Genomic DNA, 41,552 nt, shown 5'->3' with positions numbered 1-41,552 from the left:
GGGGGGGGGGTTGGGGGGGGGGGGGGGGGGGGGGGGGGGGGGGGGGGGGGGGGGGGGGGGGGGGGCGACGTTGGGGGGGGGGTTTTCACAAACCCCCCCCCCGGAGACGGCGCCATGGACCCCGCTCGGGTCCACGGCTGCCGGCCGGGAGCCGTCCCTCCCGGCCGGAGATCAAGTGCCGTACAGAAACGGGGAGTTACTGTGCGGCGATCCGCGCCAGCCGCTGCGCCTGCTCGCGTGTCGAGCGGGCGATCGCGTCCTCGTCGGCCGTGAGCAGCCGCCCGTCCTCGACGATCTGCCGGCCGTTCACGAACGACGCGGTGACCGGGGCCGCCGCGCCGAAGACCAGCGCGGTCACCGGGTCGGCGATGGAAGCGTGGGCGAGGGTGTCCAGCTTCCACAGCACCAGGTCGGCGAGCTTGCCGGGCTCAAGGGAGCCGATCTCGGCGGCACGGCCGAGCACCTGGGCACCGCCGCACGTGCCGAGGCGCAGCGCCTGTCGGGCGTTCAGGGCGGCCTCGCGGTGGGCGCCGAGGCGGTTGATCAGCAGGGCGTTGCGCAGTTCGGTGTGCAGTTCGCCGGACTCGTTGGACGCGGTGCCGTCGACGCCGAGGCCGACCGGGACGCCGGCCGCGAGCATGTCGGGGACGCGGGCGATGCCGGCGGCGAGGCGGGCGTTGGAGGACGGGCAGTGGGCGACGCCGGTCTTCGTGCGGGCGAAGGCGGCGATGTCGGAGTCGTTCATGTGGACGCAGTGCGCCATCCACACGTCCTCGCCGAGCCAGCCGGTGGACTCGAAGTAGTCGGTCGGGCCCATGCCGAACAGTTCGTGGCAGAACTTCTCCTCCTCCACGGTCTCCGAGCCGTGGGTGTGCATGCGCACCCCGAGGCGGCGGGCGAGCTCGGCGCCCTGCCTGAGGAGTTCGGTGGAAATGGAGAAGGGGGAGCAGGGGGCGACGGCGACCTGGGTCATCGCGTCGAAGGAGGCGTCGTGGTGCTGCTTCACCGTCTCCTCGGTCCCGGCGAGGGCGCCCTCCAGGGTCTCGACGGCGAAGTCCGGCGGCAGTCCGCCGTCCTTCTCGCTGCGGTCCATGGAGCCGCGGGCGAGGGTGAAGCGGACGCCCATGTCACGGGCGGCGCCGATGACCGCGCCGGACAGGTCGCCGGAGCCCTGCGGGTAGACGTAGTGGTGGTCCATGGCGGTGGTGACGCCGCCGCGGGCCATCATCGCCAGCGAGCCCTGCGCGGCGGAGCGGACCATCGGCTCGTCGATGCGCGCCCAGGTCGGGTAGAGGGCGACGAGCCAGTTGAAGAGGTTGTGGTCGGTGGCCAGGCCCCGGGTGATCCACTGGTAGAAGTGGTGGTGGGTGTTGATCAGGCCGGGGGTGACCAGGTGCCCGGTGGCGTCGATGCGGCGTACGACGTTCTCCAGGCCCTCGGGGGTCCTGCCCGCGCCTAGCGACTCGATGCGGTTGTCCGCGACGACGATGTGGCCCGTGGCGTACTCGGTGTCGTTCGCGTCCACCGTCGCGATCGAACTGTTCTCGATGACGATGCGCTGGGCTGCTGCCATGATTCCTCCTTTGCGCTGTTGTGGAGAGGGCACGGCAGGACCCGGGAGTTTTGAGTACCGCGGCCGGATCGGGGGCGTCACCGGCCGCGGGTGCCGATATGTGCAGTTACTACAGGTTGGTGAGGTCCACCGGGATCTTCGGCTCGCATCCGTCCCGCAGAATGGTGGCCTCGATCAGGCCGTACGGGCGGTCGGCGGCGAAGTACACCTCGTTGTCGTTCTTCAGCCCGAACGGCTCCAGGTCCACCAGGAAGTGGTGCTTGTTCGGGAGGGAGAAGCGGACCTCGTCGATCTCGCTGCGGTTGTTGATGATCCGCGAACCCATCTGGTACAGCGTCTGCTGCAGCGACAGGGAGTAGGTCTCGGCGAAGGCCTGGAGCATGTGCTTCCTGGTCTGCTCGTAGGACTTCTCCCAGTTGGGCATCCGCTGCTCGTCGTCGCTCCAGTTGAACCGCCAGCGGCCGGAGACCTGGGTGGCCAGGATGCGGTCGTACGCCTCCGGGAGCGTCGTGTACTTGTCCTTGACGTAGCCCCAGAACTCGGAGTTGGTCGAGTTCATCACGACGAGGTCCTTGAGGCCGGAGACGACCTCCCACTTCTCACCGTCGTAGGTGATCTGGGTGACCCGGGTCTCCTGGCCCTTGCGGACGAAGGAGTGCTTGACCTCGTCGGCGCCGATGAACTGGGAGTTGGCGTCGGACGCCTCGATCCGCTCCCAGGCGTACTCCTCGATGCGGATCCGGGCGATCTTGATCGGCTCCTGGCTGGTCACGAAGTGCCGGGCCAGGTGGATGCCGAACTGCTCGGCCGACTCGATGCCGTGCTCCTTGGCGAACGCGTACACCGTGTTCTTGGTGGTGTCGGTCGGCAGGACGTTGGCGTTGGAGCCGGAGTAGTGGACCTCGTCCATGTCGCCGGAGAGGGCGACGGAGACGTTCAGGTCCTTGATGTGGTGGGTGGCGCCGTCCCGCGTGATCTTTACGACTCGGTTCTCGGCCTTGCCGTACTGGTTCTGTCCCAGGATCACAGGGCGGGCAGGGCGGGAAAAGTCGGTCATGTGTCTGCTAGCTCCCTCGGTATACGGAGTAGCCGAACGGGTTGAGCAGCAGCGGTACGTGGTAGTGCTCCCCGGGCTTCACGGCGAAGGTGATCGCCACCTCGGGGAAGAACACGGCACCGCTGTCCCGATTCGCGGGGGCGTCCTGCTGCGCATCGGCTTGCTTCTTCTCGAAATACGGCTCCACCGCGAAGTCGAGCCGTACGTGGGTGGTCCCCTCCGGCAGCGCCGGGAGGTCCTTGCACCGCCCGTCCGCGTCGGTCGCGGAGCCGCCGAGTGCCTGCCATCCGGCATCCCGGCCGCTGCGGGCCGCGAGCTGGACGGCGACGCCCTCGGCGGGGCGTCCGACGCTGGTGTCCAGGATGTGCGTGGACACGGAAGCGGTGGTGCTGGTGCTCATGGGGTCAGGCTTCCTCTTCGACGATGCGGGCGAGCCGGATACGGTTGATCTTGCCCAGCTCGGTGCGGACGATCTCCCGCTCCTGCTCCGGCGAGTTGCCGATCCGTTCCCTGACCGCGTCGCGCATCTGCTCACCGGTCCGGCCGGTCGCGCAGATCAGGAAGACATGGCCGAACCGGTCCTGGTAGGCCAGGTTGAGTTCGAGCATCTCCGCCTTGAGCTCCTCGGAGGCGCCGGCCATGCCGCGCTGCTCCCGGGCCGAGGTCGGGTCGCCCGGCTTGGGGCGGCCGATCGGCGGGTGCCCGGCCATGGCCTCGGCGAGGTCCTCGGCGGTCAGCTCGGCCATGGCGGCGTCGCTGGTGGCGTAGAGGTCACCGACGGTGGCGTAGGGGCGGGCGGCGAGCAGCCGCTTCACCCAGGCCGTGGCGGCGCACGCCTCGTGGAGAGCGGCGTGGGCCGCGTGCTCCTCCAGGGCGTTGAACCGGGCCAGGCCCGGGGGCGGGGAATTCGACGTCACGGGAGCCTCCGTGGCCGCGAAGGGCCTTCGTACTGAACGGGCGTGCCGATAGCTAACGCCCTACGACGACGAGACGTCAACACTTTGTTGAAAATTCCCGATGCCGAAACCCGCGGGAACGGAACCCGAGCCGAAGCCCGGAGCCGAGACCCGGAGCCGAAACCCGGGGCCCGAACCCCTGACAGGTCCGTCTCAGGGATTCTTCTCCCGGTTCAGATAGTTGTAGACCGTGAAGCGGCTCACCCCGAGCGCGCTCGCGACGGTCTCCACACCGTGCCGTACGGAGAAGGCGCCGCGCGCCTCCAGGATCCGTACGACCTCCTGCTTGGCCTTGCGGTCCAGGTCGGCCAGCGGCTTGCCCTTCCGGCGTTCCATGGCGGCCAGGATGTGGTCCAGGGAGTCCGCCAGCTGGGGCAGGCGTACGGCGACGACGTCCGTGCCCTCCCAGGAGAGCACGACGTCCTCGGGGCTCGCCTCGTCGGGCGGGAGTATCTCGCCGCCCATGGCGTCGACCAGCGGCTTCACGGCCGCGATGAAGGGCTCGTCGCCGGTGCCGGTCACTGCTCGCCCTCCCCGACCACGTTGACCTGGAGCGAGATCCGGGTGGCGCCGGCCTCCAGGCTCTTGCGCAGCAGGGCGTCCACGGCGGTGAGCACGACGTCGGCACCGCCCTCCGCCGTGTTGCCGAACGGGCCGACGTCCACCTCGTCGAGCTCGGCCGCCTCGATGACCTCGCGGGCGGCCAACGCATGCGCGGGCGCCACGTCGAGGTCGAAGGGCTCGGTAGTGAACTCCACTCTCAATCGCACGCGCTCAACCTAACGCGCTCGCGATTGTTCGGGCAGCCCCCGCACCACCGGCGCACCACCGGCCCGAAGGGGGCACCCCGAACCGGTCCTGTTCAGCAGATCCGCGGCAGCTGCTCCCCCAGCGGAAGATCGACCACCCGTGTCCCGCCCAGCCCGGTCCGGGCCACGACCATGCCGGGATGGGCCTCGACGGCCTCGCCGATGATCGCGGAGTCCGCGCCCAGGGGGTGGGCCCGCATCGCCTCCAGGACGGCGTCGGCGTGCTCGCGCGGGACGAAGGCCACCAGCTTGCCCTCGTTGGCGATGTACATCGGGTCCAGGCCGAGGATGGCGCAGGCGCCCGCCACGGCGGGCGGAACGGGAACGTCGCGTTCCCGGATGACGACCCCCGCGCCGGAGGCCACCGCGATCTCGTTGAGCGAGGCGGCGAGGCCGCCCCGGGTGGGGTCGCGCAGTACGTGCAGATCCGGGGTGACGGCGAGCATGGCGTCGACCAGGCCGCCGAGCGCCGCGCTGTCGCTCTCGATCTCCACGCCGAACTCCAGGCCCTCACGGACGCTCATGATCGCCACCCCGTGGACGCCGACGGCGCCGCTGACGATCACGACGTCACCGGGGACGACCCGCTGCGGACGCAGGTCGACGCCCGCCGGGACGACACCGATGCCGGCCGTGTTGACGTAGATCCCGTCGCCGTGTCCGGCCTCCACGACCTTGGTGTCGCCGGTCGCCACCTCCACACCGGCGGTGCGCGCGGCGGCGCCCAGCGCCTCGGCGACCCGGGTGACCGTCTCCAGTTCGACGCCCTCCTCCAGGATGAAGCCACAGGAGAGGTAGGCGGCCCGGGCCCCGCTCATGGCGAGGTCGTTGACGGTTCCGTTGACCGCCAGGTCGCCGATGCTGCCGCCGGGGAAGAACAGCGGCCGCACGACGTAGGAGTCCGTGGAGAAGGCCAGCCGGGCTCCGCCCAGGGAGAGGACGGCGGCGTCGCCCATCTGCGCGAGGGCCTCGCCGCCGTAGGCGGGGGCGAAGATCTGCTGGACCAGTTCCGCGGAGAGGGCACCGCCACCGCCGTGGCCCATGACCACGCGCGGCCGGTCACGCAGCGGGGCCGGGCAGGTCCAGGCCGTCACATCGAGGTCAGACAACGGGGCTCGCCTCCCGGGCGGTGGCGGCGGGCACGTCCAGCCGCCGGTACAGGTAGTACGCGGCGCAGGCGCCCTCGCTGGAGACCATGGTCGCGCCCAGCGGCGTACGAGGGGTGCAGAGCGTGCCGAAGGCGGCGCACTCGTGCGGCTTGAGCAGGCCCTGGAGGACCTCTCCGCTACGGCACTCGGCGGGCTCCTCGGTCCGGATCCCCTCGACCGAGAAGCGGTGCTCGGCGTCGTGGTCGCGGTACTTCGGGGACAGCCGCCAGCCGCTGCCGGGGATCACCCCGATGCCCCGCCAGGCACGGTCGGTGACCTCGAAGACGTCCTCCAGCATGGCCCGGGCGGCCGGGTTGCCCTCGGCGCGGACGGCACGGGCGTAGGCGTTGTCGACGGTGTGCTCGCCGCGCTCCAGCTGCCGTACGGTCCGGCGTACGCCTTCGAGGATGTCCAGCGGCTCGAAGCCGGTCACCACGATCGGCACCCGGAAGCGCTCGGCCAGCTCCGGGTACTCCGCCATGCCCATCACGCTGCACACGTGCCCGGCGGCGAGGAAGCCCTGTACCCGGCAGCTCGGCGAGGACATGATCGCCTCGATGGCGGGCGGGACGCGGACATGGGACACCAGCATGGTGAAGTTCTTGACGCCCAGCTTGCGGGCCTGATGGACCGTCATCGCGTTGGGCGGCGCGGTCGTCTCGAAACCGATGCCGAAGAACACCACCTCGCGGTCCGGGTTCTGCTGTGCGATCCGCAGCGCGTCGAGCGGCGAGTACACGACCCGTACGTCACCGCCCTCGCCGCGCACCTGGAACAGGTCCCGGCCGGTGCCGGGCACCCGCAGCATGTCGCCGAAGGAGCAGAAGATCACCTCGGGGCGGGAGGCGATCTCCAGCGCCTTGTCGATGACCTCCAGCGGTGTCACGCACACCGGACAGCCCGGTCCGTGGATCAACTCGACCTCGTCCGGCAGGAGTTGGTCGAGCCCGTGCCGGATGATGCTGTGCGTCTGTCCGCCGCACACCTCCATCAGCGCCCACGGCCGGGTCACCGTGGCCCGGATGTCGTCGAGGAGCCGGCGGGCCAGCTCCGGGTCCTGGAACTCTTCGATGTACTTCACTGGTTGCGCACCTCTTCCAGCGAGTCGACGCCCGCCTCCGCCGCCGCCATCTCCCAGGGGTCGCCGAACTCCTCCTGGAGCATGCCGAGTTCGGCGAACAGCTCCAGCGTCTGCTTCGCCGACTCCTCGTCCAGCCGCTGCAGGGCGAACCCCACGTGGACGATGGCGTACTCGCCGACCTGGAGGTCCGGCAGATACTCCAGGCACACCTCCTTGACCACGCCGCCGAAATCGACGGTGGCCATCCGGGTGCCGTCGCGTTCCTCGATGTCCAGCACTCTGCCGGGTACCGCCAGGCACATGGGCCTCTCCTCGCTGTGGGGTCGCGGGTCGCTCAGTCGTCGGTCGTCGTCCGGGCCAGGAGCCGGGCGGCCACCATCAGCTGGCCCAGCGCCAGGCCGCCGTCGCCCGGGGGCACCAGGTGGTGCCGCAGCACGGTGAAGCCGTCCTGGCGCAGTGCGGCCGAACAGGCGGAGGAGAGCAGCGTGTTGGCGAACACACCGCCCGTCAGGGCTACCGTGTCCAGCCCGTGCCGCTCCCGCGCCCGGACGCACAGCCGGTGCACCAGTGCGGTGACGGCGCGGTGGAAGCGGGCCGCCACCAGGGCCGGTCCGGCGCCCGCCCGCAGGTCGGCGACGATCGCCGTGAAGAGGGGTGCCGGGTCGGCCCGCACCGGGTCGTCGCCCCGGAGCTCGAAGGGGTACGCGACGGTGTCGTCGGCGGGCGCCCGCAGTGCGGCGGCCTCCAGCTCGACGGCGGCCTGCGCCTCGTAGCCGGCCAGCTGGCAGACCCCGGCGAGCGAGGACACGGCGTCGAAGAGCCGACCCATGCTGGAGGTCGGCACGCAGTTGAGGTCGCGGTCCAACTGCCGCTCCAGCAAGCGCAGTTCACCGGGCGGGCAGGCGGCCGTGCAGGCGAGGTCACCGGACCAGGTGAGGCAGGACGCGCGCAGCTGGGCCAGCGCCATGCGGTACGGCCTGCGCACGGCCGTGTCGCCGCCGGGCAGCGGGACGTACGCGAGGTGCGCGAACCGTCGGAAGCCGTCGTAGTCCGCGAGCAGGAACTCCCCGCCCCACACCGCGCCGTCGTCACCGTGGCCGGTGCCGTCGAAGGCGACGCCGATCACCGGCCGGGTGCCGTCGAGGCCGTGCTCGGCCATCGCGGCGGCGATGTGGGCGTGATGGTGCTGGACGCGTACGACGGCCCGGCCGGCCGCGTTCCGTTCGGCCCATCCGGCGGAGCGGTAACCGGGATGCCGGTCGCACGCCAGGCTCTTCGGCCGTACCCCTGTGATGGACTCCAGCTGCTGCACGGCGCCTTCGAAGGCGCGCTGCGTTTCGAGGTCGTCCATGTCGCCGATGTGCGCCGACAGCCAGGCCTGCCGTCCCTCGCCGAGACAGAAGGCGTTCTTCAGGTCCCCGCCGACGGCGAGGGCGGGGCGGACGGGCAGCGGGAGCGGGACCGGCAGCGGGGTGTAGCCACGGGAGCGCCGGACCACCAGCGGCTGCCCGTCGCAGACGCGGACCACGGAGTCGTCGCAGGGCACCTGGATCGGCCGGTCGTGCGTCAGCCAGGCGTCGGCCAGTGGCGCGAGCCGCTCCAGGGCGTCGACGTCGTCGGTGACGATCGGCTCGCCGGAGATGTTTCCGCTGGTCATCACCAGCAGCCGGGGGCCGCCCGGGTCGCCGGGCAGACCGAGCAGGAGGTGGTGCACGGGGGTGTACGGCAGCATCACGCCGAGGTCGGGGCTACCGGGCGCGACGGCCTCGGCGGGGCGCGGTGCGCCGTACGACGGGTCCGGGTGTCGCCGCAGGAGTACGACGGGCCGGACGGGGCCTTCGAGCAGGCCGCGTTCCTCGGGGCCCAGCCGGACGAGGTGCTCGATGTCGCCGACGCTTCTCGCCATGACGGCGAACGGCTTGTTCCCGCGCGCCTTGCGGTGCCTGAGCAGGGCGACCGCGTCGTCGTCGGTGGCGTCGCAGGCGAGGTGGTAGCCGCCGATGCCCTTCACGGCGAGGATCGCGCCGCGGGCGAGCAGGGCGCGGGCCTCGGTGACCGGGTCCGTCCCGGCGGTGCTCTCGGCCCCCGGGACGATCAGGCGCAGCCGGGGCCCGCAGGCCGGGCAGGCGACCGGCTGGGCGTGGAAGCGCCGGTCGGCCGGATCGCCGTACTCGCGGGCGCAGTCGGGGCACATCGGGAAGCCGGCCATCGTGGTGTTCGCCCGGTCGTACGGGACGCCGGTGACGATGGTGAAGCGCGGCCCGCAGTGGGTGCAGTTGACGAAGGGGTGGCGGTGCCGCCGGTCGGCCGGGTCGGCCAGTTCGGCGAGGCAGTCGGCGCAGGTGGCGGTGTCCGGGGAGCCCAGGGTGCGGGCCGGGCCGCCGACGCGGGAGGCGAGGATGGTGAACGCCTCGCCTCCGGCGGCGGGCAGCTCCTGATGGTCGACGGACTCCACCCTGGCCAGCGGCGGTGCCTGGAGCGCGAGCCGGTCGCAGAACCGGGCCACGGCCCAGGCGCTGCCCTCGACCTCGGCGATGACGCCCTCGGACGTGTTGGTCACATGCCCGACCAGGGCGAGTTCGGTGGCGAGCCCGTAGACGTACGGCCGGAAGCCGACGCCCTGCACGACTCCCCGGACGACCACCCGTCGGCGGTGCGGCGGGTCTGCGGCGACGGTGGGCGAGTCCGGCGGGGCGCTCACGAGCGGGTGGGGGCCGGGGCCACGGCGTCGGCTGCGGCTGCGGCTGCGGCTGGGTGCACGTGCGCATGACCGGCGTGTGCGTGCGAATGGCCGGTGTCTGCCGCCCCGGTATGCGTGTGGGGGTGGCCGGCGTCCGCCGTGCGGGCCATGACCGGTGTGTGCGCAGGGGTGCCCTCCGCCGCGGCGAGTGCCCGGTCGAGCAGTGTGCCGACGCCGCGCTCCCGGCGTGCCGAGGTCAGCACCACCTCCACCCCCGGGTTGACCCGCTCCACGTTCGCCCGGAACGCGTCCTCGTCGAACTCCACCGCGTCGGCGATGTCGGCCTTGGTGACCACGACCAGCTGGGCCAGGCCGAAGGCGGTGGGGTACTTGAGCGGCTTGTCCTCGCCCTCGGTGACGGAGGCGAGGACGACCCTCAGCGTCTCCCCCAGGTCGTAGGAGGCGGGGCAGACCAGGTTGCCGACGTTCTCCACGAACAGCAGCCGGGTGTCCTCGGGCAGCCATCCCTCCAGGTGACCGGCGAGCATCGCCGCCTCCAGATGGCACAGCCCGTCGGTGAGCACCTGCTTGACCGGAACGCCGGAACGCGCGAGCCGTGTTGCGTCGTTCTCGGTGGCCAGGTCGGCGGTGAGCGCGGCGACGGGCACGGACCGCTGCCGGGCCAGCAGGAGTTCGCGCTCCAGCAGCGCGGTCTTGCCGCTGCCCGGGCTGGAGAGCAGGTTGACGACCGTGGTGCCGCGGGACGCGAGGTGGGCGCGCAGCAGGTGGGCGCTCGCGTCGTTCTTCGCGAGCACGGCCTGTTGCAGGTCGACGACACGGCACATGGTTCAGCACTCCTCGGAGATCGGTTCGCGGGCGGCGTCCCCCCAGTGCACGTCGGCGATCTGCAGCTCCCGGCCGGAGACCAGCTCGACGTCGGCGCCGTCGCACTCGGGGCAGGTCAGCCGGGGCGGCATGCCGACGGCCCATTCGTGCGCGCAGGGCGTGCAGCGGGCCCGGCCGGGCACCGGCTCGGTGACCAGCTCGGCGCCCTCCAGCAGGGTTCCGGCGCAGGCGAGTTCGAAGCAGAAGGCGAGCGCGTCGGGTACGACACCGGCCAGTTCGCCCACTCTGAGCCGTACCGATCGCACGGCGCCGGCGTCCGGTGTCTGTGCGGCGGCCGTTTCCACCTGGTCGATCACGGCCAGCGCGATGGACATCTCGTGCATGGGTCCTCGTCCTCCCGGGGCCGGTCTTCATTAGAGACACGCGCCCCGGAAGCGACGGCCCGGCACGCCGTGGCCGGGGTGCCGGGTACACCGTTCGACGCAAGACCGCCGAGATGCGGGGTCACATCCGGCGGATCCGCAGGTAGCGCCTGAGGTCGGGCAGCACCTGCGCGGCGACGGCGGCCACAGCCGCCATGGCGGCACCGGCGGCCCCGGCAGCGACGATCTTCTTCATCCCGTCTCTCCTCATGTCGAAGCCTCGGCGCCCGGTGCCTGTGCGACAGCCGGCTCACCGCCCTGCAACAACTCTTCGATCAGCCGAACGGCCCGGGGAACGGCGTCGGACACCGGCGGGCTGAGCCCCATGCCCTCGTCGACCGAGGCCGGTTCGCATCCGACGATCAGGACCCGCCCCGGCGGTTGCCCGCCCGTGCCGGCGCAGAGGGTGTCCAGCAGCGCCAGGACGGTGTCGGGGGTCATACGGTGGCCGTCGATCGCGGGGACGTCCCCGGCGGCGCGGGAGCCGTCGTGCTCGATCACGTACAGCGTCCCGGGAGCCTCGCCGCGCGCCGTGGCGTCGACCAGGACGAGGGTGTCGTAGCCGTCGAGCAGCTGGTAGGCGAGGTGCACACCGCGTACGCCGATGTCCACGACCTCGATGTGCGCGGGCTGCCGCCGTTCGGCCAGCCGACGCGCGGTCTCCACGCCGAAGCCGTCGTCGCCGAGGAAGATGTTGCCGATGCCGGCCACCAGCGTCCGGGTCACCGGGGACCCTCCACGGGTACGACCTCGTCCGGCTGGAAGTACAGGTAGCGGCCCTGTTCTCGGCGGATGTCGGCGCCGGGGTCGCCGTCGACGGTCACCGCGAGGTGCACCGTGCCGTCGACATCGTGCAGTACGGCCTCGACGCTCGCGGTGCGGCCCTGGAGGAACAGGTCCTGGGCGTCGGTGTGCCGCAGGCCGGGGCGGAGTTCGACACGGCTTCCCTTGCCGACCGACCGGCCGTCGACCATGACGCGGTCCTGCTCGGGGTCGAAGCCGGCGTCGCTCGCCGGGTCCCACCAGGGGGTGTCGGGGCGCCGCACCCCGTACTCGTCGGGGAAACCGGCGGACTGCCCGGAGACCTCCCCCGGCTCCCCGGTGACCTCGCGCAGGCCGCGCACCGCGCCGTGCAGGCGTTCCAGGACCTCGGCCGGCATCGAGTCCGCGAGGTCGATGACCGCGGCGGCCCGTGCGTCGGTGCCGCGGGCCTCGCGTTTCTCCTCGTCGGTGAGGGCCGCGGTGCGCAGGGCGAGGATCTCGTCGATCTCGGTGGCGTCGTAGAGGGCGCCCGGGCTCTCGGGGGCGATCGCCGGGTGGTCCTCCAGGATGATCGGCGAGGACAGCACGAGGTCCGCGCGGCCGGGTTCGCCGGCGAGCACGGGCCAGGTGTGCAGATTGCGGCAGGCGGCGACGGCGCCCTTGGCCCACTCGGGGGGATCGGTCATCGACAGGAAGTTGCCGGCGTCGAGGGCCATGAGGAGGTGGGTGGCGACCAGGGAGTGCGGCAGCGCCGCGTCCCGGTCGGCGGCGTGGCCCTCCGGGGCCGTCCAGTCGGTGGTGTTCTCGATGACGGCGGTGAGCCGTGACACCCGGTAGGGCCCGTCGAGTTCGCTGGCGCAGAGCCGTACGACGCCGCTGACCTCGGCGCTGCGCCGGACCAGTCGGCCGACGGTCCGGCCCGCCGCGTCCAGAACGGGCTCGGTCTCCTCGACGGGGCCCCTGTGGAAGGGGAACTCGATGCCGTCGCCGAGCAGTTGCACGACCGGCACGACCAGCTCGACGCGCTCCTCGGCTCCCTCGTCCCAGGGCACCAGTACGCGGTCGTCCAGGCCGAGTTCGTCCACGGTCTCGAAGTCGCCGTCGGGCAGGACGCGTTGCACGGTGCGACGCCGGGCGTGCAGGAAGCGGACCTCGACCGCGAGGGTCGCGCCCGCTCTCGGCTCCATCAGGCACTCGGTGTGCTGGAAGTCGTGTTCCTCGCGCTCGGCGCCCCAGGCGGGCGGCACCAGCACGCCGAACTGCCAGCGCAGCCGGTTCTTGGCGGCCGAGGCGCGGTACGGGTAGAGCACATAGCCCTCGAAGAGCACGGCGTCGGCCACCTGCCGGGCGAGGGCGAGCCGCTCCTCGGTCTCGGGGGCGAACGCGGTCACGGTCACGGATCGGTCCTTCCGATGGTGGCGGTGAGTGCGCGCAGCGGGTCGTTGCCCTCGGGTGCGGGTGGGGCGGCGGTGGCCAGCAGCGCCTGCAGCGTCGCCTCCCAGGAGGGCAGCGCGTGTCGTGAGCGGTAGGCGAGCAGGGCGTCCATGGTGTCGCGCGGGAGCCGGATCCAGCCGCAGCCGGGGAAGTGCTGCTCGACCATCTCCCGCCAGGCGGCGACCGGCATCCGGTACGACGCCTCCCGGTCCCACGGCACGGGCTCGACTCGGAAGCCGCCGGTGCCGGTGAAGGCCGTACCGGAGAACAGCATCAGCAGCGGGACCTCGCCGTCGGTGAGGGCGTCCAGGTAGCGGGTGGCAGCGATGTCCATGTCGTAGGTGCAGGGGACGACGAGGTCGGTCTCGGTCTCGCCGGTGAAGCTCGGCACCATCAGCTGGACCTGGGCGAACTGCACGGGCTGGAGCGTGCTGCCCCAGCGGGAGCGCTCACCGAAGAGGTCGGTCAGGCCGTCGGCCTCGGCGGGGGCGTAGCCGCGGCGGGCGGGTTCGATACGGATCTGGCAGCGCAGCGCGAGGGCGTGCACGGGGGTGTCGCCGGACGCGGTGACACGCAGCCGGAAGACGAGGGTGGGCCCGGCGGCGTACCGGTCGGCACGGACGCCGACGCAGGAGAAGGAGAACGCGGTCACGTCCGCTCCGTCTCTTCCAGGGACGTCGGTCCGGCAACGCCCCCCAGGGGCGCGGGGCTGTATTTGATTTGCGGCTTCCGCCGCGTGGGCGCGACCGGCCACGACGGCGCAGCAGCCGAACGACTACCCGAAGCGGCACCTCCAGACCGGCGCCGGACGTCTGCGAAAAAGGCGTCCAGCGCACCCCGCGCCTCGGCCCCACCGTCAAAGCCCTGCCACAACATCCGCATCCGCCCGACGAGTTCGTAGCAGATGTCGATCGGCACAAGATGGCACTCGAACTCGTCACCGTCCCGCCGCAGCAACAGCGCCTCCACGTCGGGTCGCAGAAGCCCGGCGAGCCGACTGCCCCCGAGAATCTCCTCGAACGCGGCCGGTTCGAGTTCGCTCTCGGTCGCGCCGGCCGGACTGGGGTACAGGGCGACCAGCCGATCGAGCGCGGAGTTGCGGAAGAAGAAGGCGACACCGACCGGAATCCGCAGCGCCTCCCACACCCGCGCATCGAGGCGATGGTCGGGGTCGGTGAGATAGCGGGCCGGTACCGCGCGGAAGCGACCCGCGGCCCCCGGTTTCTCCATGAGCACCGCGCAGGCGGCGCAGACGCAGACCAGGGCGCGCTTCTCGGCGTCGACCATGTGGCGGTGGCCCTCGGGCACCACGACCGCGCACAGCTCGCACCGCTCGGGCTGCGGCGGACGCTCGGTGAGGAACCTCCGCAGGCCGACCGCGGCCCCGGTCACCGGGTCCCCGTCGACGCGGGACCGATCTGCAACAGGGTCGGCGCCTGCTCGACCTCGACGGCCGTGACCTCCGGAGCGAAGCACAGCAGCGCCGCCCGGGCGGCCTCGCGCGCATCCGTCCCGGAGCCACAGCCGCAGCCGGCGCTCGTCCCGGTGCGCAGCGTCAGGGTGCCGCTGTCCTCGTCGAAGCCCACGACGTCCAGGTCGTGCTCCCGTACGCTGTCGAGGGCCCGGCGGATCCGGGTGTCGCGGTCCTCGGGGTGCAGGTCGTGCAGGACGAGCAGGCTCGCGACGAGTTCGTCGCCGAGGAGCCGTGCCAGTGGTTCGCCGGGCGCGGCCGACAGCAGGTGCAGGGTGCGGGCCAGTCCGGAGCCGTAGAAGTCCATGAGGGACCGGACGAGTTCCTCGGCCGCGGTGACGGCGGCCGGGTTGCCGAGCGCGGTCAGCCGGTCGAGCACCTCCTCGATGCGGCGTCCGGTCTCCTCCGCGGTGACCGCCCGCGCCGTCGTCGTCGCGCTCATCCGCCCAGTCCGCTCAGGCCGGTGGGCACGTGCAGGCTCTTCACGGTCTTGCCGCCGCCGACGTACATGTGGACGCCGCAGGGCAGACAGGGGTCGAAGCTACGGACGGTGCGCATGATGTCGATGCCCTTGAAGTTCTCGGGGGTGTTCTCCTCGAAGATCGGGGTGTTCTGTACGGCGTCCTCGTACGGGCCCGGGGTGCCGTAGCTGTCGCGGACGCTGGCGTTCCAGGGGGTGGGCGGGTACGGGTGGTAGTTGGCGATCTTGCCGTCGCGGATCACCATGTGGTGGGAGAGGACGCCGCGGACGGCCTCGGTGAAGCCGCAGCCGATGCTCTCGTCGGGGACCTCGAACTTCTCCCAGGTCTGGGTGCGTCCGGCGCGGACCTCCTCCAGGCCCTTCTCGGCGCAGTGCAGGGCGACGGCGGCGGCGTACGCCTGGAAGTAGGTGCGCGCGCGGTTGCGTTCGAGCGCGTTGGACCACTGCGGGATCTTCCACTCGAAGGTGGTCTCCGGCTTGGTCATGGTGCGGGGCAGGTTGATGACCACGCTGTGGCCGGTGGCCTTGACGTACCCGATGTCGACGAGTCCGGACAGGGCCGTGGACCACAGGCGGGCGATGGGGCCGCCGCCGGTGTCCAGGGCGAGGTGCTCCTTGCCGTCCCACCAGCGTGGGGACATCACCCAGCTGTACTTGTCGTCGAAGTCGCGCTTCTGCGGGGCGGGGATGGTGTGCTGGTTCCAGGGGTGGCGCGGGTCGACCGGGTTGCCGAGCGGGTCCTGGGTGACGAACTGCTCCTGGCCCTCCCAGTCCTCGTAGTAGGAGCTGCCGAGCAGGATGCGGATGCCGAGGTTGATCTGCGTGAGGTCGTTGGTGACGAGCTTGCCGTCGACGACGACACCGGGGGTGACGAACATCTTCCGTCCCCAGTCCGTCATGTTGGCGTAGGTGAAGTCGCAGTACTCGGGGTCGTTGAGCGCGCCCCAGCAGCCGAGCAGGACGCGGCGGCGGCCGACCTCCTCGTAGCCGGGCAGGGCCTCGTAGAAGAAGTCGAACAGGTCGTCGTGCAGGGGCACGACACGCTTCATGAACTCCACGTACCGCATGAGGCGGCTCAGGTAGTCGGTGAAGAGCTGCACGGAGGCGACCGTGCCGACGCCGCCCGGGTAGAGCGTGGAGGGGTGCACATGGCGCCCCTCCATCAGGCAGAACATCTCCCGGGTGTAGCGGCTGACCTGGAGGGCCTCGCGGTAGAACTCGCCCTCCAGCGGGTTCAGCGAGCGCATGATGTCGGCGATCGTGCGGTAGCCGTGCTCGGCGGCGTGCGGGGCCTCGGTGCGCTCGGCGAGTTCGAGGACGCCTGGGTTGGTCTCCTTGACCATCTTCTCGCAGTAGTCGACCCCTACCAGGTTCTCCTGGAAGATGTTGTGGTCGAACATGTACTCCGCGGACTCGCCGAGGTTGATGATCCACTCACCGAGGTGCGGGGGCTTCACGCCGTAGGCCATGTTCTGCGTGTACACCGAGCAGGTGGCGTGGTTGTCGCCGCAGATCCCGCAGATGCGGCTGGTGATGAAGTGCGCGTCGCGGGGGTCCTTGCCGCGCATGAAGACGCTGTAGCCGCGGAAGACGGACGACGTGCTGTAGCACTCGGCGACCCGCTTCTGCTTGAAGTCGATCTTCGTGTGGATGCCCAGGCTGCCCACGATCCGGGTGATCGGATCCCAGGACATCTCCACCAGGCCGCTGCCGTCGCCGGCCGCCTTCGTCTTCGCTGCCATTGTCGTTTGCCGTGCCCTTCGTTACGCGGGGAGTTCGGGGTGGTGTGGTGTGTCAGGGGTGCACGAAGCAGAGGCGGATCAGGGGCGGCGGGGCGTCACCACGGGGGCCGGTAGCCGGTGGTGATCTTCTCTCCGGTACGGCGCCACTTGGGCTCCTTGTCCACCGTCCTGCCGGTGATGTGCCGCAGCCTGCGGATGACGGAGCCGTAGACGGAACTGCCCGAGACGGACAGCCTGGCGCCGGGGGGTTCGTCCATGAACGGCATGAACTTGTCGGGGAAGCCGGGCATGGTGCAGGCGATGCAGATGCCGCCGACGTTCGGGCAGCCGCCGATGCCGTTCATCCAGCCGCGTTTGGGCACGTTGCACTTCACGACCGGGCCCCAACAGCCCACCTTGACCAGACACTTCGGGGAGTCGTACGTCTCCGCGAACTCGCCCTGCTCGTAGTAGCCGGCCCGGTCGCAGCCCTCGTGCACGGTGGCCCCGAACAGCCACGTCGGACGCAGCTTGTCGTCCAGCGGGATCATGGGGGCGGCGCCGGTCGCCTGGTAGAGCAGGTAGGTGAGGGTCTCGGCGAAGTTGTCGGGCTGGATCGGGCAGCCGGGGACGCAGACGATGGGGATGCCCGCCTTGGACGTCCAGTCCCAGCCGAGATAGTCCGGGAGGCCCATCGCGCCGGTGGGGTTGCCGGCCATCGCGTGGATGCCGCCGTAGGTGGCGCAGGTGCCGATGGCGACGACGGCGAGGGCCTTGGGCGCGAGCCGGTCGATCCACTCGCTGGTGGTGATCGGCTGTCCGGTCTCCGGGTTGTCGCCGAAGCCGCACCAGTAGCCCTCGGGCTTGATCGCCTCGTTGGGGATGGACCCCTCGACGACCAGCACGAACGGGTCGATCTCGCCGCGCTCACCCTTGAAGAACCATTCGATGAACGTGTCCGCGCCGCCGACCGGACCGCACTCGAAGTCGATGAGCGGCCAGTGCACCTGGATCTTGGGCAGGCCCGGCAGGACACCGAGGACGATCTCCTCGATGCTCGGCTGCATGGCGGCTGTCAGCGCGACCGAGTCGCCGTCGCAGCTCAGTCCCGCGTTGATCCAGAGAATGTGGATCGGGGGTGTCTCTTCGGCGGGCACGCCTGTGGTGTCCGCCGCGCCGACCGTGTCCGGCGTCGCCTCAGTCATGGGACCGCCTCCGGGGACGTAAGGGATGAAGGCCCGCATATCGGGCCCTCGGATTCTTCGTATCAGCCGTTCGGTCGGGGTGAAACACGACCGTGGGCCATTCCGGTGACAAGGGCGGCAGAGGGTGGAGGACCGGTTTACGCAACCGGGCGGGGCGGAGCGAGGGCTGTCTGTCAGACCGGCCGCAGGTGCGTCGGGGTGGACCGGGGCCGTTCCTTGTGGACGAAGGCGCGGCGCAGGGCGTGGTACGGGGCGCCGGGGTCGTCGAAGGTGCGGCGCATGCGGGCCAGCTCCCGCTCCCGGAAGGCGGCGAGGGGCGTCGTGGCCTCCAGCCGGTCCAGGTCGCTCTTCTTGGCGGCGATCCGGGAGGCCGTCGCCGGCAGTGCCGCCAGCCGCGCCGCCAGGGCACCCACCTCACCCGCGAACTCGCCTGGACCGCAGTCGAGCACACGGTCGGCCAGTCCGAGGCTCAGGGCGCCCGCCGAGCTGACGGGCAGCGCCTCCCGCATCAGCCGTTCGGCCACGGCGGCGCCCACCCTGCGGGGCAGCGTGTACGTCCAGTACTCGGAGCCGTACAGCCCCATCAGCCGGTAGTGCGGGTTGAGTACGGCCCCCGAGCGGCACCACACCTCGTCGGCCGCGAGGGCGAGCATGACGCCGCCCGCCGCGGCGTTGCCGGTGACGGCCGAGACCACGAGCCGGTCCGTGGTGGTGAGGACGGCTTCGACCAGGTCGTCGATGGCGTTGATGTTCGCCCAGGACTCGGCGGCGGGGTCGGCGGCGGCCTCGATGACGCCCAGGTGGATCCCGTTGGAGAAGAAGTCCCGCTGTCCGCCCAGCACCAGCACCGACGTGGGGCGGGTGCACGCCTCCCGGTAGGCGTCCAGGAGGCGCCGGCACTGCTCGGTGCTCATCGCGCCGCCGGGGAAGGAGAACGTCAGGAAGCCGACGTTCCCGTCCTCCCGGTAGCGGATGTCCGTCCAGGTGCGTTCCCGAGCGCCGGGCAGCCGGGGCGGCGCATGCTCGGGCAGGGGCGGCAGCCGGTCCCCCAGGGCTTTCACCGCGGGGAGTTTGAAGGTGGGCGGCCCGCCGGGCAGCCGTCGGGGCCGCAGTTCGGGGATCCACACGGCGCCGTCCGTGGTGGCCCGGCAGATCGCCCCGGCCCGGGTGGCCAGGAGCTCGCCCGGGCGGCCGCGCAGCGCGCTCTCGGGGTGGCCGCCGTGCAGGTACCACTCACCGCCGAGCAGCACGTCCAGCACTCCGGGCTGCGAGTCCGCCGCCCGAAGCCTGCGCACGACGGTGTCCGTGGAGTCCATGGCCCAGTCGATCCGCCGGACACTCTGGTCGAGATACGGCCGGACGCACACGGGGACGCCGTCCGGGCCCGCCTCGTCCTGCCTGCGCGGAACGTATGTGCCGCCCGCGAAGCGCTCCACGGCGAGGAGAACGGCCTCGACCGCGGCGTCGGCGACCTCGCCCCGGTACAGCTCGCTCTTGGCCACCGGGGGAACCGGGCACGGCACCCAGGCCCACACGTCGCCCGCGTCCATCTCCGCGTCGGCCTGCAGGACCGTGACACCCCAGCGCTCGGCGCCCTCGTGGATCGCCCAGTCCAGGGAGGACGGCCCTCGGTCGCCCAGCGGACCTGGATGGACGATGAGGCAGGTGTGCGCCGCCCACACCTCTTCGGGGATCGCCGTCTTCAGCATCGGCGCCACGATGAGCTGCGGTCGGTGCCGCCGTACCGCGTCCGGCAGTGATCCCGCGGCCGGGCCGTCGCTCAGGCCGTCCGGCAGGGCGAGTTCCACCGCCACCCGGTGGCCGCGGTCGCGCAGCTCCGCATGGACACGCTGGGTGAGACTGTTGAACGCGCTGGCCACGAGCAGGATCTGCACGGCTGCCTCCGGCGGACGAACGGCGGCCGGGGTGACCGCCGACCGTGATCTTCGGCCACGCCTGCCCACCTGCCGGAGTGACAAACGGTGAGGTCATCCGAAAGCGGCGGGCGATCCGCCGACCGGCGTCACCGCGCGCCGGTGATGCGCTGCCAGACGGAGCGGGTGGCTCCGAACCCCGTCTCGTGGGTCCAGACGTGGGTGCAGGAGCGGCACTGCAGATGGAGCAGGCTACCCGTGTTGGAGAGCAGGTAGCGCCAGTGCTCGGAGCAGGTGCGGTCCTGCTCGCAGTCGCCGCAGCCCTGCCGGTCGTCACAGTTCGGGCAGGCCACCCAGGCGCGGCGCCCGATGTCCGCCTGCGGGTCACGTGGCAGCACGTCCGCCCCCTCTCGACGGGAGCACACCGGCCGCGACCAGTTCGTCGTGGATGCGCTGCTGCTCCGCGTCGAGCCCGGAGTACAGCAGTTCGTACGCCTCGTCCTCGCCGCGCAGCGCGGCGACGGGGTCCCAGTCCGGGCCGAGGGCGTCCAGGACGTGCGCCCGCCGGAGCATTTCGTGTGCGCTCAGATCGACGGAGAACTCGACCGGAGCGGAGCCGTGGGAGGACATGCAGTCGAACGTAGGTAAGCCTTCGTCGCCGCGGCAAGGCCGGGTGGGGGAAGTCACAGCAGGTCAGCGGTGGCGGCGGGGCCGGCTTCGCCGTCCGAGTTCGACGTTTTTGCGGGGCCCTCCTCTTGACAAGGCACGACACACGACGGCAATCTTCCATTAAGCAGAAACGAACTTCCGCAATACGGAATCTCGACACGGAAGGGAGCGCCGACCCTCATGGGATTTGCAGAGCAGCGCTTCAACGTCAACCTGTCGATCCTCTTCACGGAACTCCCGCTCCTGGAGCGCCCCGCGGCCGCCGCCGCGGCCGGCTTCACCGCGGTCGAGCTGTGGTGGCCCTGGGTCGACTCCCCCACCCCCGAGCAGTCCGAGCTCGACGCCCTGAAGAAGGCGATCGAGGACGCGGGCGTCCAGCTCACGGGCCTGAACTTCTACGCCGGCCGGCTGCCCGGCCCCGACCGCGGCGCCCTGTCGATCCCGGGCGAGGAGTCTGAGAGGTTCCGCGCCAACATCGAGGTGGCCGCCACCTTCGCGGCCTCGCTCGGCTGCAAGGCGCTCAACGCCCTGTACGGCAACCGCGTGGACGGCGTGGACCCGGCCGAGCAGGACGCGCTGGCACTGGAGAACCTGGTGCTCGCGGCCCGCGCGGCCGACCACATCGGCGCGATCCTGCTGATCGAGGCGCTGAACAAGCCCGAGTCGCCGCTCTACCCGCTGGTGAGCGCGCCGGCCGCGGTCGGGATCGTCGACAAGGTCAACGAGGCGACCGGACTGGGCAACGCGAAGTTCCTCATGGACCTGTACCACCTGTCCATGAACGGCGAGGACCTGCCGGCGGTGATCGAGGAGTACGCCTCGAAGACCGGCCACGTCCAGATCGCCGACAACCCGGGCCGCGGCGCCCCGGGCACGGGCTCGCTCCCCCTCGGGGACCTCCTCGACCAGCTGAAGAAGGCGGGTTACGACGGCTGGGTCGGCCTTGAGTACAAGCCGGGCGACCGCCCGAGCGCCGAGGCCTTCGACTGGCTGCCCCGCTGACCCCTTTTACCGAAAGGCACCACACCATGACCAACACGCTTCCCAAGGTCGCCTGGATCGGCCTCGGCATCATGGGCTCCCCCATGTCCGAGAACCTGATCAAGGCGGGTTACCAGGTCACCGGCTTCACCCTGGAGCAGGACAAGCTGGACCGTCTCACCGCCGCCGGCGGCACGGCCGCCGCATCGATCGCCGAGGCCGTGCGGGACGCCGATGTCGTCATCACCATGGTCCCGGCGTCCCCGCAGGTCGAGGCCATCTCCTACGGCCCCGACGGCATCCTGGAGAACGCGAGGTCCGGCGCACTGCTGATCGACATGTCCTCGATCACCCCGCAGACCTCGGTCGATCTGGCCAGGGCGGCGAAGGACAAGGGCATCCGCGTGCTGGACGCCCCGGTGTCCGGCGGTGAGGCCGGCGCCATCGAGGCCGTACTGTCGATCATGGTCGGCGGCGAGCAGGCCGACTTCGACCAGGCCAAGCCGATCTTCGACGCCCTCGGCAAGACCATCGTGCTGTGCGGTCCGCACGGCTCGGGTCAGACCGTGAAGGCGGCCAACCAGCTGATCGTCGCCGTGAACATCCAGGCGTGCGCCGAGGCCGTGGTCTTCCTGGAGAAGTCCGGCGTGGACCTCCAGGCCGCGCTGGACGTCCTCAACGGCGGCCTGGCGGGCTCGACCGTGCTGACGCGGAAGAAGGACAACTTCCTGAACCGCGACTTCAAGCCGGGCTTCCGGATCGACCTCCACCACAAGGACATGGGCATCGTCACGGACGCCGCCCGCAACGTCGGCGCAGCCCTGCCCGTCGGCGCCGTGGTCGCCCAGCTGGTCGCGGCCCTGCGTGCGCAGGGCGACGGCGGCCTGGACCACTCGGCCCTGCTGCGGGCCGTGGAGCGCCTGTCCGGCGCCGAGGTCTGACCCACCCGAGACTTCCGGGCGGCGCCCCGCTGACACCTGTCCTGTCGCGCCCAGGCGGGGCGCCGCCCGGAATCAACTGCTGCAAACAACTTCAACAAACTGTTGACGCACAGATTCCCTCACTTCTAGGCTCCACCAAGCGGAAATAGTTTTCCGCTGCCATCAGCACGGAAGTGCCACCGCACGGAAGGTCCCCGATGTCGAAGCGCGTGCTCACGACCGAGGCCGGCGCCCCGGTCGCCGACAACCAGAACTCAGCGTCCGCCGGCGTCGGCGGCCCGCTCCTCCTCCAGGACCAGCATCTGCTGGAGAAGCTGGCGCGCTTCAACCGCGAGCGCATTCCGGAGCGCGTGGTGCACGCCCGGGGCTCCGGCGCGTACGGCCACTTCGAGGTGACCGACGACGTCACCGGCTTCACCCACGCCGACTTCCTGAGCGAGGTGGGCAAGCGGACCGAGGTGTTCCTGCGCTTCTCGACGGTCGCCGACAGCCTCGGCGGCGCGGACGCGGTCCGTGACCCGCGTGGCTTCGCGGTCAAGTTCTATACGGCGGAGGGCAATTACGACCTCGTCGGCAACAACACCCCGGTGTTCTTCATCAAGGACCCGATCAAGTTCCCCGACTTCATCCACTCGCAGAAGCGCGACCCGTTCACCGGCAAGCAGGAGCCGGACAACGTCTGGGACTTCTGGGCGCACGCCCCCGAGGCCACGCACCAGGTGACCTGGCTGATGGGCGACCGCGGCATCCCGGCGTCGTACCGCCACATGAACGGCTACGGCTCGCACACCTACCAGTGGACGAACGCCGACGGCGAGGCCTTCTTCGTCAAGTACCACTTCAAGACCAACCAGGGCATCCGTTGCCTGAGCAGTGAGCAGGGCGCCGAGCTCGCGGGCAAGGACCCCAACTCGCACCAGACGGACCTGCTCCAGGCCATCGAGCGGGGCGTGCACCCGTCCTGGACCCTCTACGTCCAGCTCATGCCGGCGGCCGAGGCGGCGGACTACCGCTTCAACCCGTTCGACCTCACCAAGGTCTGGCCGCACAAGGACTACCCGCTGCAGCGGGTGGGCCGCCTGGTCCTGGACCGCAACCCGGACAACGTCTTCGCCGAGGTCGAGCAGGCCGCGTTCTCCCCGAACAACTTCGTGCCGGGTATCGGCCCCTCCCCCGACAAGATGCTCCAGGGCCGTCTGTTCGCGTACGCGGACGCGCACCGTTACCGCCTGGGCGTCAACCACACCCAGCTCGCGGTGAACGCCCCGAAGGCGACGACCGCGCAGAACTACGGCCGCGACGGCCTCATGGCGACCAACTCCCAGGGCCGCGGCGCGAAGAACTACGAGCCGAACTCCTACGACGGCCCGGCGGAGACCGGCCGCCCGCTGTCGGCGCCGCTGGCGCTGACCGGCTGGACCGGCACCCACGAGGCCCCCCTGCACACCAAGGACGACGCCTTCTTCCAGGCCGGCGAGCTGTACCGCCTGATGTCCGCCGAGGAGAAGTCCCGTCTGGTCGCGAACATCGCCGGTGGCCTGTCCCAGGTCTCCCGCGACGACGTGATCGAGAAGAACCTGGCCCACTTCCACGCCGCCGACCCCGAGTACGGCAAGCGCGTGGAGGAGGCGGTCCGCGCCCTGCGCGAGGACTGAACCCCCCAGGCTGCGCCCTGATTCTGACGGGAGGTCGGATTCAGGACGCACCGCCCGGGCTCCATGGCCGACCGACCCGGATGAGGGGTGGTCGCTCGGCAAGGGCACGGGCAACGCGAGGACCGCGGCGGCGTGCGAGCCAGTGCGGTGGTAAAGGTCCGGTCTCCTTCTTCGACCAGAGGGAAGGAGCCCCGGTTCCGTCGCCGCCGCCGCGGTCCCAAACCCCCAAGACCCCGTCCGGCGGCGCGAATGTCCTGTCGCGCCCAGCCTCGCACCGCCGGACGGCCACAACCGAATACCTCACCGGCCGAGAAGCGCCGGGTACGGACGGTCCCGTACCCGGCGCTTCTCGGCGTTGCCAGGGGCAGGGCCGGGCGCGGGGCCTGCGGGAACGAGCCTGCGGTGGGCCGCCTCGACGGGGCCCTCCACGTCGGTCCGGTCGTCCCGATGGTGCACAACGCCGACGAGGTCCTGTGACCGCCCAAGGGCCCTCGGAACGGCGCGCGGAGGTGTGGGGGCGCGCACTTCTGAAGGCGTAGGGCGTCTACGCCATCCTCAAATCAAGCTCTGAATGTCGTTCAAGGGGCTTCAACCACCGCCGTACGCGGGCACATTCTCGTCACGCGGGGCCCGCCGGCACGGGGGCGGCGGGCCTCGGCACGGGGGCAGCACCAGCCACGGGGGCAGCACCATGTACGGGGGAGCACGGTTCACGGGGGAGCACGGAAAGGGGCGGTCCAACCTCTCGGTTGGACCGCCCCTGACTTTTCGGGCGGGTCGGATCGACCGCGTCAGACCTTCAGTGTCCTGATCGACGTCGGCGCGTGGCCGGGCTCCGTCGCGAGTTCCTCGAACTCGACGATGTTGCTGATGTCGTTGGTCGTGGACATGGAGATGTTGGTGACGCGCTCCAGGATCGCCTCGACCACCACCGGGACCCGGTACTCCTGAGCGAGCTTCTTGGCCTGCTCCAGGGCCGCGCCCAGGTCGGCCGGGTCGGTCACCCGGATCGCCTTGCAGCCGAGGCCCTCGGCGACCTTGATGTGGTCGACGCCGTAGACGCCCAGCTCGGGCGAGTTGATGTTCTCGAACTCCAGGTTGACCTGGAAGTCGATCTCGAACGCCCGCTGCGCCTGACGGATCAGGCCCAGATAGGAGTTGTTCACCAGGACGTGGACGTACGGGATCCTGTGCTGCGCCCCGACCGCCAGCTCCTCGATCATGAACTGGAAGTCGTAGTCTCCGGACAGGGCGACCACCTGCGCCTCCGGATCGGCCTTCGCCACGCCCAGCGCCGCCGGGATGGTCCAGCCCAGCGGGCCCGCCTGGCCGCAGTTGATCCAGTGCCGCGGCTTGAAGACGTGCAGCATCTGGGCGCCGGCGATCTGGGACAGGCCGATCGTCGAGACGTAGCGCGTCTCGGGGCCGAACGCCTTGTTCATCTCCTCGTAGACGCGCTGCGGCTTGATCGGGATGTCGTCGAAGTGCGTACGGCGCTGGAGAGTTGCCTTCCTCTCCTGCGCGGACGCGGCCCAGGCGGAGCGGTCGGGCAGCTTGCCGGCCGCCTTCAACTCCCTTGCCACCTCGACGAAGAGCTCCAGTGCCGCCTTCGCGTCCGACGCGATGCCGTAGTCCGGCGCGAAGATCTTGCCGATCTGGGTGGGCTCGACGTCGACGTGGACGAACTTCCGGCCGGCCGTGTAGACGTCCAGCTTGCCGGTGTGGCGGTTGGCCCAGCGGTTGCCGATGCCGAGGACGAAGTCGGACTCCAGGAAGGTCGCGTTGCCGTAGCGGTGCGAGGTCTGCAGGCCGACCATGCCGGCGTTCAGCTCATGGTCGTCGGGGAGGAGGCCCCAGCCCATCAGGGTCGGGACGACCGGCGTACCCGTCAACTCCGCGAATTCCACCAGGAGTTCGGCGGCGTCGGCGTTGATGACACCGCCGCCCGCCACGATCAGCGGCCGCTCGGACGCGTTCAGCATCCCGATCGCCTTCTCGATCTGAGCGCGGGTCGCGGCCGGCTTGTAGACCGGCAGGGGCTCGTACGTCTCCGGGTCGAACTCGATCTCCGTCAGCTGGACGTCGATCGGCAGGTCGATCAGGACCGGACCGGGACGGCCGGAGCGCATCAGGTGGAAGGCCTGCTGGAAGACGCCGGGGACCTGGGCGGCCTCCAGGACGGTCACCGCCATCTTCGTGACCGGCTTGGCGATCGAGGCGATGTCGACGGCCTGGAAGTCCTCTTTGTGGATCACGGCGGTCGGTGCCTGGCCCGTGATGCACAGGATCGGGATCGAGTCGCCGATGGCGGAGTACAGGCCGGTGATCATGTCGGTGCCGGCCGGGCCGGACGTACCGATGCAGACGCCGATGTTGCCAGGGTGGGTGCGGGTGTAACCCTCGGCCATGTGCGAGGCGCCCTCCACATGGCGGGCGAGGGTGTGCTGGATGCCGCCGGACGCCTTGAGAGCCGCGTAGAAGGGGTTGATCGCCGCGCCCGGCACACCGAACGCGTTGCTGACGCCCTCGCGCTTGAGGATCTCGACTGCCGCTCGGGCAGCGGTCATACGAGCCATTGAGTACTCCTGCTTCGGCTGTCGGATTCGCACTCCCGTCGCGCCCCGCGGTGAGCAATTCCGTGACGATGACAATCCGCGAGACCGGTCAGTTATTCCGTATCGCGGAAATTCTTTTCTACTATCTGGAAGCAATGTAAGTGGGCGGGTGAAGACCGTCAAGGGGCGGACAACCGGGCGGGTCCTGGAGGACGATGGGAACGGTGTCCGATGCGAGGTCGTCCTGGAGTGGCCATGTCCGAGAGCGTGTCGGTGCGCTGCCCGGCCTGCCGGCGCGAGCATCTCTACGAGGCACCGGCCTATCCGTGTGAGTGCGGGGCGCCCGTCGCACCGTCGCTGGATCCGCACGGGACCGCGACGGCCGTCACGCACCGCTCCTGGGAGGACGAGTGGGTCGCCGTGCGCTGCGCGACGTGCGGCCGCAGGGGCGAGTGGCCCCGTCCGGAGCTGGACTGCGCCTGCGGGGCGGTGCTGCGGATCCCTGTGACCCGGGGCCCGGCGAGGGCGGCAGGCGGGTCAGGGACAGCCGCGGGGGCGACAGGGGAAGCCACGAGCGAGGCAGGGGCAGCCACGGGCGCGGCGGAGAAGGCCGCGGGTGTGCCGCAGGAAGGTACGGGTGCGAGACAGGACGGTATGGGTGCGCGGCAGGACGGTATGGGTGCGCGGCAGGACGCCTCGGACTCGTCCCGGCGGACGCCCCCCGCCCCGCGCCGTCCCTTCCAGCCCATCACGATCCGTACCGCGCGCGACGCCGTCACGGCAGCCGCCGTCTATCTGCGCTGGCTCGGCTACCGGGACATCCGCCGCGCCGACCAGCGGCCGCCGACCGGGATCGGCATCGCCGCCCACGGGCTGCTCGCGCAGGTCGATCCGACGGTGCGTCCGGCCTCGTTGCGGGACGTGGAGTGCCTGTGGCTGACGGCCATGACGGAGTCCACGGCCTGCGTCTACTTCTCCCTCGCCGGATACGCCCCCGACGCCCGCACCCGCGCCGACACCCTGGGCGTCCCGCTGTTCGTCCTCGACCTCACGGGCACGCCCCAGCCGGTCAACAGCCTGGCCGACGAGCTGGACGCGACGGGCGCCCGGTAATCCGCTCGCGCCCGGCGCGGCCGCCGACGGACACTCGGCACATGCGCATCCGCCCCGCCCTGCCCGGCGAGCTACCCGCCCTCCAGGACATCGAGCGTGCCGCGGGAGCCGCCTTCCGCGACCTCGGCATGGCGGCGATCGCCGACGACGAGCCGCCCGCCCTGGACGTCCTGGAGCACTACCGCGGGGCCGGCCGCGCCTGGGTCGCCGGCGACGACGGTGACCGCCCGGTCGGCTATCTGATCTGCGAGCCCGTGGACGGTGCACTGCACATCGAGCAGGTCTCGGTGCACCCGGACTGCGCCCACCGCCGCATCGGCCGGGCCCTCCTCGCGTACGCCGCCGACCGCGCACGAGAGGAGGGCCTGACCGCTCTCACCCTGACCACCTTCACCGAGGTCCCGTGGAACGCGCCGTACTACGAACGCCTCGGCTTCCGCGTCCTGGACGAGGCCGAGCTCACCCCTGGGCTACGGAAGATCCGCGCCCATGAGGCGGAACTCGGCCTCGACCAATGGCCACGGGCCTGCATGCGCCGCGACTAGCCGCGCGCCACAGCCGACCGACCACCGCACCCAGCCACGCGCCGCAGCCGGTCGTCCGCCTCAGCCGACCATGCCCCGCACTCAGGCCCGCGTCCCAACCGGCGTCAGTCGGCCCCGTACCTCTCCCGCAGCTCCACCTTCCGCACCTTCCCGGACACCGTCATGGGAAAGGCATCCAGGATCTGCAACCGGCTCGGGATCTTGTAGTGCGCCAGCCGCCCGTCGCAGAACCCCCGTAGCTCCTCCAGCGTCGGCGGGTCGCCCGCGTCGCGCGGGATGATGCAGGCCAGCACCTCCTCGCCGTACCGCTCGTGCGGCACCCCGACGACCTGGACGTCCGCGATCTTGGGGTGGGCGTACAGGAACTCCTCGATCTCGCGGGGGTAGATGTTCTCACCGCCCCGGATGATCATGTCCTTGATGCGGCCGACGATCTCGACGTAGCCGTCCTCCCGCATCGTCGCGAGGTCACCGGTGTGCATCCAGCGCCCGGGGTCGACGGCCTCGGCGGTCTTGTCGGGCTCGTTCCAGTAGCCGAGCATCACGCTGTAGCCGCGGGTGCACAGCTCGCCCGCCGTGCCGCGCGGCCGGGTCACCCCGGTCGCCGGGTCGACGATCTTCACCTCGATGTGCGGCAGAACGCGGCCGACCGTGGCCGTGCGGTGTTCCAGGTCGTCGTCCCTGCGGGTCTGGAGCGAGACGGGGGACGTCTCGGTCATGCCGTAGCAGATGGAGACCTCCGCCATGTGCATCTCGGCGACCACCCGCTTCATCACCTCGACCGGGCAGGGCGAGCCCGCCATGATCCCGGTGCGCAGGGAGGAGAGGTCGTACGACGCGAAGTCGGGGTGGTTCAGCTCCGCGATGAACATCGTCGGGACGCCGTAGAGCGAGGTGCACCGCTCCTGCTGGACCGCCTCCAGAGTGGCCTTCGGGTCGAAGGACGGGGCCGGGATCACCATGCAGGCGCCGTGCGAGGTGGCCGCCAGGTTGCCCATGACCATGCCGAAGCAGTGGTAGAAGGGCACCGGGATGCAGATCCGGTCCTGCTCGTCGTACGCGATCAACTCCCCCACGAAGTAACCGTTGTTGAGGATGTTGTGGTGGGAGAGGGTGGCCCCCTTCGGGAAGCCCGTCGTGCCGGACGTGTACTGGATGTTGATGGGGTCGTCGCAGGACAGTTCCCCGAACGGCACCGGCGTCCCCCGCGCGATCAGCGCCTCCCAGCTCGGGTCTCCGATGAACACCGTCTCCCGCAGCTGCGGGCACTTGCCCCGCACCTGCTCGACCATCGCCCGGTAGTCGCTCGACTTGTGGCTCAGGGAGGCGACGAGGAGCGAGATCCCGGCCTGCTTGAGGACGTACTCGACCTCGTGGGTGCGGTAGGCCGGGTTGATGTTCACCATGATCGCGCCGATGCGGGCGGTGGCGTACTGGACCAGGACCCACTCGGGACAGTTGACCGCCCAGATGCCCACCCGGTCGCCCTTGGCGACCCCGCTCGCGAGCAGCCCGTACGCCAGCCGGTCTACGTCCGCCGCGAACCGCGCGTAGGTCCAGCGCCGCCCGGACGGTACGTCGACCAGCGCCTCCCGGTCCGGCCAGGCGGCGACGGCCCGGTCCAGGTTGGCGCCGATGGTGTCGCCGAGCAGGGCGGTCGCGCTCGTCCCGTGCGTGTACGACGCCTCGGACGACTCAGTGCTCACCGGAAGTCCTCCTCGCGGTACTCGGCGTCCGAGCCCGCCGCCGTGGCCTCGCGCAGCTCGATGCGGCGGATCTTGCCGGAGACGGTCTTGGGCAGCGGCGCGAACTCCAGCCGGCGCACGCGCTTGTACGGCGCCAGGACCTCCCGTGAGTGCTCGAAGAGCACCTTCGCCGTGTCCGGGCCGGGCTCCCAGCCCTCCGCGAGCACCACGTACGCCTTCGGCACTGCGAGCCTCAGCTCGTCCGGCGCGGGCACGACGGCCGCCTCGGCCACCGCCTCGTGCTCCAGCAGGGCGCTCTCCAGCTCGAACGGGGAGATCTTGTAGTCGGACGCCTTGAAGACATCGTCGGCGCGCCCGACGTAGGTGATGTAGCCGTCGGCGTCCCGCGAACCGATGTCGCCGGTGCGGTAGTAGCCGCCGGCCATCGCCTCCGACGTACGGTCGGCGTCGCCGTGATAGCCGGTCATCACGCCGACGGGGCGGGCGGACAGGTCGAGGGCGATCTCGCCTTCCGCGGCCCCCGGCGCGCCGGAGACCGGGTCGAGGAGTTCGACGCGGAAGCCGGGGCTGGGGCGGCCCATGGAGCCGGTCTTCAGGGGCTGGCCGGGGCTGTTGGAGACCTGGACGGCGGTCTCGGTCTGGCCGAAGCCGTCCCGGATGGTCACCCCCCAGGCCTCCCGGACCCGCTCGATGACCTCGGGGTTCAGGGGCTCCCCCGCCGCCACGGCCTCACGGGGCCGGGTGCGCAGCGCGCTCAGGTCGGCCTGGATGAGCATGCGCCAGACGGTCGGCGGCGCGCAGAAGGTGGTGACGCCCGCGCGGTCCATCTCGGCCATCAGCCGGGCCGCGTCGAAGCGCGTGTAGTTGTGGATGAAGACGGTCGCCTCGGCGTTCCAGGGCGCGAAGAGATTGGACCAGGCGTGCTTCGCCCAGCCCGGCGAGGAGATGTTCAGGTGCACGTCGCCGGGCTTGAGGCCGATCCAGTACATGGTGGCCAGATGGCCGATCGGGTACGAGGTGTGGGTGTGCTCGACCAGCTTGGGGCGGGCGGTGGTACCGGAGGTGAAGTAGAGCATCAGCGGGTCGTCGGCGGCGGTCGGCCCGTCGGGGGTGAAGTCGGCGGATGCCGCGTACGCGTCCTCGTACGCCTGCCATCCCTCGCGTGCCCCGCCGACGGTGATACGTGTGTAGCGGCCGGGCACCTCGTCGAACTTGCCGGTGTCCTCCGCCCGCACCAGCACGTGCCGGACCCGGCCCCGCTCCACCCGGTCGCGCAGGTCCGCCGGGCCGAGCAGCGGTGTCGCCGGGATGACCACGGCGCGCAGCTTCATCGCAGCGAGGGCGATCTCCCACAGCTCGACCTGGTTGCCCAGCATGACGAGGACCCGGTCCTCGGGCCGGACGCCCCGTGCCCGCAGCCAGCCCGCGACCCGGGCGGACCGCTCGGCCATCTCGGCGAACGACACCCGGACCTCGCTGCCGTCCTCCTCTACGATGTGCAGCGCGGTGCGGTCGTTCCCGTCCGCGATCACGTCGAACCAGTCGAGCGCCCAGTTGAAACGGTCGGGCCGGGGCCAGGAGAAGCCCTCGTAGGCCGTGGCGTAGTCCTCGCGATGTTCCAACAGAAAATCCCGCGCGCTGCGGAACAGCTCCGTCCCCGTCGTCATCTGTCCTCCTGGTTTCCGGACCTTGCCGGGCGGCTCTCTGCCATCGTGTAATCCGTGACGTGGGTCTCACTACCCCCGAACGGGGGTGTGCGCTCCGGGATGCAAGGGTGAAAGGGCAAAGGCGTGGCAGTGGACGCGGCCGCAACGGTGGAGATAGGGAGCGCGCTGGTACGCCTGCGCCGCTCGACCGGGCTGCCGGTCGCCTTCGGCGGCCTGGTGGAGTCCGGGGGCCCGCGGATGCGCATCAGCGAACTGAACGGCACGGCCACCGACTCCCTGCGCAGACTCACGGTGACGGCCGGCAACGGCCTGGGCGGCAAGGCCGTCGCCCTCGCCCGCCCCTGCGCGGTCACCGACTACTCCGCCTCGCAGCAGATCACCCACGAGTACGACGCGGCGGTCGCCCTGGAGGGGTTGTGCTCAGTGGTGGCGGTCCCGGTCGTCGTACGGCGCCGGGTGCGCGGAGTCCTGTACGGCGCGCTGCGCACGGTCCAGCCGCTGGGCGACCGGACGCTGACGGCGGCCGTGGAGGCGGCGCGGGACGTGGAGCAGGCGCTGGTGGTGCGGGACGAGGTGAACCGGCTGCTGGCGGCGGCCGGCTCCGTCCGCGCCGCTCCGGAGGCGGAGCCGGCTGCGGACGGCCGGGGAGCCGCGTGGGAGCAGGTCCGCGAGGCGCACACGGCGCTGCGGGCCCTTGCTCCGCGGATCGCCGACCCCGCCCTGCGCGCGGAGCTCCTGGCCGCCTGCGGCCTGCTGACGGACGGGCCCCGGCGCAGTGGCGTCCAGCTGGCGCCCCGCGAACTGGACGTGCTGGCGTGCGTGGCGGCCGGCGCGACGAACGCGGTGACCGCCGAGCGGCTGGGGCTGCGGGCGGAGACCGTCAAGGGCTATCTGCGGTCGGCGATGCGCAAGCTGGGCACGCACACTCGCGGCGAGACGGTGGCGGCGGCCCGCCGGGCGGGGTTGCTGCCGTAGCCCACGGGGCCTCGGGACCGCAGGTCGTCGCCCTCGGAGAGCCGTGGGCCGTGGGGCCGGGACCGGCCGACTCGGACGACGCCCATTCGTTCGTCCGAGCCTTGAATTTCCCCATGCTGCCGCGCTGTTATTTGCCTCACCATGTCTTGGGCCCGAATTTCAATGATCCGTTGCCTAATATTGGCCCGAACACGACACACGGAGGGGAGCGGTGACCGTGCGACGGGACTTCAAGGAGCCTGCGAGATGCCGCCCCGACCAGGTCATCGGCAGGGAGGAGCTGTTCACCGCGGCGCGTGAGCAGCTCGGCCGGGGCGGCAGCGTGCTGCTTCACGGGCCTGCCGGAATTGGGAAGTCGACCGTCCTGCGGGCATTGGCCACGGAATACGGCGAGGCCGCGCGCACCGTGTTGCGCTGCTCGCCCACGGAGTCCGAATCCCATCTCCCCTTCCTCGCCCTGTCCGACCTCCTCGGCATGGTCCTGGAAGAGGTGTCCGACCGGCTCCCCGCCGCCCAGCTCACCGCCCTGGAGTCGGCACTCACCGGCCGCGGCGAGTCCACCCTCCAGAGCGACGGCCTCGCCCTGCGGCTGGCCGTGCTGTCCGCCCTGCGCGCCCTCGCCGACAGCGGCCCCGTCCTCGTCGTCGCCGACGACCTCCAGTGGCTCGACCCGGCCAGCGCCGAGCTCCTCGGCTTCGCCGCCCGCCGGCTCGGCGAGACCCCGGTGCGCATGCTTTTCGCGGTGCGGACCGACGGCCAGGAGTACGACCGCCATCTACGCGCGTCTCCGCCGGACACCCTCGCCGTACGGCTGGGCCCCCTCTCCCGGGCCCAGATGTCCACCCTGCTGGACCACCGCGGCTTCACCGGCCTGCCCCGCTCCACGGTCCGGGACATCCACCGCACCAGCGGCGGCAACGCCCTGTTCGCCCTGGAGCTGGGCCGCGCCCTCGCCGAGAACCCCACACCGCCGCGCCCCGGCGAGCCCCTGCCGGTGCCCACCTCGCTGCGCGCCCTGGTGCTGAACCGCCTGGAGATGCTGTCGGAGGAGGCGCGCCGCACCCTGCTCGTCGCGAGCGCCGGTGCCCGCCCCACGCTGGCCCTGCTCCACGCGGCCGGCCGGGACAACGCCGAGGCCGAGACCGCCCAGGCCGCCGAACTCGGGCTGCTGGCGACCGAGCCCGAGGGGCCCGCCGTACGGTTCGCGCACCCGATGATCTCCGCCGCGCTCTATGCGGAGGCGCCCGCGCAGGAGCGCCGGGCCGCGCACGCAGCGCTGTCCACGGCCGCGTCCGACCCCATCGAGCGCGCCCGGCACCTGGCCCAGGCGACCACCGGCACCGACCCGGACGTCGCCGCCCGCCTCGCCGAGGCCGCCACCCTGGCCCGGGACCGGGGAGCGCCCTCGGTGGCCGCGCAGCTCTCCCTGCTCGCCGCCCGGCACACCCCGGCCGACGGCACGCCGAGCCCTGAGGTGCTGCGGCTCCAGGCCGTGGACGACGCGATCACCGCCGGCGAGCTGGACCTCGCCCGGGACATCGCCCGCGAGGTGCTCGCCCGTACGACCGTGCCCGCGGAACGGGTGCGGGCCTGGATCGCCGTGATCGACACGGCGGGCCATGCGATGAACGAGGTCGACGCGATCTTCCCGCAGGCCCTGGCCGACGCGGGAGAGGACCCGAAGCTGCTCGCCCTGGTCCACTACCAGCTGGCCTGGCGCGCCCTGCTGGTGAAGGGCGACTTCGACGAGGCCCGGGAGGAGGCCGCGTACTCGGCGGAGCTGGCCGCGCGGGCCGGCGACCGGTACACCGAACTGATGGCGCTCGCCTTCCGCGCCCAGATCGAGACCCTCATGGGCCACCCGGACGCCCCCGCGACCATCCGCCGGGCGCTGGAGGACCCCCAGGACCCGAGGGTGTCCTGCCATCACAACGGCGCCGGCTACTCCCGCTTCCGCTGGCTGATCATGAGCGACCAGCTGCCCGAGGCCCGGGCCGCCGTCACCGCGCTGCTGCGCGAGGTGCGCCGGCACGGGTGGGTGGAGAGCGAGGTGCACTTCCTGCGCGGCATCGCCGAGACCGAACTGCACTCCGGTCACTGCGGGCGCGCCCTGGACCTGGCCCGGGAGAGCCTGCGGCTGGCCCGTGACACCGGGATCGGCGAGGTGGCCTCGGCGGTGCTGACCTCGCTCGCGGAGGCCGCGGGCGGGGAGGTCGACCGGGCGATGGCGCTGGCAAGGGAAGCCGTGGAGCACGCCGAGGAGGACGGCGACCAGATGTACGTCTCGCGTGCCCTGGCCGCCCTCGGCCACGCCCAGCTGGTGGCGGGCGACGCGCAGGGGGCGGTCCGTTCGCTGCGCCGGGTGCGCGAGGTGGAGCAGGGCCTCGGCATCACCGACCCGGCCCGCGGCCGCTGGCACGGTGACCTCGCCGAGGCCCTGGTGCGCAGCGGCGAACTCACGGAGGCTCAGGACGTCATCGACGTCACGCGCGAGCAGGCGCGGCGGCTGGACCGCGAGAGCGTGCTGGCCGTGATCGACAGGGCCGAGGCGCTGGTGCGTGCGGCGCGGGGCGAACAGGACGCCGCCGTGGCCCAGTTGACGTCGGCACAGGACCGGCTCGCCAAGCTGGGCTACGGCCTTGAGGAGGCACGGGCCGCCTTCGCCCTGGCCCAGCTACGAACCGGCGACCCCGGCCCGACGTCGTACGACGAGGCCGCCCGGCTGTTCCGCCGGTGCCGGGCGCTGCCGTGGCTGCGGCTGGTCGAGTCGGCCGCGGCCCGCCCCGCGGAGCCGGCCCCCGCGCCCGTCCCCGCACCGGACGGCCTGGAGGGGCTGGCAGGGCTCGCCTCGATGGAGCGTCAGGTCGCCGCGCTCGTCATGGAGGGCGCGACGAACCGGGAGATCGCCGCACGTCTGTTCATCAGCGTCAAGACGGTCGAGGCGACGCTGACCCGGGTCTACCGGAAGCTCGGGATCCGATCGCGGGTCGACATCGTCAGACTCGCGGCGGGACGCCGTACGAAGTGAGCCCGGGCCGCCGGACCCGGTGGGTTTCGGCGTGGCGTACGACTCAAGTTCACCCGTCTTTGTCGGTCTGCGGGGTTTGGACGGCACGACCGAGGGTTTTCCCTGCCCAACTCCCTTAGGGGGTTCCCTCATTGGGCAGGGGAGCTGCTGAGACCTAACTTTGGGGTGTGCCGCTCGCCCGGGCACACGGGGTCGGTCCCACGGCCCTCGTGTACACCCCCCACACCGGGCGCGACCCCCCACCGGCAACACCTGATGAGGAGTCTCATGTTCGGGCTCACCCGTGCCAACAAGACGGCCGCCGCAGCGGCGACCGTTGCCGCCGCAGCGGCCGCACTGCTCAGCGCCCCCACCGCTGAGGCCGCACCCCAGCCCATCGTGGGTGGTACGACCACCACCACGGCCACCTACCCGTTCATGATGCAGATCACGGACGCCTCGGAGAGCCAGTTCTGCGGCGGCACGCTGGTCTCGCCCACCAAGGTCGTCACCGCCGCCCACTGCATGGCCGACGAAACCGCCGGCAACGTCCGGGTCGTCGGTGGCCGCGATCTGCGCAACGGCACGGACGGCACGGTCAGCAAGGTCAGCAAGATCTGGGTTCACCCGGACTACACGGCCGCCGAAGAGGGCAACGACCTGGCCGTGCTGACCCTGTCGACCTCGATGCCTTACAAGACGGCCTCGTACGTCGGTTCCTCGGACACCGGCGTGTACGCGGCCGGCACCACCGCGCGCATCATCGGCTGGGGCACCACCTCCTCGGGCGGCAGCTCCTCCAACCAGCTGCGGACGGCGACCGTGCCGACCGTGGCCGACTCCAGCTGTGCGAGCTCCTACGGTTCGAAGTTCGTTCAGTCCGACATGGTCTGCGCCGGACTCACGTCCGGCGGCGTTGACACCTGCCAGGGCGACAGCGGCGGTCCCCTGATCATCGGGGGCGTCCTGGCAGGGGTTGTTTCCTGGGGCGAGGGCTGTGCCCAGGCCGGTTTCCCGGGTATCTACACCCGGCTGACCACCTTCTCGGACGACGTGACCGCACAGGTCCAGTCGTAGCCGGGATCAGCACCCAGAAGGTCTCCTGAGCACACCTCAGGTGAAGACCAGGGGGCGTTGCGGGCCTCCACGAGCGGCCCGCAACGCCCCCTATCCATGTCCACATCCATGTCCACGTCCATGGGCACATCCATGTCCATTGTCAGTGGCCCCTGTTTGAATGGCTGCCGGATGGGGGTGATGGACATGGTGTCCGCAGACCGTTTGCTCGCCTTCGCGGCGATGTCGGTCCTGGTGATCGTGATTCCGGGGCCGAGTGTTCTCTTCGTCATCGGCCGCGCCCTGGCGCACGGCCGCCGCACCGCCGTGGCGACCGCGCTGGGCAATGTCTTCGGCTCGTATCTGCTGGTCGTCGCCGTCGCGGTGGGGATCGGCTCCCTGGTGGAGCGGTCGGTCGCGATCTATCTGACGGTGAAGCTGGCCGGCGCCGCCTATCTGGTCTACCTGGGCGTCCAGGCGTTCCGGCACCGCAAGGACCTCAAGGCGTCGGCGATACGGGCGCAGCCGGCCGGACCGCCGCGCGGTGACCTGCGTACGGTCCTCGACGGCGCCCTCGTCGGTGTCACCAACCCCAAGGGCGTGGTGTTCTTCGCCGCCGTACTCCCCCAGTTCGTGGACCACTCGGCGGGCCATGTCCCGCTCCAGATGCTCCTGTTGGGCCTGGTCCCGATCACCATCGGCCTGGTCACGGACACCCTGTGGGGCCTGACCGCGTCGGCGGCCCGCACCTGGTTCGCCGGTTCCGACCGGAGGTTGTCGCTGATAGGCGGAGCGGGTGGCTGCACGATGATCGGGCTCGGCGTGACGGTCGCGGTGACGGGCCGCGCGGACTGAGAGCCGTCCCACGGCTACGCGATGACGGTCCCGAAGCGGATGTCGTACGACGCCTCCCCGTGCAGCACCCCCACCACCCGCTCCGCCTCCTCGGCCACGTCCACGCGCTGGGCCTTGGTGAGCTCGGTGAACGGCTCGATGACCAGGGCGTCGCCGATGATCCGCCACACGCCCGCGAGGAAACCGTCCACGAGGAGCGGGCAGTAGAACGTGTTGGCCTGCCAGGTACGGCCTCGGTTCTCGGCCGGGATCACCCGGGTGCGGTCGGCGTGGGAGAGGAGGAGGTTGTCGAACTCGGGCAGGAGGCGGGGCGGTGCCGGGGTGTCCGGGTCGGGGCGCGGGGCGTCGGGGAGGTCGAAGAGTTCGACCCCGTTCTCGTCCCGGAAGGTGAGCAGTCGGGGGCGGAGCCGTTCGAAGGCGGCACGCATCCGGGTCAGACCGGACCAGGTCTGCATGTCCTTCACGGAAGCCGGTCCGAAGGCGGCCAGATAGCGCAGAACCGCGTCGTCGGGTGAGGCGGCCGGCTCGGCGGGACGGCCCAGCCAGTGCTCGGCGGTCGTGAGGGCGACCTGGGCGCTACGGCCCCACAGTCCACGCGGGGTGACCTGGACGAGGGGCAGCCTGCAGCGGGCGGCAACGGCCAGGGACTGCGGGTCGGCGTCCGGCCACTCGGCGCTGAGGGCCTCGCGGAGCTGCTTCATGGTGCGGGGCTCGGCCTCGACGAGTTCACGGGCGAGTACGGCGAGCCGGTCCAGGTCGACGCCGACGAGGCCCTTGCGGAAGTAGTTGATCTCGCGGTCCCGGGCGGGCTGGACCAGCGGACGCAGGGTGAGACTGTCGTCGGCGGTGTGCAGATGGATCGTCGAGCGCATGGTGACGATACGCACGGCGGCACGGTCGGCCAGCAGCCCCGACAGTTCCTCGGGCGTGAACCCTTCGAGCCGGGCGGCGAGCGCGTAGTACGGCGGCTTGACCTCCTGCGCCTGGAGACCGACCAGATGCTCCACGGCCGCCCCGGCGGACAGCGGCGAGCGGCGCAGCAGCAGCTGCCGGTCGAGGGTGGCGCGGTTGAGGGCACGGGGGCTGAGGACCGGTTGCGTCCTGGTCGTCCCCTTCGCCACCTTCACTGCCTCCGATGCCTTCGTTGCCGTATCAGCCGTCGTCCTTGCCATGGTCCGCTTCGTCATGCTCCGCACACTAGAGAGACTTGCGGACAGCTACCGTCCGCATCTCTCACCGAATCACGGTCCGCCCTCATCCGCCCATGTCATTCGCCCCGTATATCCTGCTCCGTGATCACGCACTCGTCGTCCCGACCGGGAGGCAGCCGCGATGTCCGAGCGACGCGCCCGACCCGCCTCGAAGAACCCCATGAAATCCGTCTGGCGCCGAGCCCTCACTCCGCCGCCGCCACCGGGCCCACCGATGCCGGAGCCTGCGCCGGGCCCCGCCGCTTCCGAATACTCCGACGTGGTGAGCGTCGTGCAGGCGGCGCTGTACCGGGACGGCGTGCGGGTGTCCGCCCCCGCCACCCTCGCCGAGACCTACCGCGAGCTGCGTGACCAGCCGTCCGGCATGGCATGGATCGGCCTGGCCCGCCCCACCGAGGCAGAGCTTCTCTCCCTGGCCGCGGAGTTCGATCTGCACCCCCTCGCGGTCGAGGACGCGATGGAGGCACACCAGCGGCCCAAGCTGGAGCGCTACGGCGACACGCTCTTCGTGGTCCTGCGCGCGGCCCGCTACCTCGACGCGCCCGAGGAGGTCGACTTCGGCGAGCTCCATGTGTTCGTCGGCCCCGACTTCGTGATCACGGTCCGCCATGGCGCGGCCCCCGATCTGTCGGCGGTGCGCCGGCGCATGGAGGAGACGCCGGAGCTGCTGAAGCTCGGGCCCGAGGCGGTGCTCTACGCGATACTGGACGCGGTGGTCGACGGCTACGAACCGGTCGTGGCGGGAGTCCAGATCGACATCGACGAGATCGAGACCGAGGTCTTCCGCGGCGACCCCGAGGTCTCCCGCCGTATCTACGAACTCTCCCGCGAAATGGTCGAGTTCCAGCGCGCCACCCGCCCCCTGGTCGGCATGCTGCACGGCCTGATGGCGGGCTTCTCCAAATACGGCACGGACGAGGAACTCCAGCGCTACCTCCGCGACGTCGCCGACCACGTCACCCACACCAGCGAGCGCGTCGACGGCTTCCGCCAGGCCCTCACCGAGATCCTCACGGTCAACGCGACGCTGGTCACGCAGCAACAGAACGCGGAGATGCGGGCGTTGGCGGAGGCGGGGTTCGAGCAGAACGAGGAGATCAAGAAGATCTCGTCCTGGGCGGCCATTTTGTTCGCTCCGACGCTGGTCGGGACGATCTATGGCATGAACTTCAGGCACATGCCAGAGTTGCACTGGGTGCTCGGATACCCCTTCGCGATCGCCCTGATGGGGATTGTATGTACCAGTTTGTACGTCATCTTCAAGAGGCGGGATTGGCTCTGAGTAATCGCCATGGAGGGCTGCTGTCCTGGGCGCGTACAGCGCCGATCACAGGCGCGGACGACGCGTCTTAGGCCGCTGGGGAGAATCTGGGGAGAATGAGACGCTGTGTGGGTGGCGGAAGCCGTCGCCGGCGTTCTGGTAGCCGAGGCCGACTAGGGTCGGCATGTCCAGCTCGGCGGCGATCCGGTTGAGGGCAGGCCGTGGTGGCGGGCGCAGGTGGTGTCGTGCTCCCTGCCCGGGCGGACCGGTGAGACCCAGATCGGCCAGCCGCCCAGGGTGGAGATGACCTGCACATTTCCGCCATGGCGCTTGTGCTTTCCGGACCACCAGAGGTCTGCGCCGTTGGGGCCGGGGGCGGCGACGCGGTCGGTGCGGATGGCGGTGCCGTCGAGGTTCAGATGCGTCAGCCCGGCCGCCTTCGCGCGCTCCAGCGCGGTCGCGAGGTCCGGTGCCCCGGCCGCCAGAACGGTCAGCCCCTCGTGGAGGTAGCGGTAGGCGGTGGAGGCCGACAGGCCGTTGTCGCAAGCGAGTTGGGAAAGGCGGGTGCCGTCGATGAACCAGCGCAGGACGAGCACCGCCTGGCGGAAGCAGCCCAGCACACGCCTGCCCTTGCGGGTTCCGGCCACGATGCGGTAATCGCACAGCAACCGGGCCAGGTGCTCGGCGGTGGACCGCTTCACGTCGAGCACCGCGGCGTATGTGGCACTGGTCGACACGTGAGGCCCCTCGGTCAGAACAATCTGTCGCAAGATCGTTCCTACCAGGGGCCTTACGTCTGCCCGGACTTGGGGACCCCGCAGAACCGCAGCGCAAGCATCGCAATCACAGCGAGCGGCGAGCGTTTGCTGGGAAGGCTCAGTTGCTCTGTCGCCGCCGCCTACGGGACCAGGGTGTGCACTTCACAGTCGGCGCAGCCCTTGTGCTGGCTCTTGAGGATGCGCCTCGCGCTGCTTTGCACAGGTGCGCCGCTTGGCACGATTACGGCAAGCCTCAAGGACGTACGTCCCTTCGGGTACCTATAGCGTTTCAGGGTGTCGGCGCGGTGATGTGTGCCGTCTTGAGCGGTAAGGTCCCGCCGCAACTCTCCTTACTGCCCGTCTGCTGCCGCACCTCACCGACACCTGCGACGGCTTCCGCCACCCACACAAGAAGCCCGCCGGAAGCGAACTCACTGAGGCCCAGCAGACCTACAACAAGGTCATCCGCGGCATCCACGGAGTCTGCGAGCGCGCCAACTCCCTGCTCAAGACCACCTTCAAGGCCCTACGCCGGGTCGACCGCATCATCTGGTCAGTCACACAACGTCATGATCCATTACTGGCAAAGGCTCACTGACGGGCTGCTGGGAGTCGGCCGTCGAAGGCGATGTCGAAGGGCGTTCAGCGCGGTCTTCCGGCGCATGGTCCACCGGTCCTGGCCCTTGCCGGTGGGATCGAGAGACATGATCGCCATCTAGACGCACTTCAGCGCGGCCTGCTCGCTGGGGAAGTGGCCGCGGGCCTTGACCGCCCGTCGTATCCGCGCGTTCACCGACTCAATTGCGCTGGCGGTGCAGACGATGCGGCGGATCTCGGTGTCGAACCGCAGGAACGGAGTGAACTCCTCCCAGGCGTTCTCCCACAACTTTACGATCGCCGGATACTTCCTGCCCCACGCGTCAGCGAACTCCGCGAACCGCTCCAGGGCGGCCTCCTCGGTCGGTGCGGTGTAGACGGGCTTGAGGAGTCTGGCGATCTTGTCCCAGTCCTGGCGGGCGGTATAGCGGAAGGAGTTCGGCGGAACCGTAAGAGCCCACGTGCGACCGCGCCGAAGGG

At 71.0% G+C, this 41,552-nt stretch carries 36 protein-coding genes and 4 pseudogenes; 11 read left to right on the top strand and 29 right to left on the bottom strand.

The features are described 5' to 3' along the window. Positions 1-196: 196 nt before the first annotated feature. From POF73_RS41435 to POF73_RS41330, 23 genes and pseudogenes are all read right to left on the bottom strand, one after another. Positions 197-1,573 carry an 8-oxoguanine deaminase gene (locus POF73_RS41435; protein WP_272124578.1) on the bottom strand — a complete coding sequence of 459 codons (1,377 nt, stop codon included), beginning with the start codon at positions 1,571-1,573 and terminating at the stop codon, positions 197-199. Positions 1,574-1,682: 109 nt separating this feature from the next. Next, entirely contained in the window at positions 1,683-2,630 is a 948-nt protein-coding gene (pucL, locus tag POF73_RS41430) for a factor-independent urate hydroxylase (protein ID WP_272124577.1), read from the bottom strand. Positions 2,631-2,637: 7 nt separating this feature from the next. After that, complete coding sequence (gene uraH / locus POF73_RS41425; RefSeq protein ID WP_272124576.1) at positions 2,638-3,030, bottom strand: hydroxyisourate hydrolase; 393 nt, start codon at positions 3,028-3,030, stop codon at positions 2,638-2,640. 4 nt (positions 3,031-3,034) lie between these two features. After that, on the bottom strand, positions 3,035-3,547 hold the full coding sequence (gene uraD, locus POF73_RS41420; protein WP_272124575.1) for a 2-oxo-4-hydroxy-4-carboxy-5-ureidoimidazoline decarboxylase: 513 nt from the start codon (positions 3,545-3,547) through the stop codon (positions 3,035-3,037). A gap of 192 nt (positions 3,548-3,739) precedes the next feature. After that, positions 3,740-4,108, bottom strand: a complete 369-nt coding sequence (locus tag POF73_RS41415; RefSeq protein WP_272124574.1) for a helix-turn-helix domain-containing protein — start codon at positions 4,106-4,108, stop codon at positions 3,740-3,742. After that, positions 4,105-4,356: a hypothetical protein gene (locus POF73_RS41410; RefSeq protein WP_272124573.1), complete on the bottom strand. Its 252-nt coding sequence runs from the start codon at positions 4,354-4,356 to the stop codon at positions 4,105-4,107. Before POF73_RS41410 ends, POF73_RS41415 begins: the two co-directional genes overlap by 4 nt. Positions 4,357-4,448: 92 nt before the next feature. After that, complete coding sequence (gene hypE, locus POF73_RS41405) at positions 4,449-5,504, bottom strand: hydrogenase expression/formation protein HypE (RefSeq protein WP_272124572.1); 1,056 nt, start codon at positions 5,502-5,504, stop codon at positions 4,449-4,451. Then, positions 5,497-6,624, bottom strand: a complete 1,128-nt coding sequence (hypD, locus tag POF73_RS41400) for a hydrogenase formation protein HypD (RefSeq protein WP_272124571.1) — start codon at positions 6,622-6,624, stop codon at positions 5,497-5,499. Before hypD ends, hypE begins: the two co-directional genes overlap by 8 nt. Then, positions 6,621-6,926, bottom strand: a complete 306-nt coding sequence (locus POF73_RS41395; RefSeq protein ID WP_272124570.1) for a HypC/HybG/HupF family hydrogenase formation chaperone — start codon at positions 6,924-6,926, stop codon at positions 6,621-6,623. Before POF73_RS41395 ends, hypD begins: the two co-directional genes overlap by 4 nt. A 32-nt stretch (positions 6,927-6,958) precedes the next feature. Next, positions 6,959-9,325 (bottom strand): carbamoyltransferase HypF, encoded by a 2,367-nt coding sequence (gene hypF / locus POF73_RS41390; RefSeq protein WP_272124569.1) that lies wholly within the window; start codon positions 9,323-9,325, stop codon positions 6,959-6,961. Beyond that, entirely contained in the window at positions 9,322-10,149 is an 828-nt protein-coding gene (gene hypB / locus POF73_RS41385; protein WP_272124568.1) for a hydrogenase nickel incorporation protein HypB, read from the bottom strand. The genes hypF and hypB overlap by 4 nt, the downstream gene beginning before the upstream one ends. Positions 10,150-10,152: 3 nt before the next feature. Then, on the bottom strand, positions 10,153-10,533 hold the full coding sequence (gene hypA / locus POF73_RS41380; protein WP_272124567.1) for a hydrogenase maturation nickel metallochaperone HypA: 381 nt from the start codon (positions 10,531-10,533) through the stop codon (positions 10,153-10,155). Between the two features lie 121 nt (positions 10,534-10,654). Beyond that, entirely contained in the window at positions 10,655-10,768 is a 114-nt protein-coding gene (locus POF73_RS46410) for a DUF6893 family small protein (RefSeq protein WP_443049736.1), read from the bottom strand. 11 nt (positions 10,769-10,779) lie between these two features. After that, entirely contained in the window at positions 10,780-11,298 is a 519-nt protein-coding gene (locus tag POF73_RS41375; RefSeq protein WP_272124566.1) for a hydrogenase maturation protease, read from the bottom strand. Beyond that, positions 11,295-12,731: a hypothetical protein gene (locus POF73_RS41370; RefSeq protein WP_272124565.1), complete on the bottom strand. Its 1,437-nt coding sequence runs from the start codon at positions 12,729-12,731 to the stop codon at positions 11,295-11,297. The genes POF73_RS41375 and POF73_RS41370 overlap by 4 nt, the downstream gene beginning before the upstream one ends. Beyond that, positions 12,728-13,420 (bottom strand): DUF6084 family protein, encoded by a 693-nt coding sequence (locus tag POF73_RS41365; RefSeq protein ID WP_272124564.1) that lies wholly within the window; start codon positions 13,418-13,420, stop codon positions 12,728-12,730. Before POF73_RS41365 ends, POF73_RS41370 begins: the two co-directional genes overlap by 4 nt. A gap of 143 nt (positions 13,421-13,563) precedes the next feature. After that, a pseudogene (locus tag POF73_RS41360) lies at positions 13,564-14,160 on the bottom strand (DUF5947 family protein); the annotation flags it as partial. Further along, positions 14,157-14,681: a hypothetical protein gene (locus POF73_RS41355; RefSeq protein ID WP_272124563.1), complete on the bottom strand. Its 525-nt coding sequence runs from the start codon at positions 14,679-14,681 to the stop codon at positions 14,157-14,159. The gene POF73_RS41355 and the pseudogene POF73_RS41360, both read right to left, overlap by 4 nt. Further along, positions 14,678-16,462, bottom strand: coding sequence for a nickel-dependent hydrogenase large subunit (locus tag POF73_RS41350; protein WP_272124562.1), 1,785 nt, complete (start codon positions 16,460-16,462; stop codon positions 14,678-14,680). Before POF73_RS41350 ends, POF73_RS41355 begins: the two co-directional genes overlap by 4 nt. Before the next feature lie 95 nt (positions 16,463-16,557). Further along, the gene (locus POF73_RS41345) at positions 16,558-17,646 is read right to left on the bottom strand and encodes a hydrogenase expression protein HypE (protein WP_272124561.1); all 1,089 of its coding nucleotides are present in this window, start codon (positions 17,644-17,646) and stop codon (positions 16,558-16,560) included. Positions 17,647-17,819: 173 nt separating this feature from the next. Then, complete coding sequence (locus tag POF73_RS41340; protein WP_272124560.1) at positions 17,820-19,541, bottom strand: hydrogenase maturation protein; 1,722 nt, start codon at positions 19,539-19,541, stop codon at positions 17,820-17,822. Between the two features lie 128 nt (positions 19,542-19,669). Then, entirely contained in the window at positions 19,670-19,918 is a 249-nt protein-coding gene (locus tag POF73_RS41335) for a hypothetical protein (RefSeq protein WP_272124559.1), read from the bottom strand. Further along, a complete protein-coding gene (locus tag POF73_RS41330) occupies positions 19,905-20,150 on the bottom strand; it encodes a DUF6400 family protein (RefSeq protein WP_272124558.1) in 246 nt (81 codons plus the stop codon). The genes POF73_RS41335 and POF73_RS41330 overlap by 14 nt, the downstream gene beginning before the upstream one ends. 219 nt (positions 20,151-20,369) lie before the next feature. Between POF73_RS41330 and POF73_RS41325 the strand changes: the two genes are divergently transcribed. The 3 genes from POF73_RS41325 to POF73_RS41315 all read left to right on the top strand — a co-directional run bounded on the left by POF73_RS41325 (position 20,370) and on the right by POF73_RS41315 (position 23,766). Next, entirely contained in the window at positions 20,370-21,191 is an 822-nt protein-coding gene (locus POF73_RS41325) for a TIM barrel protein (protein ID WP_272124557.1), read from the top strand. A gap of 26 nt (positions 21,192-21,217) precedes the next feature. Continuing rightward, positions 21,218-22,111 carry a 2-hydroxy-3-oxopropionate reductase gene (locus POF73_RS41320; RefSeq protein WP_272124556.1) on the top strand — a complete coding sequence of 298 codons (894 nt, stop codon included), beginning with the start codon at positions 21,218-21,220 and terminating at the stop codon, positions 22,109-22,111. A gap of 197 nt (positions 22,112-22,308) precedes the next feature. Continuing rightward, positions 22,309-23,766, top strand: coding sequence for a catalase (locus POF73_RS41315; protein WP_272124555.1), 1,458 nt, complete (start codon positions 22,309-22,311; stop codon positions 23,764-23,766). Between the two features lie 791 nt (positions 23,767-24,557). Here the strand turns inward: POF73_RS41315 and gcl are convergent. Further along, positions 24,558-26,342 carry a glyoxylate carboligase gene (gene gcl, locus POF73_RS41310; RefSeq protein WP_272124554.1) on the bottom strand — a complete coding sequence of 595 codons (1,785 nt, stop codon included), beginning with the start codon at positions 26,340-26,342 and terminating at the stop codon, positions 24,558-24,560. Positions 26,343-26,576: 234 nt separating this feature from the next. Here gcl and POF73_RS41305 point away from each other — a divergent pair, with 234 nt between their 5' ends. Then, positions 26,577-27,434, top strand: coding sequence for a hypothetical protein (locus tag POF73_RS41305; RefSeq protein WP_272124553.1), 858 nt, complete (start codon positions 26,577-26,579; stop codon positions 27,432-27,434). Positions 27,435-27,475: 41 nt separating this feature from the next. After that, on the top strand, positions 27,476-27,979 hold the full coding sequence (locus POF73_RS41300; RefSeq protein WP_272124552.1) for a GNAT family N-acetyltransferase: 504 nt from the start codon (positions 27,476-27,478) through the stop codon (positions 27,977-27,979). A gap of 104 nt (positions 27,980-28,083) precedes the next feature. Here the strand turns inward: POF73_RS41300 and POF73_RS41295 are convergent, their stop codons facing one another. Together POF73_RS41295 and POF73_RS41290 are read right to left on the bottom strand one after the other, a co-directional pair. Beyond that, positions 28,084-29,685, bottom strand: coding sequence for an AMP-binding protein (locus tag POF73_RS41295; protein ID WP_272124550.1), 1,602 nt, complete (start codon positions 29,683-29,685; stop codon positions 28,084-28,086). Further along, positions 29,682-31,352: an AMP-binding protein gene (locus tag POF73_RS41290; RefSeq protein WP_272124549.1), complete on the bottom strand. Its 1,671-nt coding sequence runs from the start codon at positions 31,350-31,352 to the stop codon at positions 29,682-29,684. The genes POF73_RS41295 and POF73_RS41290 overlap by 4 nt, the downstream gene beginning before the upstream one ends. A 129-nt stretch (positions 31,353-31,481) precedes the next feature. Between POF73_RS41290 and POF73_RS41285 the strand changes: the two genes are divergently transcribed. From POF73_RS41285 to POF73_RS41270, 4 genes are all read left to right on the top strand, one after another. Continuing rightward, complete coding sequence (locus POF73_RS41285; protein WP_443049737.1) at positions 31,482-32,327, top strand: response regulator transcription factor; 846 nt, start codon at positions 31,482-31,484, stop codon at positions 32,325-32,327. Between the two features lie 211 nt (positions 32,328-32,538). Then, positions 32,539-35,355, top strand: a complete 2,817-nt coding sequence (locus POF73_RS41280) for an ATP-binding protein (RefSeq protein ID WP_272124547.1) — start codon at positions 32,539-32,541, stop codon at positions 35,353-35,355. 267 nt (positions 35,356-35,622) lie between these two features. Continuing rightward, positions 35,623-36,411 (top strand): S1 family peptidase, encoded by a 789-nt coding sequence (locus POF73_RS41275; RefSeq protein WP_272124546.1) that lies wholly within the window; start codon positions 35,623-35,625, stop codon positions 36,409-36,411. A gap of 186 nt (positions 36,412-36,597) precedes the next feature. Next, entirely contained in the window at positions 36,598-37,245 is a 648-nt protein-coding gene (locus tag POF73_RS41270; protein ID WP_272124545.1) for a LysE family translocator, read from the top strand. Positions 37,246-37,259: 14 nt separating this feature from the next. Here the strand turns inward: POF73_RS41270 and POF73_RS41265 are convergent, their stop codons facing one another. Next, positions 37,260-38,432 carry a winged helix DNA-binding domain-containing protein gene (locus tag POF73_RS41265; protein ID WP_272124544.1) on the bottom strand — a complete coding sequence of 391 codons (1,173 nt, stop codon included), beginning with the start codon at positions 38,430-38,432 and terminating at the stop codon, positions 37,260-37,262. Positions 38,433-38,577: 145 nt separating this feature from the next. Here POF73_RS41265 and POF73_RS41260 point away from each other — a divergent pair, with 145 nt between their 5' ends. Beyond that, positions 38,578-39,738, top strand: a complete 1,161-nt coding sequence (locus POF73_RS41260) for a magnesium and cobalt transport protein CorA (protein WP_272124543.1) — start codon at positions 38,578-38,580, stop codon at positions 39,736-39,738. Positions 39,739-39,938: 200 nt separating this feature from the next. Here POF73_RS41260 and POF73_RS41255 read toward each other — a convergent pair. Further along, positions 39,939-40,454 (bottom strand): annotated as a pseudogene (locus POF73_RS41255) (transposase family protein); the annotation flags it as partial. A 409-nt stretch (positions 40,455-40,863) separates the two neighbouring features. Between POF73_RS41255 and POF73_RS41250 the strand changes: the two are divergent. Beyond that, a pseudogene (locus POF73_RS41250) lies at positions 40,864-41,013 on the top strand (transposase family protein); the annotation flags it as partial. A 53-nt stretch (positions 41,014-41,066) separates the two neighbouring features. Here the strand turns inward: POF73_RS41250 and POF73_RS41245 are convergent. Further along, a pseudogene (locus tag POF73_RS41245) lies at positions 41,067-41,552 on the bottom strand (transposase); the annotation flags it as partial.

Source organism: Streptomyces sp. HD (genome assembly GCF_028369295.1).
Taxonomy (GTDB): domain Bacteria; phylum Actinomycetota; class Actinomycetes; order Streptomycetales; family Streptomycetaceae; genus Streptomyces.
Note: the sequence above shows the minus strand (reverse complement) of the source record. Positions and strands in the feature narration are given on the sequence as shown.

Coding starts and splice junctions, on each gene's coding strand:
- POF73_RS41435 (WP_272124578.1), bottom strand. CDS start 1,573: ATGGCAGCAGCCCAGCGCATCGTCATCGAGAACAGTTCGATCGCGACG.
- pucL (WP_272124577.1), bottom strand. CDS start 2,630: ATGACCGACTTTTCCCGCCCTGCCCGCCCTGTGATCCTGGGACAGAAC.
- uraH (WP_272124576.1), bottom strand. CDS start 3,030: ATGAGCACCAGCACCACCGCTTCCGTGTCCACGCACATCCTGGACACC.
- POF73_RS41395 (WP_272124570.1), bottom strand. CDS start 6,926: ATGTGCCTGGCGGTACCCGGCAGAGTGCTGGACATCGAGGAACGCGAC.
- hypB (WP_272124568.1), bottom strand. CDS start 10,149: ATGTGCCGTGTCGTCGACCTGCAACAGGCCGTGCTCGCGAAGAACGAC.
- hypA (WP_272124567.1), bottom strand. CDS start 10,533: ATGCACGAGATGTCCATCGCGCTGGCCGTGATCGACCAGGTGGAAACG.
- POF73_RS46410 (WP_443049736.1), bottom strand. CDS start 10,768: ATGAAGAAGATCGTCGCTGCCGGGGCCGCCGGTGCCGCCATGGCGGCT.
- POF73_RS41355 (WP_272124563.1), bottom strand. CDS start 14,681: ATGAGCGCGACGACGACGGCGCGGGCGGTCACCGCGGAGGAGACCGGA.
- POF73_RS41350 (WP_272124562.1), bottom strand. CDS start 16,462: ATGGCAGCGAAGACGAAGGCGGCCGGCGACGGCAGCGGCCTGGTGGAG.
- POF73_RS41345 (WP_272124561.1), bottom strand. CDS start 17,646: ATGACTGAGGCGACGCCGGACACGGTCGGCGCGGCGGACACCACAGGC.
- POF73_RS41330 (WP_272124558.1), bottom strand. CDS start 20,150: ATGTCCTCCCACGGCTCCGCTCCGGTCGAGTTCTCCGTCGATCTGAGC.
- POF73_RS41325 (WP_272124557.1), top strand. CDS start 20,370: ATGGGATTTGCAGAGCAGCGCTTCAACGTCAACCTGTCGATCCTCTTC.
- POF73_RS41320 (WP_272124556.1), top strand. CDS start 21,218: ATGACCAACACGCTTCCCAAGGTCGCCTGGATCGGCCTCGGCATCATG.
- POF73_RS41315 (WP_272124555.1), top strand. CDS start 22,309: ATGTCGAAGCGCGTGCTCACGACCGAGGCCGGCGCCCCGGTCGCCGAC.
- gcl (WP_272124554.1), bottom strand. CDS start 26,342: ATGGCTCGTATGACCGCTGCCCGAGCGGCAGTCGAGATCCTCAAGCGC.
- POF73_RS41305 (WP_272124553.1), top strand. CDS start 26,577: ATGTCCGAGAGCGTGTCGGTGCGCTGCCCGGCCTGCCGGCGCGAGCAT.
- POF73_RS41300 (WP_272124552.1), top strand. CDS start 27,476: ATGCGCATCCGCCCCGCCCTGCCCGGCGAGCTACCCGCCCTCCAGGAC.
- POF73_RS41290 (WP_272124549.1), bottom strand. CDS start 31,352: ATGACGACGGGGACGGAGCTGTTCCGCAGCGCGCGGGATTTTCTGTTG.
- POF73_RS41275 (WP_272124546.1), top strand. CDS start 35,623: ATGTTCGGGCTCACCCGTGCCAACAAGACGGCCGCCGCAGCGGCGACC.
- POF73_RS41270 (WP_272124545.1), top strand. CDS start 36,598: ATGGTGTCCGCAGACCGTTTGCTCGCCTTCGCGGCGATGTCGGTCCTG.
- POF73_RS41265 (WP_272124544.1), bottom strand. CDS start 38,432: ATGACGAAGCGGACCATGGCAAGGACGACGGCTGATACGGCAACGAAG.
- POF73_RS41260 (WP_272124543.1), top strand. CDS start 38,578: ATGTCCGAGCGACGCGCCCGACCCGCCTCGAAGAACCCCATGAAATCC.